This is a genomic window from Burkholderia diffusa (assembly GCF_902499115.1).
Lineage (GTDB): Bacteria > Pseudomonadota > Gammaproteobacteria > Burkholderiales > Burkholderiaceae > Burkholderia > Burkholderia diffusa.
In genome coordinates, this window is the sequence record NZ_CABVPN010000002.1 from 1 (window position 1) to 57,671 (window position 57,671).

Annotated in this window: 48 protein-coding genes; 23 read left to right on the top strand and 25 right to left on the bottom strand. The window is 67.7% G+C overall.

What is annotated here, in order from left to right; translation table 11 throughout:
- Positions 1–50: 50 nt before the first annotated feature.
- Positions 51–1,607 (bottom strand): 3-hydroxyacyl-CoA dehydrogenase, encoded by a 1,557-nt coding sequence (locus BTE28158_RS01925; RefSeq protein ID WP_174919635.1) that lies wholly within the window; start codon positions 1,605–1,607, stop codon positions 51–53.
- Positions 1,608–2,153: 546 nt separating this feature from the next.
- On the opposite strand from BTE28158_RS01925, the gene BTE28158_RS01930 reads away from it, so the two are divergent.
- Positions 2,154–3,242 (top strand): calcium:cation antiporter, encoded by a 1,089-nt coding sequence (locus BTE28158_RS01930; protein WP_059607271.1) that lies wholly within the window; start codon positions 2,154–2,156, stop codon positions 3,240–3,242.
- 93 nt (positions 3,243–3,335) lie between these two features.
- Here the strand turns inward: BTE28158_RS01930 and BTE28158_RS01935 are convergent, their stop codons facing one another.
- Both BTE28158_RS01935 and BTE28158_RS01940 read right to left on the bottom strand, forming a co-directional pair.
- Positions 3,336–4,469 carry a transporter substrate-binding and LysM peptidoglycan-binding domain-containing protein gene (locus tag BTE28158_RS01935; protein ID WP_151049014.1) on the bottom strand — a complete coding sequence of 378 codons (1,134 nt, stop codon included), beginning with the start codon at positions 4,467–4,469 and terminating at the stop codon, positions 3,336–3,338.
- A 20-nt stretch (positions 4,470–4,489) separates the two neighbouring features.
- Entirely contained in the window at positions 4,490–5,260 is a 771-nt protein-coding gene (locus tag BTE28158_RS01940) for a hypothetical protein (RefSeq protein WP_151049015.1), read from the bottom strand.
- 12 nt (positions 5,261–5,272) lie between these two features.
- Between BTE28158_RS01940 and BTE28158_RS01945 the strand changes: the two genes are divergently transcribed.
- On the top strand, positions 5,273–5,557 hold the full coding sequence (locus BTE28158_RS01945) for a hypothetical protein (RefSeq protein WP_151049016.1): 285 nt from the start codon (positions 5,273–5,275) through the stop codon (positions 5,555–5,557).
- Positions 5,558–5,890: 333 nt separating this feature from the next.
- Here the strand turns inward: BTE28158_RS01945 and BTE28158_RS01950 are convergent, their stop codons facing one another.
- From BTE28158_RS01950 to BTE28158_RS01975, 6 genes are all read right to left on the bottom strand, one after another.
- Positions 5,891–6,745, bottom strand: a complete 855-nt coding sequence (locus BTE28158_RS01950; protein WP_151049017.1) for an amidohydrolase family protein — start codon at positions 6,743–6,745, stop codon at positions 5,891–5,893.
- A complete protein-coding gene (locus tag BTE28158_RS01955; RefSeq protein ID WP_151049018.1) occupies positions 6,742–7,764 on the bottom strand; it encodes an NAD(P)-dependent oxidoreductase in 1,023 nt (340 codons plus the stop codon). The genes BTE28158_RS01950 and BTE28158_RS01955 overlap by 4 nt, the downstream gene beginning before the upstream one ends.
- Entirely contained in the window at positions 7,761–8,837 is a 1,077-nt protein-coding gene (locus BTE28158_RS01960; protein ID WP_151049019.1) for a LacI family DNA-binding transcriptional regulator, read from the bottom strand. The genes BTE28158_RS01955 and BTE28158_RS01960 overlap by 4 nt, the downstream gene beginning before the upstream one ends.
- An 8-nt stretch (positions 8,838–8,845) precedes the next feature.
- A complete protein-coding gene (locus tag BTE28158_RS01965) occupies positions 8,846–10,729 on the bottom strand; it encodes a TRAP transporter large permease (RefSeq protein ID WP_151049020.1) in 1,884 nt (627 codons plus the stop codon).
- Between the two features lie 3 nt (positions 10,730–10,732).
- Positions 10,733–11,761 (bottom strand): TRAP transporter substrate-binding protein, encoded by a 1,029-nt coding sequence (locus BTE28158_RS01970; protein ID WP_151049021.1) that lies wholly within the window; start codon positions 11,759–11,761, stop codon positions 10,733–10,735.
- 239 nt (positions 11,762–12,000) lie between these two features.
- Entirely contained in the window at positions 12,001–12,909 is a 909-nt protein-coding gene (locus BTE28158_RS01975; protein WP_059607255.1) for a LysR family transcriptional regulator, read from the bottom strand.
- Between the two features lie 113 nt (positions 12,910–13,022).
- Between BTE28158_RS01975 and BTE28158_RS01980 the strand changes: the two genes are divergently transcribed.
- Both BTE28158_RS01980 and BTE28158_RS01985 read left to right on the top strand, forming a co-directional pair.
- The gene (locus tag BTE28158_RS01980; protein ID WP_059607324.1) at positions 13,023–13,961 is read left to right on the top strand and encodes a 2-hydroxyacid dehydrogenase; all 939 of its coding nucleotides are present in this window, start codon (positions 13,023–13,025) and stop codon (positions 13,959–13,961) included.
- Between the two features lie 70 nt (positions 13,962–14,031).
- A complete protein-coding gene (locus BTE28158_RS01985; protein ID WP_151049022.1) occupies positions 14,032–15,408 on the top strand; it encodes an MFS transporter in 1,377 nt (458 codons plus the stop codon).
- A 36-nt stretch (positions 15,409–15,444) separates the two neighbouring features.
- On the opposite strand, the gene BTE28158_RS01990 is transcribed toward BTE28158_RS01985, so the two are convergent.
- The gene (locus tag BTE28158_RS01990; RefSeq protein ID WP_059607251.1) at positions 15,445–16,413 is read right to left on the bottom strand and encodes a LysR family transcriptional regulator; all 969 of its coding nucleotides are present in this window, start codon (positions 16,411–16,413) and stop codon (positions 15,445–15,447) included.
- 365 nt (positions 16,414–16,778) lie between these two features.
- Between BTE28158_RS01990 and BTE28158_RS01995 the strand changes: the two genes are divergently transcribed.
- The 4 genes from BTE28158_RS01995 (at position 16,779) to BTE28158_RS02010 (ending at position 21,047) form a co-directional block, all read left to right on the top strand.
- The gene (locus BTE28158_RS01995) at positions 16,779–17,954 is read left to right on the top strand and encodes an HPP family protein (RefSeq protein WP_151049023.1); all 1,176 of its coding nucleotides are present in this window, start codon (positions 16,779–16,781) and stop codon (positions 17,952–17,954) included.
- A gap of 103 nt (positions 17,955–18,057) precedes the next feature.
- Positions 18,058–18,471, top strand: coding sequence for a MarR family winged helix-turn-helix transcriptional regulator (locus tag BTE28158_RS02000; protein WP_059607248.1), 414 nt, complete (start codon positions 18,058–18,060; stop codon positions 18,469–18,471).
- A 30-nt stretch (positions 18,472–18,501) separates the two neighbouring features.
- The gene (locus tag BTE28158_RS02005; protein ID WP_151049024.1) at positions 18,502–20,289 is read left to right on the top strand and encodes a chloride channel protein; all 1,788 of its coding nucleotides are present in this window, start codon (positions 18,502–18,504) and stop codon (positions 20,287–20,289) included.
- A gap of 425 nt (positions 20,290–20,714) precedes the next feature.
- A complete protein-coding gene (locus BTE28158_RS02010; RefSeq protein ID WP_174919636.1) occupies positions 20,715–21,047 on the top strand; it encodes a hypothetical protein in 333 nt (110 codons plus the stop codon).
- Positions 21,048–21,159: 112 nt separating this feature from the next.
- On the opposite strand, the gene ppnP is transcribed toward BTE28158_RS02010, so the two are convergent.
- A complete protein-coding gene (gene ppnP / locus BTE28158_RS02015; protein WP_151049025.1) occupies positions 21,160–21,480 on the bottom strand; it encodes a pyrimidine/purine nucleoside phosphorylase in 321 nt (106 codons plus the stop codon).
- A gap of 178 nt (positions 21,481–21,658) precedes the next feature.
- Positions 21,659–22,561 carry a LysR substrate-binding domain-containing protein gene (locus BTE28158_RS02020; protein ID WP_059607242.1) on the bottom strand — a complete coding sequence of 301 codons (903 nt, stop codon included), beginning with the start codon at positions 22,559–22,561 and terminating at the stop codon, positions 21,659–21,661.
- 181 nt (positions 22,562–22,742) lie between these two features.
- Between BTE28158_RS02020 and BTE28158_RS02025 the strand changes: the two genes are divergently transcribed.
- Both BTE28158_RS02025 and BTE28158_RS02030 read left to right on the top strand, forming a co-directional pair.
- A complete protein-coding gene (locus BTE28158_RS02025) occupies positions 22,743–23,927 on the top strand; it encodes a M20 aminoacylase family protein (protein ID WP_124623017.1) in 1,185 nt (394 codons plus the stop codon).
- Positions 23,928–23,970: 43 nt separating this feature from the next.
- On the top strand, positions 23,971–25,290 hold the full coding sequence (locus BTE28158_RS02030; RefSeq protein WP_124623019.1) for an MFS transporter: 1,320 nt from the start codon (positions 23,971–23,973) through the stop codon (positions 25,288–25,290).
- A gap of 195 nt (positions 25,291–25,485) precedes the next feature.
- Here the strand turns inward: BTE28158_RS02030 and BTE28158_RS02035 are convergent, their stop codons facing one another.
- The 5 genes from BTE28158_RS02035 to BTE28158_RS02055 form a co-directional block, all read right to left on the bottom strand.
- Positions 25,486–26,589, bottom strand: a complete 1,104-nt coding sequence (locus tag BTE28158_RS02035; protein WP_059533872.1) for a porin — start codon at positions 26,587–26,589, stop codon at positions 25,486–25,488.
- A gap of 63 nt (positions 26,590–26,652) precedes the next feature.
- On the bottom strand, positions 26,653–27,072 hold the full coding sequence (locus BTE28158_RS02040) for a DoxX family protein (RefSeq protein ID WP_059607238.1): 420 nt from the start codon (positions 27,070–27,072) through the stop codon (positions 26,653–26,655).
- Positions 27,073–27,248: 176 nt separating this feature from the next.
- Positions 27,249–28,526 (bottom strand): cytochrome c, encoded by a 1,278-nt coding sequence (locus BTE28158_RS02045; RefSeq protein ID WP_151049026.1) that lies wholly within the window; start codon positions 28,524–28,526, stop codon positions 27,249–27,251.
- A gap of 2 nt (positions 28,527–28,528) precedes the next feature.
- Positions 28,529–30,148: a GMC family oxidoreductase gene (locus tag BTE28158_RS02050; RefSeq protein ID WP_059607234.1), complete on the bottom strand. Its 1,620-nt coding sequence runs from the start codon at positions 30,146–30,148 to the stop codon at positions 28,529–28,531.
- Positions 30,148–30,654 (bottom strand): sugar dehydrogenase complex small subunit, encoded by a 507-nt coding sequence (locus tag BTE28158_RS02055; protein WP_124904177.1) that lies wholly within the window; start codon positions 30,652–30,654, stop codon positions 30,148–30,150. Before BTE28158_RS02055 ends, BTE28158_RS02050 begins: the two co-directional genes overlap by 1 nt.
- 304 nt (positions 30,655–30,958) lie before the next feature.
- On the opposite strand from BTE28158_RS02055, the gene BTE28158_RS02060 reads away from it, so the two are divergent.
- Both BTE28158_RS02060 and pbpC read left to right on the top strand, forming a co-directional pair.
- Complete coding sequence (locus BTE28158_RS02060) at positions 30,959–36,991, top strand: alpha-2-macroglobulin family protein (protein WP_174919638.1); 6,033 nt, start codon at positions 30,959–30,961, stop codon at positions 36,989–36,991.
- Positions 36,992–37,001: 10 nt separating this feature from the next.
- A complete protein-coding gene (gene pbpC / locus BTE28158_RS02065; RefSeq protein WP_174919646.1) occupies positions 37,002–39,239 on the top strand; it encodes a penicillin-binding protein 1C in 2,238 nt (745 codons plus the stop codon).
- A 17-nt stretch (positions 39,240–39,256) separates the two neighbouring features.
- On the opposite strand, the gene BTE28158_RS02070 is transcribed toward pbpC, so the two are convergent.
- Both BTE28158_RS02070 and BTE28158_RS02075 read right to left on the bottom strand, forming a co-directional pair.
- Positions 39,257–39,877: a LemA family protein gene (locus tag BTE28158_RS02070; protein ID WP_151048798.1), complete on the bottom strand. Its 621-nt coding sequence runs from the start codon at positions 39,875–39,877 to the stop codon at positions 39,257–39,259.
- An 80-nt stretch (positions 39,878–39,957) separates the two neighbouring features.
- Positions 39,958–41,487, bottom strand: a complete 1,530-nt coding sequence (locus BTE28158_RS02075; protein WP_151048797.1) for a TPM domain-containing protein — start codon at positions 41,485–41,487, stop codon at positions 39,958–39,960.
- 88 nt (positions 41,488–41,575) lie between these two features.
- Between BTE28158_RS02075 and BTE28158_RS02080 the strand changes: the two genes are divergently transcribed.
- Positions 41,576–42,268, top strand: coding sequence for a hypothetical protein (locus tag BTE28158_RS02080; protein WP_151048796.1), 693 nt, complete (start codon positions 41,576–41,578; stop codon positions 42,266–42,268).
- A 46-nt stretch (positions 42,269–42,314) separates the two neighbouring features.
- On the opposite strand, the gene BTE28158_RS02085 is transcribed toward BTE28158_RS02080, so the two are convergent.
- Positions 42,315–43,562, bottom strand: coding sequence for a multidrug effflux MFS transporter (locus BTE28158_RS02085; RefSeq protein WP_124904167.1), 1,248 nt, complete (start codon positions 43,560–43,562; stop codon positions 42,315–42,317).
- Positions 43,563–43,600: 38 nt separating this feature from the next.
- Here BTE28158_RS02085 and BTE28158_RS32760 point away from each other — a divergent pair, with 38 nt between their 5' ends.
- Entirely contained in the window at positions 43,601–43,726 is a 126-nt protein-coding gene (locus BTE28158_RS32760) for a hypothetical protein (protein WP_260436561.1), read from the top strand.
- Between the two features lie 136 nt (positions 43,727–43,862).
- Here the strand turns inward: BTE28158_RS32760 and BTE28158_RS02090 are convergent, their stop codons facing one another.
- Complete coding sequence (locus BTE28158_RS02090; RefSeq protein WP_124623036.1) at positions 43,863–44,759, bottom strand: glutamate/aspartate ABC transporter substrate-binding protein; 897 nt, start codon at positions 44,757–44,759, stop codon at positions 43,863–43,865.
- Entirely contained in the window at positions 44,723–45,019 is a 297-nt protein-coding gene (locus tag BTE28158_RS02095) for a hypothetical protein (RefSeq protein WP_151048795.1), read from the bottom strand. Before BTE28158_RS02095 ends, BTE28158_RS02090 begins: the two co-directional genes overlap by 37 nt.
- A 155-nt stretch (positions 45,020–45,174) precedes the next feature.
- Between BTE28158_RS02095 and BTE28158_RS02100 the strand changes: the two genes are divergently transcribed.
- The 3 genes from BTE28158_RS02100 to BTE28158_RS02110 all read left to right on the top strand — a co-directional run bounded on the left by BTE28158_RS02100 (position 45,175) and on the right by BTE28158_RS02110 (position 51,123).
- Positions 45,175–46,821 carry a S8 family peptidase gene (locus BTE28158_RS02100; protein WP_151048794.1) on the top strand — a complete coding sequence of 549 codons (1,647 nt, stop codon included), beginning with the start codon at positions 45,175–45,177 and terminating at the stop codon, positions 46,819–46,821.
- Positions 46,822–47,537: 716 nt separating this feature from the next.
- Positions 47,538–50,309 (top strand): magnesium-translocating P-type ATPase, encoded by a 2,772-nt coding sequence (gene mgtA / locus BTE28158_RS02105; protein ID WP_151048793.1) that lies wholly within the window; start codon positions 47,538–47,540, stop codon positions 50,307–50,309.
- Positions 50,310–50,376: 67 nt separating this feature from the next.
- The gene (locus BTE28158_RS02110) at positions 50,377–51,123 is read left to right on the top strand and encodes a transporter (RefSeq protein ID WP_151048792.1); all 747 of its coding nucleotides are present in this window, start codon (positions 50,377–50,379) and stop codon (positions 51,121–51,123) included.
- A gap of 72 nt (positions 51,124–51,195) precedes the next feature.
- Here the strand turns inward: BTE28158_RS02110 and BTE28158_RS02115 are convergent, their stop codons facing one another.
- Both BTE28158_RS02115 and BTE28158_RS02120 read right to left on the bottom strand, forming a co-directional pair.
- A complete protein-coding gene (locus BTE28158_RS02115; protein ID WP_151048791.1) occupies positions 51,196–51,480 on the bottom strand; it encodes a transcriptional regulator in 285 nt (94 codons plus the stop codon).
- 71 nt (positions 51,481–51,551) lie between these two features.
- Entirely contained in the window at positions 51,552–52,427 is an 876-nt protein-coding gene (locus BTE28158_RS02120) for a LysR family transcriptional regulator (protein ID WP_151048790.1), read from the bottom strand.
- A gap of 93 nt (positions 52,428–52,520) precedes the next feature.
- On the opposite strand from BTE28158_RS02120, the gene BTE28158_RS02125 reads away from it, so the two are divergent.
- The 6 genes from BTE28158_RS02125 to BTE28158_RS02150 all read left to right on the top strand — a co-directional run bounded on the left by BTE28158_RS02125 (position 52,521) and on the right by BTE28158_RS02150 (position 56,964).
- Entirely contained in the window at positions 52,521–52,757 is a 237-nt protein-coding gene (locus tag BTE28158_RS02125) for a hypothetical protein (RefSeq protein WP_174919648.1), read from the top strand.
- A gap of 197 nt (positions 52,758–52,954) precedes the next feature.
- Positions 52,955–54,022, top strand: coding sequence for a serine hydrolase family protein (locus BTE28158_RS02130; RefSeq protein WP_124904149.1), 1,068 nt, complete (start codon positions 52,955–52,957; stop codon positions 54,020–54,022).
- A gap of 46 nt (positions 54,023–54,068) precedes the next feature.
- Positions 54,069–54,305: a DUF7661 family protein gene (locus BTE28158_RS02135; protein WP_151048789.1), complete on the top strand. Its 237-nt coding sequence runs from the start codon at positions 54,069–54,071 to the stop codon at positions 54,303–54,305.
- 120 nt (positions 54,306–54,425) lie between these two features.
- Positions 54,426–54,881 carry a MarR family winged helix-turn-helix transcriptional regulator gene (locus BTE28158_RS02140; RefSeq protein WP_151048788.1) on the top strand — a complete coding sequence of 152 codons (456 nt, stop codon included), beginning with the start codon at positions 54,426–54,428 and terminating at the stop codon, positions 54,879–54,881.
- A 68-nt stretch (positions 54,882–54,949) separates the two neighbouring features.
- Positions 54,950–55,513: an isochorismatase family protein gene (locus BTE28158_RS02145; RefSeq protein ID WP_151048787.1), complete on the top strand. Its 564-nt coding sequence runs from the start codon at positions 54,950–54,952 to the stop codon at positions 55,511–55,513.
- Positions 55,510–56,964 (top strand): DHA2 family efflux MFS transporter permease subunit, encoded by a 1,455-nt coding sequence (locus BTE28158_RS02150; RefSeq protein ID WP_151048786.1) that lies wholly within the window; start codon positions 55,510–55,512, stop codon positions 56,962–56,964. Before BTE28158_RS02145 ends, BTE28158_RS02150 begins: the two co-directional genes overlap by 4 nt.
- 29 nt (positions 56,965–56,993) lie before the next feature.
- Here BTE28158_RS02150 and BTE28158_RS02155 read toward each other — a convergent pair whose 3' ends face one another.
- Positions 56,994–57,593, bottom strand: coding sequence for a LysE family translocator (locus BTE28158_RS02155; RefSeq protein WP_151048785.1), 600 nt, complete (start codon positions 57,591–57,593; stop codon positions 56,994–56,996).
- Positions 57,594–57,671: the final 78 nt, after the last annotated feature.

Consider the following 57,671-nt stretch of genomic DNA (forward strand, 5'->3'; position numbering starts at 1 on the left):
CCTCCAATGGAGTGATGTCGTTATCGTGTTCGGGGTAACGGGGCCGGCGGCTACGACCGGAACGTGCGGCCGGCCGCATGCAGCGCGGCGATGCGCGGCGACACGCGATAGCGGTCCTCGCCGTAGCTCGCCGCGAGATTCGACAGCACGCGATGCACGCGGCCGATGCCGATCGCATCGGCCCACGCGAGCGGGCCGCACGGGTAGTTCACGCCCTTCTCCATCGCGAGATCGAGATCGGCGGGCGAGCACACGCCCTGGTTCACCGTGTCGGCCGCCTCGTTCGCGAGCATCGCGACGGTGCGCATCGCGACCATGCCCGGCACGTCCGCGACGCCGACGACGCGAAAACCCGCCTGCTGGAACAGGCCGACCGCGTCCGCATAGGCCGCATCGCTGCACTGGAGCGCGCGCGTCAGCGCGACGAGCCCGGCCTGCGCGTAATCGCGGGCAAGATCGACGAGCACGAGATCGGCCACGCCGGTTTGCGCGGCGCGCGCGGTCGCGGTGCGGCCGTCGGTCAGCGCGATCGACGCGCGGCCGGCCACGGCCAGCAGTTCGTCGGCATGCGCGCCGCTCTGCCGCGCACCCGCGATGCGTGCAGCGAAGCGTGCATGCAGCGCGGCGGCCGGGCCGTCCTGCGCGAACAGCGCGACGTCGGCCGGCGCATCGCGCGGCGCTTCCAGCTCGGGCGCGGGCGGTGTCGCACCGTCGGCATATGAATAGAAGCCGCGCCCCGACTTGCGTCCGAGGAAGCCCGCGTTCACGAGCTCCTGCTGGATCAGCGACGGCGTGTAGCGCGGGTCATTGAAGTACGCGCGAAATACGGACTCGGTCACCGCGAAGTTCACGTCGTGGCCGATCAGGTCCATCAGCTCGAACGGCCCCATCCGGAAGCCGCCGGCTTCGCGCATCACCGCATCGATCGACGCCGGCGTGCCGCCCTGCTCGTTCAGCACGCGCAGCGCCTCCGCGTAATACGGCCGCGCGACGCGGTTCACGATGAAGCCCGGCGTCGACTTCGCCAGCACCGGCCGCTTGCCCCACGCGGCGGCGGTGTCGTACAGCGCCTGCGCGACTTCCGGCGCGGTCGCGAGCCCGCTGACCACCTCGACGAGCGCCATCAGCGGCGCCGGATTGAAGAAATGCAGGCCGGCCACGCGTTGCGGCGCTCGCAGCCCGGCCGCGATCGACGTGATCGAGATCGACGACGTGTTGGTCGCCAGCACGCAGCGATCGTCGACATGGCGCTCGAGCGTCGCGAATATCTCGCGCTTCACGTCGAGCCGCTCGGCCGCCGCCTCGACGATCAGCGCCGCGCCGGCGAACTCGGCCAGCGCGCGCACCGCGCGAATGCGGCTGCCGGCCGCCTCCGCTTGCGCCGGCTCGAGACGGCCCTTCTCCGCGAGCCGCGCGAACTGCGCGCGGATGCCGGCAAGCGCCTTGTCGCACGCGGCTTCGTTCAGGTCGTACAGCAGCACCGCATGGCCGGCCGCCGCGGCAACCTGCGCGATGCCCGCGCCCATCGCACCCGCGCCGATCACGCCGACGACCGCCGACGGCGCCAGCGCGCCCGAATTCACCGAATGTGCAGAAGAAACAGCCATCGCTTGCGATCCGTCATGAAGTGGAGGTGCGAGCGATTATAAACCGACCGGTCGGTAGATTTATGTCAGGGCGAGCCCGAATTTGTCGTGCAAGAGACCGTTACGGAAACTGTAAAACTCAAAAAATCGAACGATCGGGGCACTTTTTGCAAATCGAAAGGTCAATGAAAGCGTTCGAATATGAGATAGTGCCCCCCGAACGCCTGATAAAATTCGACAATTCGCCGGATTTCAGGGGGAAACCGCGTGTCACGCCGTTGCCGTCCATCGTCCGCGCCCTTTCGGGGTCGGTTCAATACCGCCCGGCATGCCTGTCGTCACGTGCGAGTGCCCGCCTCCGGCACTCGGTCGCATCGAACCGTTTCATCCAGCGACGGGCCTCCGCCCGCCCGCGCCCCTCGCCGCCTTACGGCGGCGAACCCGTGGCAGCGCAGTTCCGTGCTGCCGCGCATCGGCTTCATCATCCTCGTTCGGCGGATCATCCGGCCGGGCTTCGTCAACCCGTGACGGCGCGTCGCGCGCCGTCACTCGCATAGGAAACCGTCCATGCCGCTCTCGTCCAACCAGCTCCCGCGCTGGACCCTCTGGGCCCCGCTTGCCGCATGGCTGGTACTCGCGCTGTCGCGCGTCGTGCCGGCCGAAGGCCTCGTCATCGCCGTGTTCGCCGCCGCGCTCGCCGGCGCCGTGTTCGCCGCCGTCCACCATGCCGAAGTCGTCGCGCACCGCGTCGGCGAGCCGTTCGGCACGCTCGTGCTCGCGGTCGCCGTGACCGTCATCGAAGTCGCGCTGATCGTGTCGGTGATGCTCGGCGCAGGCCCCGAGAAATCGGGCCTCGCGCGCGACACCGTGTTCGCCGCCGTGATGATCATCTGCAACGGCATCGTCGGCCTCTGCCTGCTGGTCGGTGCGTGGAAGCACGGCGAACAGGATTTCCAGGGGCGCGGCGCGAGCAAGGCGCTCGCGGTGCTCGCGTCGCTGTCGGTGCTGTCGCTCGTGATGCCGAACTATCTGAACGCCGCGCCCGGCCCGTTCTTTTCGAAATCGCAGCTGGCGTTCGCCGGCGTGTCGTCGCTCGTGCTGTACGGCGCATTCGTGTTCGTGCAGACCGTGCGCCACCGCGACTACTTCCTCACCGAGCACGACAGCGCGAACGAATCGGTGCACGCGGCGCCGCCGAGCGGCCGCACCGCGCTGACCAGCCTCGTGCTGCTGTTCGCGAGCCTCGTCGCGGTCGTGCTGCTCGCCAAGCTGCTGTCGCCGGCCGTCGAGCATGCGGTGATGAAGCTCGGCGCGCCGGAAGCGGCGGTCGGCATCGTGATCGCCGCGCTCGTGCTGCTGCCCGAAGGGCTCGCGGCCGTCACCGCCGCACGCGCGAATCGCCTGCAGACCAGCATGAACCTCGCGCTCGGCTCGGCACTCGCGAGCATCGGGCTGACGATTCCGACCGTCGCGGCCGTGTTCATCTGGGTCGGCCAGCCGCTCACGCTCGGCATCGGCGCGATGGAAACCGTGCTGCTGTCCCTGACGCTGCTGGTCAGCACGCTGACGCTCAGCCAGGGACGCACGACGGTGCTGCACGGTGTCGTGCATTTGTCGCTGTTCGCGGCCTACCTGTTCCTGTCGATCACGCACTGATGCAAAGCGGCGCGCGGCACGGCGAAAACGATCCGCCGTGCCGCGCGCCGTGGTTCACCTTCCCCTCCCAACCTTCTTCGCTCCACGCCGCGCCTACCGGACCGGAATCACGAGATGCTGGCCAGCCAGGATCAGGTTCGGGTTCGCGAGGTTGTTGCGGCGCTGGATCTCGCGATAGCGCTGGCCGCTGCCGAGCTTGCTCGCCGCGATCATGTTCAGCGTGTCGCCCGCCTTCACCACGTACGTCTTTTCGCCCGACGCGGCTGCGGTCGTCATCGTCTGGTCGCTGACGAAGTACTTGCGCAGCAGGTCCAGATACTGCGGCGACTGCTTGAGCTTCGCGATCGCGGCGTTCAGGTAGATCAGCAGGTCCTGGTCGTCGGCACGCACGCCGATCTTGTACGCGATGTTCGAGCCGTCGAGCTTGGTCACCGCGAACTTCAGGTCGGTGCCCTTGATCGAGCTGACCGCGAACGGATAGTCGTAGATGAACGCGTCGACCGCATGGCCGTCGAGGCTCTTCGCGATGAACGCCGGGTCGGAATCGTCGACCTCGACGAACCGGACGTTCGGATACTGGCGCGTGACGAATGCACGCACGTCCGGGTCGCCCTTCAGGATGCCGACCGTCTTGCCGGCCAGATCGTCGGCCGAGCGGATCGCGGAGCCTTGCCGCACGATCAGCGAATAGCCGAAATCATCGACGTACGGCACCGAGTAGACGACGCCCGCCGGCGTGTTGTCCGGGAACGTCAGCCCGTCCATCGCGACGTCGACGACATGGTTGCCCTTCGCATCGGTGTCGAGCAGCTGCTTCGGCACGCCCGGATACGTGTCGACTTCGTGACGCGTATCGACGACGACCGGCTTGCCGCCATGCGAGAACGACGGATCCGAGAACAGCAGCCGCGCGAATTCGACGTTGAAGCCGTGCGGCGCGCCCTTGTCCTCGCCGAAGAACGGCTCGCTCGGGTTCTGCACCGAGACGCGCACGACGCCGTTTTCGGCGATCGATTTCAGCGTGCTCGTCTGCGGCGTGAAGCCGGCCGGCAGCACGTTGGTGGACGTCGACGTCTGCGCGGGCTGGCCCGCGTCGCCTGCCTGCGCGGACGTCGCGCCCGGCGCGGCATCGTGCGCGGGAATCAGTGTCGACAGGCCGCCCTGGTGGACGATCCATACGCCGACGAGCACCACCAGAAACACGACTGCACCGAGAAGTTTTTTCATGGTTGCGTGCCTGCGGGAAGTTATTGTTGTTTCGACGGCAATGCAGCGGCCTGTGCCGCGTCGGGGCCGGGCACGGGCGTGCCGTTCATCACCGCCTGCTGTTGCGCCTGCTTGACCTCGGGATTGTCCAGCAGCGACGTCTCCATTTCGGAAAATGCCTTGTTCACCGAGCGCATCACCGAATCAACGGCCACGTCGGTCTTGATCTGCTCGAACGTATCGGCCGTCTGCCGGCCCGCGAGCTTGTTCATGTGCTGGGCCGCCTGCGACATGTCCCACATCGCCTTCGCGCGGTCGATCGCGGAGGCGAAATTCTTCAGTTCCGCCTGCACCTGCTTGTAGCGGCTTTCGCGAAACGCAAGCAGTTGCTTCATCGTGTCGAGCTGCGCGCGAAAGCGTGGTGCGTCTTCCGGATACTGCTTCTCGAACAGCTCGGTCTTGTTTTCGAAGTTCTTCACTTCGGTGCGGAAAGCGGTGATGCTGTCCGCGAATTTCTGCGCCGCCTGGCGCTTTTCCGCGAGCTGGTTGATGAGCGTCTCGATCGGATTCGACTGCGCTTCCTCGACGATCATCTTCACCTTCTGGTTCGCGAACTTCATCGCGACGACCGGCGCGAGATAGATCGCCCCGAGGCCGATCACGGCCGCCGTGATCAGCGCGACCATCCCCTTCAGGACGAACAGCGCGGCCGGTGCCGCGATCGCGACGCCGGCGATGATGATCGCCCATTTGATCAGCTTTGCCTTGCCACTCCCCGAACTGCCGTTTGCTTCATTCGAAAGCTGCGACATGAGTTTTTCTCCTTGAACCTCGAACTGAACTGCGTGCGTAAGCTGCGTCATGCTCAATCGAAATGCTTCGGACTCCGGTGCCGCCGCGCGCGCGGGAGCGTTGACGGCACGATGCGTGGACGCGTGGCGGCGGCGTCACGACACGCCGGTGTAAGCGTCATGCGCGATACGGTATTCGGGCGCGACGGGCTGGCGCGCGACGCGCCGGCGCCGATCGGCACGGCTCATCGTCGCGGCCAGCGCGCGGACGGGAAAGTGTACCGATGCACGGTACGAAACGGGATGACGGATACGTGACGCGACGGGCGTCGGGAAAATCGCGGCGGGCCGGCGGCTGCGGCGCCGGGATTCCGGTACGAGTGCGTGAAGGCTCATCGTTGTTCTTGTGCGCGTCGCTGATGCGGGAACACGCGGCCAGCGCGCCCCGCTCCAAATGCACGCACGTATCCTGCGCCGACCGGCATGCAGCGTCAAGCGGTCGGCACGGCGGCGCGTTGCCTTTTCGCGATCGAAAGCGTGCGCGGCGCGCCAGCTTTCCGAACAGTAAGGATGTTGCCGACGCCGCGACGCATCGCGCCCGGTCGGGATTGATTTCCATCGAAGCGCGGCCCGCGTCCGGCCGACAGGATCTTACGTCGCGGCGCCGATCGAGGTGTCCGCATCGAACCCGTACAGCACCGCGGGATTGTCGACGAGTATCGCGCGGCCGACCGCCTCGTCCGCCGCGCAGGCGTGCAACCAGCCGAGCAGGTGCGCATCGTCGGGTACCGGCGACGCGTTCGGATGCGGCCAGTTGCTGCCCCACACGCAGCGCGCCGAATGTTCGCGCGCGAGCACGGTGGCAAGGCGTGCGACGTCGTCGTAACCGGGCGAACCGGATCGCGAAGTCTCGTAAGGCGCGGACAGCTTCACCCAAACGTGGCCGCGATCCAGCAGGCGCCGCAATGCGACGAACGCCGGCGCACCCGGAGCCACCGGCGTCAGGAACTTGCCCGTGTGATCGATGACGACACGCGCCGGCAAGGACGTCAGCATCGCCTCGACGTCGGGCAGCGTCCGGCCATCGAGCTGCAGGTCGATGTGCCAGCCGAGCGGCGCGATTCGCATGGCCATCCGCTCGAGTTCGTCCCATCGCGCGACGCCGCCCGACAGCGTCATGAACCGCACGCCGCGGATGCCTCCCGCGTGCAGCCGCTCGAGCTCGGCGTCCGGCACGTCGACCGGCAACGTCGCGACGCCACGCGCCTGCGGGCCGAGCGCGGCCAGCGCATCGAGCGTGCAGCGGTTGTCGAACCCATAACCGGTCGGCTGCACGACGACCACGCGCGCGAGGCCAAGCGCCCGTTGCACGCGGCGATACGCGTCCACCGGCGCATGCGGCGGGCGGAACGTCGCCGTCGGCGCGAGCGGATACGCATCGTCGTAAATGTGAATATGGCAATCGCATGCGGGCGACGGCCGTGTACCGGCCAGGTCGTGCGTCATCGCGCGCCCGGCGCGGCGGATGCGTCGACCGACCGCCAGCGTGCGAGCCGCGTCGCGTGCGCGGCGTTGACCGCGCCGTTCGGCACGCGTGCGTCAAGCAGCGCGGCGAGTTGTTCGACCGTCTCGAGTGCCTGGTGCTCGACCGCCGGCCGCGTCAGCCCGCCGATATGCGGCGTGGCGATCACGCGCGGATGCGCGGCGAGTTCGGGCGTGGGCATCTGGTCCGTCGCGCGGCCGACATCGAGCGCGCAACCGGCCAGCCTGCCGCCGTCGAGCGCGTCGGCCAGCGCCTGCTCGTCGACGAGCTCGCCGCGCGACGCATTGATGAAGCACGCACCCGGCTTCATCGCGGCGAACGCGCCCGCGTCGAACAGGTTCGCGGTGGCGGGCGTCGCCGGCGCGAGGCACACGACGTAGTCCGCATCGCGCAGCAAGGTCGCGCGGTCGACCTGTTCGATCGACGGCGTGTCGACCCGCACGTACGGATCGCACACGAGCACGCGCATCCCGAACGCCGTCGCGATCGGCGCGAGATGGCGCGCGATCTGTCCATAGCCGACCACGCCCAGCGTGCTGCCGCGCAATTCGCGGCCCATCCGCGGCAGCGGCGGCGTGCCGCGGAGGTACGTAGCGGCATAGGCGCCGATCCCGCGCGCGAGGTCGATCATCGCGCCGATCACCCACTCGGCGACGGCCGGCCCGAAACCGGGGCTCGCCTGCGTGACCAGCACGCCGAATTCGCTCGCCGCGTCGACGTCGACGGTACGAATGTCGACCGCGCAGCGCAGGAACGCGGCAAGCGCGGGCAGCCTCGCGAACAGCGCGCGCGGCGCCGGCGTCTGCCGGTACGCGATCATCGCATCGCATCCTTGGGCGGCGGCGATCAGCTCGTCCGTGCCGAGCTCACGGTCGAGCGGATTGCACGTGACGTCCGCGATCGCCTGCAGCGCGCGCAGCGCCTTCGCACCGAAGTAGTAATCGAGCATCCCGGACGGATGGGTCACGTAGACGCGCGTCATGCGGGGGCTCCGTTCGATTCGACCGCACGCGGCGGCGGCGGCGCGACCGATGCGCGCTCGATGAGCGTGACGTCCGGGAACACGCACTGCCCGGGCTCCGACAGGTCGCCGTCGTGCCGCATCACGCGCCGCACCATTTCCGCGGCCATGTCCGTGACGGGCAGCTGCACCGTGGTCAGCGCCGGCCACGAGATCGCCGACAGGAAGTGGCCATCCATCCCGACGACCGACACATCGTCCGGCACGCGCAATCCGCCGTCGCGCAGCCCGGCCATCAGGCCCAGCGCGAACAGGTCGTTGACCGCGACGATGCCGGTCGGCCGCGCGGGATCGGCCGCCAGCGCGGCGCCGAGCGCACGTCCGACTTCGACGATCACGGCGTCGCCATATTCGTTCGCCGGACCGCCATCGAGCACTTGCGCATCGGCGCCCGCGTCGCGCGCTGCCGCGAGAAAGCCGCGAATCTTGTCGCTGCGGCTCACGGTGACGCCGGCCACCGTCGCGAATGCGAGCCGCGTATGGCCCGCGGCGACGAGGCAGTCGGTCGCGAGCCGCGCGGCCGCCTCGTTGTCGGCCGTCACGTGATCGACCTTCGATTGTGCGCCGGGCGTTGCGCGGCGGTCGTAGCTGACGACCGTCATCCCGCGTTCGGCCGCGCGTTCGAGGTGGCTTTCGTCGGCAAGCGACGAGATCACGATCACGCGCCGCACGCCGTGCGCGAACAGGTCGTCGAAGAACGACGCCTCCTTGCCCGCGTCGCGGTACGTGTTGCCGATCAGCACGCGATGGCCATACTGCTCCTGCGCGCAAGCCTCGATCTCGCGCGCGATGTAGCCGTACATCGGGTTCGCCATCGACGGCACCAGCAGCCCGACGAGCGGCGTCTGTCCCGTCTTGAGCTGGCGCGCCAGCGTGCTCGGCCGGTACTGCAGCGCATCCATCGACGCCTTCACGCGTTCGAGCGTCTCCGGCTTCATCTGATCGGTGCGGCCGTTGAGCACGTTCGAAACCGTGCTGACCGAAACGGCCGCATGACGGGCCACGTCCTGAATCGTACTCATGTCGTCTTGCAATGAACGGGCTACAGGCCGAAACGGGCCGGCAGCCACAACGAAAACGCCGGTGCGAAGATCAGCGCCACGAGGGCGACCAACAGCACCAGCAGGTATTTCACCATCGGCCGCGCCACGCGTGCGACCTCGGTCCCCGTGATCGCACAGGTCGTGAACAGCCCGAGCCCGACGGGCGGCGCGAACAAACCGAGCCCCATCGCCACCACCACGACCGTACCGAAATGCAGCGGGTTGATGCCGAGCTGCAGCGCGATCGGCGCGAGCAGCGGCCCGAAGATGATCAGCGCGGGCGCGCCTTCGAGCACGGCGCCGAACACGATCATCAGCAGCGCCGCCAGCAACAGGAACGCCGTCGAGCCGTACTGATGGGCAAACGCTGTCATTGTGCCCGAGACGAGCGCGGGAATCTGCTCGATCGACAACGCGAACGACACGCTCGACGCCGCCGCGACGATGAACAGGATACCGCTCGCCATCGACGCCGCACGGACGAACACGCGGCCGACCGAGCGCCAGGTCAGTTCGCGGAACGCCGCCCAGCCGACCACCAGCGCATAGACCACCGCGAACGCCGACACTTCCGTCGACGTCGCGATGCCCGACGTCACGCCCTTGCCGATCATCGCGACCATGATCAGCGCGACGAGCGCGCCGCCCGCGAGCGGCAGCCACGCGCGGCGCTCGACGAACACCGCGTCGATGTCGATCCGGCGTCCGCAGATCACGGTCACGACCGCCAGCGACGCGGCGAGCACGGCCGCCGGCACGATCCCCGCGACGAACAGCCCCGCGATCGAGATGTTCGCGACGAAGCCCATGATGATCATGTTCACGCACGGCGGGATCGTCTCCGCCATCACCGCGCTGCACGCCAGCAGCGCCGCGGTTTCGTCGGGATCCTGCCGCGCGCGGCGCACGGCCGGCATCACGACGCCGCCCACCGCCGCGATATCGGCCAGCTTCGAACCCGACGCGCCGGAAAAGCACGCCGTCGCGAAGATCACGATCAGCCCGAGCCCGCCACGCACGCGCCCGAAGATCCGCAGCAACAACTCGACGAGCCGCGCGGACATCCCGTTCGACTCCATCAGCAAGCCGGCCAGCACGAAGAACGGCACGGCGAGCAGCACGAAGTGATCGGCACCTGCCATCACCTGCTGCGAGTAGACGAGCAACGGCAGCGTCGGATCGGCGAGGAAGTAAAGCAGCGCCGAGAACGCGAGCACGAAGCCGATCGGCACGCCCAGCACGAGCCCGCCCACGAAGCCGGCGATCAGCAGCGCCCCCGGCGCGATCGCGTGCTCGGGCCGCAGCGCGTTCCAGCCGTACACGGCGCCTGCGAGCACGGCGCAGCACGCAAGCGTGCCGAGCACGCGGCGGCGCGGCGCGTTCAGTGCGTTCGCGAGCGCGAACACGCTCATGAACAGCGCGCCGAACATCATCGGATACACGTTGATCCATCCCGGCAGGCCGCCGGTCGTCAACTGATCGTACGAGTCGCCGAGCAGCTGCCACGACGACGCCAGCAGGTTCAGCGACACCGCCGCGACGATCCAGTGCCCGATCTGCACGAGCGCGCCCTGCCAGCGTGCCGGCAGCCAGCCGCGGAACAGGTCGATGCCGACGTGCTGACTGCGGCCGAGCACCGTCGCCGCGCCGAAGAACACCAGCACGATCATCAGCGCGCTCGCGACCTCCTCGGCCCAGTCGACCGGATCGTGCAGGAAATAGCGGAAGACGACCGACACGAACACGACCAGCACGTCGACGGCCAGCACGGCGGCCGACACGTATTCGATCCAGCGCATCGCCGCATCCAGCGCGCGGGCGGCGCGCACGGGACGCCCTGGGTCGACGGCCGGCGCGACGCTCGAAACGGAACCGGTATCCATCGCTCAACCCCGCGCGGCGGCAATCGCCGGAAACAGCGGCGCGGTAGCCGGATACTGCTTCGCGAATGCCATGTAGAGGCGGTCGTGCATCGCCTGCCGCAGCGCCGTGCGCTCGGCATCCGCCATCGGATGAAACGTCATCCCGTGCTGCTTCAGCGCCGCCTCCGCCTGGACGGCCTTCTGCGTCGCGATCGCGCGCTGCTGCGCGGTCGCGTCGGCCACCGCGCGGTCGAACGCCGGGCGCAGGTTTGCCGGAATCCGCTCGAGCGCGCGCCGCCCCATCACGACGGTCATCGCCGCGAACACGTGGTGCGATTGCCAGCAAGACTTGACGATCTCGTCGAAGCGGCTCGCGAGCACGGTGGCCGGATCGTGCTCGAGCCCGTCGACGACGCCCGTCTGCACGGCCATGTAGAGCTCGCCGAACGGAATCGGCGTCGGCACCGCGCCCATCACCTTGAAGGTGTCCATGAATGCCGGCGTCGGCAACACGCGCAGCTTCGTGCCCTTCACGCCCTGCAGCGCCGTCACCGGCTGCTTCGTGAACACGCAGCGTCCGCCGAAGTGCGAGCCCCAGGTCAGCACGGAGCAGCCCGCGCGCTTTTGCAGCAGCGCGTTCAGGCTGGTGCCGACCTGGCCGTCGAGCACCTTCGCGACGTGCGCATAACTGTCGAACAGGTAGCCGAGATCGAGCATGCCGAGCTCCGGCGCGACCGTGGCCCAGATCGACGAGCCCGCGATCATCATGTCGATCGCGCCGATCTTCACCTGCTGCGCGACGTCGCTCTCCTTGCCGAGCTGGCTGTTCGGAAAGTAGTCGACCCGAATCGCGTCGCCGACGCTCGCCTTCAGGTTCGCCGCGAGGCGCTCGTACCACACGTAGTGCGCGGCGTTCTGGTCAGCCGGCATCGACGACGAGCAGCGCAGCGTCACGGTCTGCGCCGCGCGGCCGATTTCCGGCAAGCCGCCCGCGACCGCGAGCGTGGCGGCGGACGCCGTTTGCAGAAAGCGCCGCCGGGTGAAGGTACTCATGGCCGTCTCCTTTTCAATCGCGTCTTCCGATGCGACTGTATCGATTTAGTGTATCGATACAGTAATACGACGACCGATGAGGGCGAAATGCGGGTTTTCCCGTGACGGGCATGAAAAAACCGGGATTGCTGGTGGCAATTTCGGGCCGGAACGCTACGCGGAGCCGGCGCATTTCGGTCATTCGAGCCCCTGGCGTGCGTCAGGCGTGCCGGCGGATATCGTCAGACAACTGACTTTTTCTAAACGACGACGCCGTCCGCCCCTTCCGTCAGAAACTGCCCGACCATCGCGTTGAACAGCGGCAGCGCCGGATTGTCGTTGTCCGCGCGCCACGCGAGATACAGCTCTGCGGCCACGTCGACGCCCGCGAGCGGCCGGAACACCACACCGTCGACATGCAGCTCGCGCGCCGAAGCCGGCACCAGCGCGGCACCCAGCCCGGCGCGCACCAGGCCGAGGATCGTATGGGTCTGCCCGACATAATGCAGGTAGTTCGGCAAGCGCCCCGCGCTGGCGAACATCCCCGAGATCATGTCGTGGAAGTACTTGCCCTCGTTCGGCGAATACGCGATGAACGGCTGCCGGTCCAGCTCGTCCGGGCCGATCCGCTCGTACGCGGCCAGCGGCGTGCCCTGCGCGACCGCGACGAGCATCGGCTCGCGCTGCACGAGCCGGTATTCGAGCGGATGGCGCGCCGCGCGCTGGCGCACGAAGCCCGCATCGAGCATGCGCGACGCGAGCGCGTCGATCTGCACGGTCGACACCATTTCGCGCAGTTCGACGTCGACGTCCGGCAGCGCGTGCGCCGCATGCGCGAGCAGCGCCGGAATCATTCGGTACGCACTGACGGCCGTGAAGCCGAGCGTGATGCGGCCAGCCCCGCCGTGCGCGACGCGCTGCGCGGCCTGCTCGGCCCGCGCGGAGAACTCGAGGATGTGCCGCGCATCGCGAAGGAAGCGCTCGCCGGCCGCGGTCAGCCTGACCTGCCGGCTGCTGCGTTCGAGCAGCGCGATGCCGAGCGCATGTTCGAGCAACTGGATCTGCCGGCTGAGCGGCGGCTGCGTCATGAAGAGCCGCTTGGCCGCACGGCCGAAATGGAGTTCCTCGGCCACGGCGACGAAGCAACGAAGCTGGTTCAGTTCAATCATTCAAATCGTGAATCAATCAATAGTCTCTTGATGTTAGACCGATATCGATACGGTTCCTATACTCGGTTGCACCTGATGCGCGGCCCGTGCCGCGCACGACGACCGAGACCTTCATGACCATCGACATCCTGCTCACCCAGCCGCTTCCCGACACCATCGACGCCGAACTGTCCGCCCGCTACGCGGTGCATCGCCTGTACGCTGCCGACCAGCCGGACGCGCTGCTCGACCGCGTCGCGTCGCGCATCCGCGGCGTCGTCACGGGAGGCGCGAACGGGTTGTCCGCCGCGTTGATGGACCGGCTGAGCGCGCTCGAAATCGTCGCGATCAACGGCATCGGCACCGACGCCGTCGATCTCGACCGCGCCCGCGCACGCGGCATTCACGTGACGACGACACCCGACGTGCTGACCGATGACGTCGCCGACATGGCGATGGGGCTGATCCTGATGACGCTGCGCGACCTCGGCGCCGGCGAGCGCATCGTGCGCGCCGGCCGCTGGGGCAAGGCTGCGCAGCCGCTCGCGACGCAGGTGACGGGCAAGCGGCTCGGCATCGTCGGCCTCGGCCGCGTCGGACGCGCGATCGCGCAGCGCGCGCAGGCGTTCCGGATGCCGGTCAGCTACTTCGGCCCGCGCGAACATCGCGACAGCGGCTACCGCTACGTGCCCGACCTGGTCGCGCTCGCGCGCGACAGCGACGTGCTCGTGCTCGCGGCATCGGCCGATCACGGCAACGTACTCGTGACGGCCGACGTGCTCGCCGCGCTTGGCCACCAAGGATTCCTGATCAATGTCGCGCGCGGCAAGCTCGTCGACGAAGCCGCGCTCGTGCGCGCGCTCGCGGACGGCACGATCGCCGGCGCGGGCCTCGACGTGTTCGCGGACGAACCGCGCGTGCCGGCCGCGCTGCTCGAACTCGAGCGCGTCGTCGTGCAGCCGCACCGCGCGAGCGCCACGCACGAGACGCGCGACGCCATGGGCCGGATCGTGCTCGCCAACCTCGCCGCGTGCTTCGCGGGCCAGCGCCCGCCGACCAGCGTCACGAACTGAGCGCCGCCTGCTTTCCCCGACCACGACACCAAACCAATCACCTTCGCACGACGAAGGCCAGGAGACTCGCATGCCCAATCGATCCAGCGGCAACGCCGCCGTCGCCGCGTCGCCCGCCTCATCCACCGCGTCGCGCGTGACCGGCCGCGTCCGTTACACGGTCCTCGCACTGATCTTCGCCGTCACCGTCGTCAACTATGCGGATCGCGCGACGATGTCCATCGCCGGCACCGGCGTCGCGCACGACCTCGGGCTGACGCCCGTGCAGCTCGGTATCGTCTTTTCCGCGTTCGCGTGGGCCTATGCGATCGGCCAGATTCCGGGCGGCTGGCTGCTCGACCGCTTCGGCGCGCGCCGCGTGTACGGCCTGAGCCTGCTGCTGTGGTCGGTCTTCACGATGCTGCAGGGCACGGTCGGCTGGTTTGCCGTGCAGGGGGCCGCCGCGACGTTCGCGCTGTTCGCGATGCGCTTCATGCTCGGCCTGGTCGAATCGCCGGCGTTCCCGGCCAATTCGCGGATCGTCGCGTGCTGGTTCCCGACTGCCGAGCGCGGCACCGCATCGGCACTGTTCAATTCCGCGCAGTACATGGCCGTCGTGCTGTTCGCGCCCGCGATGGCGTGGCTGACGCACGCGCTCGGCTGGGAACACGTGTTCCTGTGGATGGGGATGCTCGGCGTTGCGCTGTCGGCGCTCTGGTTCGCGTGGTATCGCGAGCCGCACAGCCATCCGCGCGTGAGCGACGCCGAGCGCGACGACCTGCGCCAACGCGGCGCGCTCGTCGATCTCGAGGCGAACCGCGTCCGGCACCGGCAGCGCGTATCGTGGCGCGACGCATCGCAGCTGTTCCGCCACCGGAACCTGTGGGCGATCTATGTCGGCCAGTACGCCATCACGGCGCTCACCTATTTCTTCATCACGTGGTTCCCGATCTACCTGATCAAGGGACGCGGAATGACGATCATGGAGGCCGGCTGGGTCGCCGCGCTGCCGGCGCTCTGCGGCTTCACCGGCGGTGTGCTCGGCGGCGTGCTGTCGGACTGGCTGATCCGGCGCGGCGTGCATCCGTCGCGCGCACGCAAGACACCGTTCGTCGTGGGGATGGCGATGGCGACGCTGCTCGTGCTCGCGAACGGCGCGTCGTCGAACACCGTCGTGATCGCGCTGATGACGATCGCGTTCTTCGGCAAGGGCCTCGCGGCGGTCGGCTGGGCCGTGCTTGCCGATACCGCGCCGGAAGGCATGGTCGGCCTGAGCGGCGGCGTGTTCAACGGCCTCGGCAACATCGCGGGGATCGTCACGCCGCTCGCGATCGGCTATTTCGTCGCGCACACGGGCTCGTTCGCGGGCGCGCTATGGTTCGTCGCAGCACACGGGCTGATCGGCATCGCCGCCTACGCGTGGCTCGCCGGCCGCTTCGAACGGATTCGGGTCACGCCGCACGCATGACGCCCGGCGCCGCCGGGCGAGCGAACGGCGGCAGCATCACGCGCGCTGGCGGCTGCCCGGCGCCGGCTCGACGGCGAGCCGGTCGAGTTCGCGCAGATCGTTCTCCAGCGCGGGCGTGAGCGTCGTGCGCAGATGGTCGAGGAAGGTGCGGATCTTCGCGTCGAGATAGCGGCGTGTCGCATAGACGGCATACACGCTGACCGTCTGCAGCCGGTAATCGGGCAGCACGCGAATCAGTCGCCCTTCGCGGATGTCGTCGAGCACGGTGTACAGCGCGACGCACGCGATGCCGCGCCCGGCCCGCACCGCGACGCACAGCGCATCCGGTACGTTGACCTGGAACGGTGCCGGCTGCAGCTCGTACACCGTATCCTCGTCGTCGCCGCGCTCGAGCCGCCACTCGCTGGCCGGCGATGCGGGCGTATCGAGGCGCAGGCACACGTGGTTCGGCAGATCATCGGGCGTCGTCGGCGTGCCATGCCGCGCCAGGTATTCGCGCGATGCCACCAGCACGCTGCAACTCGTTCCGCAAGTCTGCGCGACGTAGCCGGAATCGGGCAGCTGCGACGCGGTCACGATCGACACGTCGTAGCCTTCCTCGACGAGGTTCGGCATCCGCTGCGCGAGCGTCAGCTCGATCGAAACGTCCGGGTTGTCTTCCTGGTAGCGCACGATCGACGATACGACATGACTCTGCCCGAGCCCCGTCATCGCATGGATGCGCATCTTGCCGCTCGGCCTCAGCAGCGCGTTGCGCGCCTCGGCGTTCGCGTAGTCGAATTCGGCGAGGATCGATTTCGCACGCTCGAAGTAGCGTTCGCCGCTTTCGGTCAGGCCGAGATGGCGCGTCGTGCGATGCAGCAGCCGCGTCTGTACGTGCGCTTCGAGATTCGACACCGCGCGCGACACCTGCGCGGTGGTCGCATCGATTTCTTTGGCGACCGCGGTGAAACTGCCGGCTTCGACGACGCGCACGAACAGGCGCATGTTTTCGAGCATGTCCATTGAATTGGCTTGGGGAGTGTCGGTGGGAAAACGTCGGCGGCGCTCGCGTCAGACGGGAATCGGGGCGTGCGCGCGAACGATGCGCAAGCGATCGCCATGCCGGGGAACGGGCGGGAGAGCGGGCATCGCGTGCGTGGTTGTGGCATATCGGGGGATTCGGTGGCCCGAATTGTACGCCGCCGCAGACAAATTTGCGCGGTTGCAGCGTCGCCAAGCTTTCATCTGATGAAAGGTTTTTGCAAGACGGACGCGTCGCGCGCCTGCAACGTCTTGATGCAGCGCGACAATTTATATCACAACGCGATATAATCTGCGCCTTCCTTGCGCTGCGTCATCCGCGTCGTCATTTTTACCGCTTATCGTCCATGTCGTCAGGCTCCTCCCCGTCGCGCCGCACATTCCGCCAATGGCTGCACAGCTTCATTCCCCATCCGATGACGCTCGGCTGGCGCGAGCGCATGCGCTCGTGCACGGGCGCGCTCGTCGGCATCGCGACGGTCGGCGTCACGATGCGGCTGCTGCCCGGCGTGCCGGGCCTCGTGCCGCTGCTCGTCGCGCCGATGGGGGCGTCGGCGGTGCTGCTGTTCGCGGTGCCCGCGAGTCCGCTCGCGCAGCCGTGGTCGATCATCGGCGGCAATCTGGTGGCGGCGACCGTCGGCGTCGCGTGCGCGCAGTCGATCGCCGATCCGATCACTGCCGCCGCGGTTGCGGTCGCCCTCGCGATCGGCGGCATGTTCGTCCTGCGCTGCGTGCACCCGCCGTCGGGCGCGGTCGCGCTGACGGCCGTGCTCGGCGGCCCCGCGATCCACTCGCTCGGCTTCGGCTTCGTGGTCGAGCCGATCGCGCTGCAATCGGCGATCCTGCTGTCGGCCGCGCTCGTGTACCACGCGCTGACAGGCCACCGCTATCCGCACGGCGGCGTGCGTCCCGACGCGAAGCCGCAAGACGCCAACGCCGCGCCGGCACGCGGCGGCTTCACGCGCGCCGATCTCGACGCCGTGCTGAAGCGCCGCGGCGAATGGCTCGACGTCGATCCGGACGACCTCGAGATGCTGCTGCGCGAAACCGAGATGCAAGCGTATGCGCGCACGTTCAGCCAGCTCACGTGCGCCGACCTGATGACGAAGAACGCGATCGAAGTCGCCCCGTCGACGTCGGTGACGGCGGCGCTGACGCTGCTCGACCGCCATCGCGTGAAGGCACTGCCCGTCGTGGACGGCGACGATCGCCTGATCGGCATCGTCACGCGCGCCGACCTCACGCGCCAGCTGCGCCGCCCCGCTCCGCTGTGGCAGCAGCTGGCCGCGCGGCTGCCGCAGTCGTTCGGCGGCCAGCCGCCCAGCGTCGCGACAGTGATGACCCGCGACGTCGCGTCCGTGCCGCAGACCATGCCGATCACCGCGCTGGTGCCGCTGTTTACACATTCGGGCCACCACCACATCCCGGTCGTCGACGCATCGCGACGGCTCGTCGGCATCATTACGCAGACGGATCTCGTCACGGGCCTGTACCAGCAGACGCGGATGCTCGAGGCCGCGTAACGCCGACGAACAACGAAATGTGCTCCATTCCGCTGAAAATCGTCCATTTATATCATATTGTGATATATTTCACGTTGCCGAAACTCCTGCCCGACCGACCGCAATGACCGATACCCGACGCTCGCTGACCAAAGCCGATTTCCAGCAACTGTCCGAGTTCCGCTACCAGATGCGCCGCTTCGAGCGCTTCTCCGAACGCGCCGCGCAAAGCGAAGGCGTGACGCCGCTGCAGTATCTGCTGCTGCTGCACATCAAGGGCTACCCGCATCGCGAATGGGCCACCATCGGCGAACTCGCCGAACGCCTGCAGGCGCAGCATCACGGCGTCGTCGCGCTGGTGACGCGCTGCGAGGCGCTCGGGCTCGTGAAGCGCAAGACGAGCGAAGCGGACCGCCGGCAGGTCGAGGTCCACCTCGAGGAAGCCGGCGAAACGCTGCTCGCCCGCCTCGCGGCCATGCACCGCACGGAACTGAAATCGCTCAAGGGCACGTTCCAGGTTCCGCAGATCGATTATTGACCCAGGCTTGACCAACCTCTCCCTGCTCCGATGAACGCACCACACAAACGCGATTTCTCGACCAACGAACGCCTGCCCAGAATAGCATTGCTGGCTGCCGGGATCGGCGTGCTCAGCACGCTGGCGGCGTTCGTGCTGTTGAGCCTGATCCACCTGTTCACGAACCTGTTCTTCTTCCAGCAGTTCTCGTTCGCCGACCGCTCGCCCGCCCACAACACGCTCGGCGCGTGGGTGATCGTCGTGCCGGTGATCGGCGGGCTGATCGTCGGGCTGATGGCGCGTTTCGGCTCGGAGAAGATCCGCGGCCACGGCATTCCCGAAGCGATCGAGGCGATCCTGTTCGGCAAGAGCCGCATGTCGCCGAAGGTTGCGATCCTCAAGCCGCTGTCGTCCGGCGTCGTGATCGGAAGCGGCGGCCCGTTCGGTGCCGAGGGCCCGATCATCATGACGGGCGGCGCGCTCGGCTCGCTGATCGCGCAATGCGTGCACGTGACCGCGGCCGAACGCAAGACGCTGCTCGTCGCGGGCGCGGCCGCCGGCATGACCGCCGTGTTCGGCACGCCGGTCGCCGCCGTGCTGCTCGCGGTCGAACTGCTGCTGTTCGAATGGCGTCCGCGCAGTTTCCTGCCGGTCGCGCTCGCGTGCGCGGTGGCCGGTTTCGCCCGCGCCGTGTTCTTCGGTGTCGGTCCGCTGTTTCCGGTGGCCACCGCATCGCCGACGCCCGTCGCGCTGCTGTCGTGCATCGTCGCGGGCCTGCTGTCGGGCATGCTCGCGTGCGGCCTGTCGGCCGCGCTGTACCGCGTCGAGGACGCCTTCGCAAAGCTGCCTGTGCACTGGATGTGGTGGCCGGCGCTCGGCGCGATCGTGATCGGCATCGGCGGCTGGCTCGAGCCGCGCGCACTCGGTGTCGGCTACGACGTGATCGGCGACCTGCTGCACCAGCACATCGCGCTGAAAATCGCGCTCGCGCTGCTGATCGTGAAGGCCGTGATGTGGGTGATCGCGCTCGGATCCGGCACGTCGGGAGGCGTGCTGGCCCCGCTGCTGATGCTCGGCGCCGGCCTCGGCACCGTGCTGTCGCCGGTGCTGCCCGGCGGCGATCCGGCGCTATGGCCGCTCGTCTGCATGGCCGCGACGCTCGGCGCGACGCTCGGCGCGCCGCTGACCGCGATCGTGTTCGCGTTCGGCCTCACGCACGACGCGAACGCACTGCTGCCGCTGCTCGCCGCGACGCTCGTCGCGCACGGCTTCGCGACCGTCGTGATGAAGCGTTCGATCATGACGGAAAAGATCGCGCGCCGCGGGTATCACATCTACCGCGAATACGGCGTCGATCCGCTCGAACGCCATGACGTGGCCGAAGTGATGACCTCGGCCGACGCGCTCGTCGCGATCAACGGGGCCATGACGCTCGACGCGGTCGAGTCGCAGTACTTCGGCGTAAAGCAGACACACCGTGCATACCCGGTCGTGCAGAACGGCCGCCTGCTCGGCATCGTGGATCGCGCGACGCTCGACGCGCAGCGCGCGCAGGCCGGTCCCGGCGCGGTGCTCGCGAACGCGTTCGCCGAACATGTGCCAGCCGTCGCGCAGGCGCACGAAACGTGCCGCGTGGTCGCATCGCGGCTCGCGATGCTCGGCCTTGAACGCCTGCCGGTCGTCGACGATCCGCAATCGCTGCGCATCATCGGCATCGTGTCGCGCAGCGACTTGATCAAGCCCGCGCTCCAGCACTTCGACGACGAACAGAAGCGCGAACGCTTCCGTCCGGTCGTACCCGTCAACCTGCGCGACGCAGGTATGCGCAAGGCGGGCTGATACGCACCGCGCGCGCCGCCGCGTCCGGCGTTTAAACTTCGTTGACAATCGATCGGACGAAAGTTTGTCATCATGGTACTCATGCGACGGGGCCATCATTCAGCCGTTCCACATCGTCATCCAATAAAGAAGCGTCGCGGCGCGACATGCAGACACATGCAGCACGCCGCGGCCGTCAATCCGCCACACCTCAGGGCAGCGAGCCGACCTCACGACGCATGACGTCGCTGTCGCGTCTCCACACGGACCGCGCACGACGCATGCCGCCGCGCGACAGAACGCATTGCATCCGGAGTGCCGTTTGGCAAGCGCGTTAACAACTTGTTTCGGAATCGCCGGAACCGCATTTGTCCGATGCAATCTCACAGGCACGCAGTTCTGCTGCGCATCCCACTCAATCAATCACGACTCGAGGGAGATAAAACGTGAACGTGAAATACTTACCGCTCATCGCATTGACCGTGGCAATTTCTGCTCACGCGGCCGATCCGGCCGTGCAGAACGTGGGACAAAGCCAGAAGGCCGCCCCGGACGTCTCGGCGTGCATCGCCAAGACCTGGGCCGACAAGTCGCAACAGCAGGTGATCTCGCAGAACGTGCTCGCGAACGGCCTCGCGACCGATGTCTACGCACCGGGCCAGCAGCCGCCGAACGGCGTGGCCGCGATGGTTCGCCCGTCGTCGAAGCCGGACGCGAAGACGTGGGTCGGCGTGCGCGGCGACGCGGCTGCCGCCGGCGACATCAGCGCCTGCCTGTAAGCCCCGCGCCGGACGGCGTTGCGCCGTCCGCATGCGACAAGCCCCGCCTAGGCGGGGCTTTTTCGTTTGGGCGCACGGGCCGCACGCACGCGTCGCGACCGTGCTTGCGCGCTTACAGGTAGCTGCAGACGTAGTCGAGCGTCTCGAGCACTTCGATGTCGAAGCGGCTCTTGCCCGGCACAGAGAACGATTCGCCGGAGCCGTAGGTCTGCCAGTCGCTGCTGCCGTCGAGCTTCACGCGGCACTTGCCGGCCTGCACTTCCATCAATTCGGGCGCGTCCGTGCCGAAGTTGAGCGCGCACGGCAGGATCACGCCGAGCGTCTTGCGCGTGCCGTCCGGGAAGAGCACGGTATGCGACACGCACTTGCCGTCGAAATAGACGTTCGCGCGCTTGACGACCGATACGTTGTCGAATTGGGTTGCACTGGTCATGTGATGCCTCTGATTGCTGGATGCCGGATGGCGTGTTGTCGGAAGCCGGCCGGGGCGGCAGGCCGGCCGCTATGATACCGGCTCGCGGCGGGCGTGCCGCAAGCGGGGCCGATCGCAGGCGTGCGACCGATAATCAGGATCACTATTCGATGCATTGTGTGGCCCGCATGGAGCATGCTCAACGGAGCCCCTTGCGTCGCGCGGAATCGCGCAGGCAGTCGAGCAGCATTGCCGCAGCCGGCGTGAGCGGACTGTCGCGGCGCGTGACGACCTGCACGGACACGCCGGGCAGCCGCTCGCGGATCGGCAGCACCACGAGCTGGTCGCGCGCCCACTCCCCTTGCAGCAGCTGTTCGGGCATCGACGCGATCAGGTCGCAGCCCGTCATCAGGCTGTGCGCGAGGCCGAAGCTCGGGCATTCGACGACCCGCTGCGGCACCGGCAGCCCGTATGCGATGAACGTGTTGAACAGCACCTGGGTCGAGCTTTCCGGCGACGGATTCATCAGCCAGTCGGCCTCGACGAGATCGGCGAGCGACGTGGCCGACGCGAGTGGATGCCCCTTGCGCGCGACGATCAATGATCGGCTCGCATAGAGTTCCGCGTGATCGAACTCGGCCGCCAGCAGTTCGGGCACGACGACGGCCACCGCGAAATCGAGGGAGCCGTCGTGCAGCCGCGGCAGCGCGACGCCCGGAAACCCTTCGATCAGATTGACGCGCGCGACCGGAAAGCGCCGCCGGAACGCGCGAAACGCATCGGGCAGGATCGTCACCGCGGCGGCCGGCGTGATCGCCGCCGCGACCGAGCCCGTCATCGCGCCCTGCGCCTGCTCGATGTCGTCGCGCGCACGCTGCATCTCGGCGACGATCAGCCGCGCGCGCACCTGCAACTGCTGGCCGAACGCCGTGAGCTGCACGCCGCGCGCGGTGCGCACGACGAGCGACACGCCGAGCGCGATCTCCAGTTCCTTGACCGCCTTCGTCAACGCCGCCGGCGACACGTTCAGACGCCGCGCGGCCGCGCGGATGCTCCCTTCGTCCGCGACGGTGACGAACGCTTTCAACTGATGGTATTTCATGGCGGCATGCGTGATTCGTGGAAACCCCCGTGCAGCGCGGCGCATGCAGGCTCAGGGTATTCCCGAGCGGCAACCGGTGGTGTGCACCAAAGCAATTTAGCAGCTTCTGGTGCGCAAAAGAAATTTATATCCTTTACCGTCATATGCGCGTCAAACGTCCACCGGCCCCACAGGAGACACCATGCTGCAAGCCGCGAACCCCGTCATCCCCGGCATCGCCGCGATCGCCCCAGACCTCATCGAAGTGCGCCGCCGCATCCATGCGCACCCGGAACTCGCGTTCGAGGAAACGCTGACGAGCGATCTCGTCGCGGAACTGCTCACCGGCTGGGGCTACGAAGTGCATCGCGGCATAGGCAAGACGGGCGTCGTCGGCGTGCTGCGCGAAGGACAAGGCACGCGCACCGTCGGCCTGCGCGCCGACATGGACGCGCTGCCGCTCGCCGAGGCCACCGGCCTGCCCTACGCGAGCCGCCATGCGAACAAGATGCATGCATGCGGCCACGACGGCCACACCGCGATGCTGCTGTGCGCGGCGCGTCACCTGGCCGCGACGCGCCAGTTCTCCGGCACGCTGAACCTGATCTTCCAGCCAGCCGAGGAAAACTTCGGTGGCGCGAAATCGATGATGGACGACGGCCTGTTCGACCGCTTCCCGTGCGATGCGATCTTCGCGATCCACAACATGCCGGGCCGCGCCGCCGGCGACATGGCATTCCGCACCGGCGCCGCGATGGCGTCGGCCGACCGCGTGACGATCACGCTGCGCGGCGTCGGCGGTCACGGGGCGATGCCGCACTTCGCACGCGATCCGATGTCGGCCGCGGGCAGCATCATGGTCGCGCTGCAGACGATCGTCGCGCGCGAGGTCGATGCGCAGCATGCGGCCGTGATCACGGTCGGCAGCGTGCAGGCCGGCGAGACCTTCAACATCATTCCCGAAACCGTCGTGATGAAGCTGTCGGTGCGCGCGCTGAACGCCGACGTGCGCGCGCTGCTCGCCCGCCGAATCGAAGCGCTCGCGAAGGGCCAGGCGGAAAGCTTCGGCCTCACCGCGGAAGTGGATTACGACTACGGCTACCCGGTGCTCGTCAACCATCCCGAACCCACCGCGTTTGCAGCCGACATCGCACGCCGGATGCTCGGCGCCGAGCGCGTCGAGACCGAGGCCGCGCCGCTGATGGGCAGCGAGGACTTCGCGTTCATGCTCGAGGCGCGCCCCGGCTGCTATGCGTTCATCGGCAACGGGATCGGCAGCAAGGGCGGCTGCATGGTGCACAACCCCGGCTACGACTTCAACGACGACATCCTCGCGATCGGCGCGAGCTACTGGGTCCGCGTCGCCGAAGCCTGGCTCGCGGCCTGACGGCCCTTCATCACGCAGTTCCGCGCTTTAGCAGGGGAACCCCATGGAAACGTCCGCCCTTCCGTTCGCCGGCTCGCCGGCCGATGCCCGCGCCGCCGCGAAGAAACGCCGCCTGATCGCGGCCGCCGCGGTCGGCAACGCGCTCGAGTTCTACGACTTCACGGTCTACAGCTTCTTCGCAATCCTGATCGGCAAGCTGTTCTTTCCGGTCCACTCGTCGTTCGGGCAGCTGATGCTCGCGGTCGCGAGCTTCGGCGTCGGCTTCGTCACGCGTCCGCTCGGCGGCCTCGTGATCGGCATGTATGCCGACCGCGCCGGCCGCAAGAAGGCGATGATCCTGACGCTCTTGCTGATGGCGCTCGGCACCGCGACGATCGCGGTCGCGCCGACCTTCGCGCAGATCGGCATCGCCGCGCCGCTGCTGCTCGTGCTCGCACGCCTGCTGCAGGGGTTCGCATCGGGCGGCGAAGTCGGCGCGTCGACGACGCTGCTGCTCGAACAGGCACCGCAGCACCGCCGCGGCTTCTACGCGTCGTTCCAGTTCTCGAGCCAGGGGCTCGCCGCGCTCGCCGGCGCGCTGACCGGCGTCGCGCTCACGTCGACGCTCAATGCCGCGCAGCTCGAAAGCTGGGGCTGGCGCGTGCCGTTCATCATCGGCACGCTGTTCGTACCGCTCGGCTACTGGCTGCGCAAGACCGTCGAGGAAGTGCCGGCTGCCGCGCACGCCGCCACGCACGACGAGCCGGTCGCGTCGCTGCCGCTCGCCGACGTGCTGCGCCACCACGGCAAGGCCGTGTTCGCGGGCCTCGGCGTGACGATCGGCGGCACGTCGATCCACTACATCATCGTGTTCTACATGGCGATCTACGGCGTGCAGGTGCTGCATCTTCCGACCTGGCTGTCGATGACGGCAGGCTGCGTCGCCGGCGCCATCCTGATGCTGGTGACGCCGATCGGCGGCCACCTGTCCGACGTCTACGGGCGCAACCGAATCGTCTGGTGGACGCGCATCGTGCTGATGGCCGCGATCTACCCCGCGTTCATCGCGCTGAACCGGTGGCCAGGCGCCGCGTCGCTGCTGTCGATCATCGCCGCGCTGTCTGTCGTGCACGCGATCAACATCGGCGCGACCGGTGCGATGCTCGGCGAGCTGTTCCCGCGTGCGGTTCGGGCGACCGGCGGTGCGCTCGTCTACAGCGTCGGCGTCGCGATCTTCGGCGGCTTCGCGCAGTTCTTCGTGACCTGGCTGATCGCGGCGACCGGCAACCCGAATGCGCCTGCGTGGTATGCGATCGGCTGTGGTGCGATGACGCTGCTCGCCATTCGCTGCATGGACGAGAAGGCCGGGAAGGCGCTCGATTAACTGACGGGCGATGCGCGGCACGTGCGCGGCCGCAACGTCGTCGATCCACCGACCCCGCCGGTTTCGACGGGGTCTTTCCTTTTGTGTGATCGACACTGCTCACATGAACCGGCAGCGTCAGAGGACCGTCCGTCGCCGTAAACGCAACAAGGCACGGGCCACCGTCACCCGTGCCTTGCGTGCGCTACGCCTCGATCAGAACGTATGCATCATCCCGACATACGCGCCCGTCTGCGACTCGCCCGTCATCGGGCTCGTGCCCGACGTCGCGTCGCGCGGCGACGCGAGCAGCGAGAAGTTCGAGTTGCCGCCGTTGCGCACATACGCGACCGTCCCGTACAGGAACGTGCGCTTCGACAGGTTGTACGTCGTACCGAGCACGTACATGATCGCGTGCCCCGACGGATCGTGCGACGCATCGCCGCCGCCGTCACCGACCTTCACGTAATACCCGCCGCCCGTCACGGCCCACTGCGGCGTTGCCGTGTAGGTCGCGCCGAGCCAGTAGTGATCGGCGCGATCGGCGACGCCCGCCGGGCTATCCGGCGCCTGGTAGTGCGTATACGCGCCCTGGATCTTGAACTTCGACACCTTCACGTTCGCGCCGACGAAATACTCGCGCGACGCGGTGAAGATATTGCTGAACTTGCCGTTGTTGTCGCGCAGCTCGTCGTAGATGCCGCGCACGTCGAGCACCGGCGAGTGGTACGAGATCATGATCCCGTCCGAGCGGCCGAAGTCGTCGGCCGCGCCGTAGTTGAAGCCGCGCGACTGGTTGCCGAACGCATATTGCGCCTGCACGTCGAAGCCGCCGATCACCGGGCTGTGATATTCGATGTTGTTGCTGCTCTGCTGCCAGTTGCGCCCGCGCACGAGCGATGCGGACGAAAACGCCTGCTGCACGAACGGATCGAATTCCCACACGCCATCACTGTCGATGAACAGGTTGCGGCCGGCCTGCAGCTGTCCCCACGTGTCGCTCTTCAGCCCGACATACGCGCGGCGCGACCACATGCGTCCGCCGCCCGTCGTGCCGTTCATCACCTGAAACGCGGTTTCCAGGTTGAAGACCGTCGACATCCCGCCGCCGAGATCCTCGACGCCTTTCAGGCCGAACATGCTGGTGCCCCAGTCGCCGCCTTCCGCGCTCCAGCGCGTCGAGCTGCCGTTGGGCGTCGCGATGTGGTTCAGGTATTCGACGCCGCCGTCGATCCGGCCGTACAGCGTCACGCTTGTCTGTGCGAACGCGGCCGCCGGCGTGGCGGCCACGATCAGCCATGCGAAATGTTTGAGTCGCAAAATGATGCCCCCTCGGAGTCCCGACCGTCCGACACGCGCCCCATGCGCGCGCCGGCGATCCGTTTACCCGCGATCGATCGAAAAACGTCCGGGGCCCGCCGCGCAGAGCGCGAGCAGGCCGCCCGAGATCGCGATGTTCTTGTAGAAATGAATCATGTTGTTCATCTGCTCGCCGCCCGTCATCGTCCAGTAGTGGTGGCCGATCAAGCCGGTGCCGATCGTATACAGCGCAAGCAGCAGCGCGAGCGGCCGCGTCTGGAAACCGACGAGGATCGCGATGCCGGCGAACAGCTCCATCACGACGGAGATTGCCGCCGAAACGATCGGTGCAGGCGCACCCTCGCTTCCCATGAACGCGATCGTACCGGAGAAGTCGACGATCTTCTTCCAGCCGAACATCACGAACAGGATCACGAGCAGGATTCGGGACAGCAGCAGCAGCACATCGCGCTGGGAAGCGAGAAACGGTTGATTCGGTGTCATGGTGTGATCAACGAAAGCGGTGCGCGAACCGCGCGCACCGGATTGCCTGTGAACCAGAACGGGCGGCTGCCAGCCGCCCGCCCCGCTCTGCAACAACCGGCATCGGGGTCCGCCCGATGTGCTGTGCGCCTCCTCTTGTCAGTGTTGCCCTGCTTCGTGCCGCGTCGCGTCCGGCGTCAACGCGCCTTCGCGACGTCCTGCTCGGTCACCTTCGCGGCCGGATTGCCGAACTGGCCGGTCAGGTAGTTCGCCAGCGCGGCGATCTGCGCATCCGACAGCTCGTTGCGGAACGCGGGCATGCCGACGTCCTCGCTGCCGGCCTTGCGCTGCACGCCGTTCAGGATCACCTGCACCAGATTCGCCGGATTCGACGCACCCACCGTCGAGTTGTGGAACAGCGACGGGTAATAGCCGTCCGGCGTGCCCTTGCCCTGCATCTGGTGGCACGTCGCGCAGTTGCCGAGATACAGCCGCGCCGGATCGATGCCCGACGACGCGAGCGCCACGCCGCGCAGCTTCAGGCCGTCTTCGGCCGGCTTGCCCCACGACGAGCGCGACTGCTTCGCGTCGCCGCTGGCCACCGCCGGCACCGTGCGGATATACGTCGCGATCGCGCCGATGTCGGCGTCGGTCATCTTCGAGAAGCTGTGCTCGACCGCCTCGGCCATCGGACCGGCCGCCTGCGCGAGGCCCGGCACGCTGCCGGTACGCAGGTACTGGACGAGTTGCTGCTGGGTCCAGCCGCCGATCCCCGCGTTCGGGTCGGACGTGATGTTGTAGCCGTCCCAGCCCGCGAGGACCGAACCCGACAGGAAGCTGCCGCCCGTCTCGTCCAGCGACTTCTCCTGCATCGCGATGCCGCGCGGCGTGTGGCACGTGCTGCAGTGCGCGAGGCCCTGCACCAGGTACGCGCCGCGGTTCCACTCGGCGCTCTGCGCCGGCTTCGGCGCGTACGCGCCGTCCTTCAGGAACAGCCAGTTCCAGATCTTCAGCGGCCAGCGCATGCTCAGCAGCGCGGGAATCTCGTTCTTCGGCGGCGTCTGCTTGACCGGTTCGACACCGTGCATGAAGTACGCATACAGCGCCTGCACGTCGTCGTCGTTGATCTTCGCGTACGACACGTAAGGCATCGCCGGGTACAGGTTGTTGCCGTTCTTCGACACGCCGTGACGCACCGCGCGCTCGAAGTCGTCGAACGTCCAGTTGCCGATGCCGGTGTCCGGGTCGGGCGTGATGTTGCTCGTATAGATCTTGCCGAGCATCGGCACCGGCATGCCGAGGCCGCCGGCGAACGGCTTGCCGCCCTTCGCGGTGTGGCAGGCCATGCAGTCGCCCGCGACCGCGAGATATTCGCCGCGCTTGATCTGCGCGGGATCGGCCGAGTCGGCCGCGCGCACGAGGCCCGGCAGCGCGAGGCAGCCAGCGAGGAGGAAGGTGAGAGTAGATTTCCGCACGGTCAGACTTCCTTCTTCAGCGTGTCCGACATCCGCAGCGCCAGCGCCGCGATCGTCAGCGTCACGTTCACCGTACCGACGGTCGGCATCGTCGAGCTGCTCGAGATGAACAGGTTCGGATGGTCGAACGTGCGGCAGTCCTTGTCGACGACCGAGTCGCGTGCATCCGCGCCCATGATCGTCGCGCCCGTGATGTGGTTGTTCGGCGCGAACTCGTCGTTGAACACGACGTCCGTGCCGCCCAGCACCTGCGCCGCGGTCGCATAGACTTCGCGCGTGTGCACGGCGCCGCGCTTCACGTAGTCGTCGATCGCATAGGTGATTTCCGGGCGCGGAATGCCGATCGCGTCGGTGGCGGTCTTGCTCGGCACGATGCGGTTCTCGGGCTGCGGCAGGATTTCGTGGAAGCAGTCGAACTGCACGTAGCGGGCCGAACGATCGCGGATCTGCGCGTCGAGCTCGTCGGACTTCATCAGCTTGCCGGCCTTGAAGATCTTCTGCGTCTCCTGGTTGATGCGCGACATGTTCGACAGATGGATCTTCTTCGCGGCTTCGGTCGCGCGGAACGGACCGTCGCGGAAACCGATCAGCGACGTCATTTCCTGCGGACCGCGACCCGGCCACAGCTTCTCGCTCGCATAGAACGACACGCCCGTGCCCGGGTGGTCCATCAGGTTGCGCCCGACCATGTCGGAGCTGTTCGCGACGCCGTTCGGGAAGTCGCGGTTCGCCGACATCAGCAGGATCTTCGGCGTCTCGATGCCGTTCGCGGCGACCACGAAGTACTTGCCCTCGACGCGATGGTCGGCGCCCGTCTTGTCCTTGTAGATCGCGGCGACGATGCGCTTGTCCGGACCCGTCTCGAGCTTGTAGACGACCGCGCTGTCGATCAGCTTCGCGCCGGCCTGCTCGGCCTTCTCGACGTGCACGATGCCGTTGTACATCGCACCGATCGGGCAGATCGGCATGCAGTTGTTGTTCCCGCAACAGGTTGGCCGGCCGTCGTACGGACGGCTGTTGCGCGCGACCGGTTCGGTCACCACGTGGAACTTCGGGTCATGGCCGTTGAGCGCGCTCTTGATCGTCTGCTCGTTGAACGACAACGGCAGCGGCGGCATCGGATACGGCTGCTTGCGCGGCGAGTACAGGTCCTCCTCGGGGCCGGGGCCCCACACGCCGAGTTCTTCCTCCGCGCGCTGGTAGTAATGCTCGAGGTCGTCGTACTGGATCGGCCAGTCGCGACCGACGCCGTACACGGTCTTCATCTTGAAGTCGTTCGGGATGAAGCGCCACGCCGACGCGGCCCAGTGCCACGTCGTGCCGCCCACCGCGCGGATGTACTGCGAGTTGAACTTGTGCTCGCCCTTCAGGACCAGGTAGTCGTTCGGCGGGCCGTATTCCGGATGCGGCGCCCACGGGCTCGACGGGTACGGCGCCATGAAGTCCGTCTTGTCGGGCTGATTGCGGAAGCGTTCGACGATTTCCCAGCGCGGCATGCGCGGGCCTGCCTCGAGCAGGATCACCGACTTGCCGGCCATGGCAAGCTGGTGCGCGACGATCGCGCCTGCGACACCGGATCCGACGACCACGACGTCGGCTTTTTGCGTATCGGTATCGGCCATCAGGCTTGCCTCTCGATCGGTTTTTCGGCCCAGAAGCCGGGTTTGTTGGGGCAATACGAAGGAATCACGAGCGTATCGGATACGACGCTGAACATTAATGCTTCCTCGTACGTAATCACGACGTTGTCGACGATGCCGAGATACCACGCTTCGAGAATCGACAGCGCGGAGGCCTCCTGATCGGGACTCAATGAACCGGACGCGAGCGCGCCGGCGAGTTGCGACAGACCGTCGGCGGTCTTGAACGAGCCCTTCTGCAAGGCCTGCAGGAAGCGGTCGCCGAGCACGCGGCTCAGCCCTTTCTTGCCTGTCAGTGCTTCGGAGAGCGTCATGAACGTATCGAGCGGCGCGGCGCCGGGATTATCGGCCAAGGCTCGCAACGCCAGCGAGCCGGTGAGGCCTGCCGCCGTCAGCGCCAGTGCGCCTTGCAGCCATTGACGCCGCGTGATGCCGGATGCGGCTGCGTCGCGATCGCGACGCGAGTGGGGGGTGTTGTCGTTGTGCATGTTTCCTTCTCTCGAACACCGGATTCGGGAAAACCACGCTTGATATTTCTCAAACTTTCGCGCGGCCCTGAAATGTACGCGCACAATTCGAATTGGACAATGCTTTTATAGTCCAATAAATGTTCCGCAATCCGAGACAATCGACATTTCGCTGCATTTTTGTGTCGTCGACGCGACAATTCTGCTTCGGGATGCCGGCGTGTCGCAAGCCGGCGACACGCCGTCTCCATTCATCCGCTCACATGCGCGTCGGTTAGAATCGCGTGCAATCAAACAGAAAGCTTCCCTCCGAGGGCATCGAGCGATGAAGCAGCACGACAAGCACAACAATACGAATTCAACCCGTCACACCACACGGCTGCTCTGGCGCATCGGCGCGGTCACGGCGCTCGGCGCTGCCGCGGCACTGTCGCTGCATGCGGGCGCCGCACGCACGGTGAGCGTGTCGCCGCAAGGCACCGTCACCGAAGTGCGGCAAAGCGTCGTCAAGTTCGACGAACCGATGGTCGCGTTCGGTTCCGCCTCCGCGCCGAGTCCCGCGCGCATGACCTGCAACGACTCCACCGCCGCACGCGGCCAGGGACACTGGCTCGACGACAAGACGTGGGTCTACGATTTCGAGAACGACCTGCCGCCCGGCGTGCGCTGCTCCGTCGCGCTCAACGACACGCTGCGCTCGGTCGCCGGCAATGCGGTCAGCGGCCCGCGCCGCTTCACGTTTCAGACCGGCGGCCCGTTCCCTGTGACAGTGCGCCCCGGCTCGCGCGAGATCGAGGAGCGCCAGGTTTTCGTGCTGAAGCTGAACGGCCCGGCCGAGCCGCGCTCCGCGCTCGCGAACATCTGGTGCGAAGCGGCCGGCATCGGCAACCGCATCCCCGTCACGGCCGCCGACGACGATACCCGCAACGCGCTGCTCGACCACTTCGGACTGAAGAAGGACGCCGCGCGCGTGCTGACACTGTCGTGCGCGCAGGCGCTGCCCGCGAGCGCGAAGATGCAACTCGTCTACGGCAAGGGCGTCGCGAGCCCGAGCGGCATCGCGAACGACACCGAGCGCCGCTTCGACTTCACCGTGCGCGCGCCGTTCGCCGCGAGCTTCTCGTGCGAGCGCGAAAATGCGAAGGCGCCCTGCACGCCGCTGCGTCCGCTCACGCTGTCGTTCAATGCGGCGATCTCGCGCAAGAACGCCGAGGCGATCAAGCTGCGCGGCCCTGACGGTTCGCTTTCACCGACCTTCGCGGCCGATGATCACAGCGACGAAGTGACGACCGTCACCTTCAACCCGCCGCTGCCCGCGCAGGCGAACCTGACGATCGAGCTGCCGTCCGGCCTGCACGACGTGACCGAGCGCTCGCTCGCGAACGCAGACCTGTTCCCGCTCGCGACGCGCACCGCGCCGATGCCGCCGCTCGCGAAATTCTCGTCGGGCACCTTCGGGATCGTCGAGCGTTTCGCCGAACCGGATACGCCTGCGCTCGTGCCCGTCACGCTGCGCAACGTCGAGGCCGACCTGCATGTCGCGGGCCTCAACACGAGCGGCGCGCAATTCTCGAACCTGAAAGTCGACGACGACACCGCGATTCGTCAATGGATGCGCACCGTCGAGCGCTTCGACAACTGGTCGATGACGGCCGGCACGATCGACGAGCGCATCCCGGGCCTGCTCCGTCGCAAGGGCCAGCACCCCGTCTACGTGCCGCTCCAGGCCGGCGAAAAGATGCCCGCGCCGCAGAACCGTCGCATCGACGTGCGCTCGCTGTCGCTGCTCGCCGGAGAGCCGGGTGCGCAGGCACTGACGTTGCCGAAGGCTGATCCGAAGGCGCTGCGTCCGTTCGAGGTCGTCGGCGTGCCGATCGAAAAACCCGGCTTCTACGTGCTCGAACTCGCGTCGCCCGCGCTCGGCCGCTCGCTGCTCGCGAAGCCGTCGAGCATGTACGTACGTACCACCGTGCTCGTCACGAACCTCGGCGTGCATCTGAAACAGGGCCGCGAGAACAACCTCGTGTGGGTCACGACGCTCGACAAGGGCAAGCCCGTGCCGAACGCGCGAATCCGCGTGTCGGATTGCAACGGAGACGAAATCGCGTCCGGCAAGACCGATGTGCACGGCCTGCTGAAGATCGACGGTGCATTCGAGCCGAAGCACGAATGCAGCCAGTCGGAGCGCTTCGACGACTACTTCGTGTCGGCACGCGTCGACGATCCCAGGACGGGCCCGGACATGGCGTTCGTCAGCTCGAACTGGAACCGCGGGATCGAATCGTGGCGCTTCAACGTGCCGACCGACACCGACAGCGCGCCGACCGTGCGCGCGCATACCGTATTCGACCGCACGCTGCTGCGTGCCGGCGAAACCGTGTCGATGAAACACTTCCTGCGCACCGAGACGCTGCAGAGCCTCGCGTATCCGGCGCAATACCCGACGCGCGTGACGATCCGCCATCTCGGCTCCGACCAGACCTACAAGCTGCCGCTCACGTGGTCCGCCGACCACAGCGCCGACACGCGATTCACGCTGCCGCCCGCGGCGAAGCTCGGCGAATACAGCGTCTCGCTCGAAGGCGGCCCCGACGATGCACCGACCGCCAGCTACTACAGCGGCAGCTTCCGTGTCGAGGCATTCCGCCTGCCGGTGCTCAAGGGGTCGATCGGCGCGCGCGACGCGCAGAAGAGCCCGCTCGTCGCGGTCAAGGAAGCGCCGCTCGCGGTGCAGATCGACTACGTGTCGGGCGGCGGCGCATCGAACCTGCCCGTGCAGGTGTCGGCGCTGATGAAGTGGGCGTCGCCGCCGTTCGCGGATCGCTTCGAGGACTTCAGCTTCACGCCGTATCGTCCGGAGCGCAGCGACGGCAATGCCGACGACGATGCGCAGGACGGCGACAGCGCATCGGCCGCGAACAACGATCCCGACGCGACCCGGTTGATCGCGGACAAGCTGCCGCTGACGCTCGACCGCAACGGCGCCGGCACAGTCACGCTCAAGGGCCTGCCCGACGTCGACGCGCCGAAGCGCATCGCGCTCGAGGCGACGTTCGCGGACCCGAACGGCGAAGTACAGACGATCCGCGGCGACACGATCCTGTGGCCGGCCGCGGTCGTGGCCGGCATCAAGGCCGGCCGCTGGGTGTCGGTCGGCCAGCGCGTGCCGGTGCAGGCGCTCGCGGTCGACCTGCAGGGCAAGCCGCGCGCGTCGGTGGCGGTCGAGATCAAGGGCGTCGCGCACATCACGACGTCGTCGCGCAAGCGGATGGTCGGCGGCTTCTACGCATACGACAACAAGAGCGACACGCGCGACCTCGGCGTGCTGTGCTCGGGCAAGACCGACGACAAGGGCCGCATGGCCTGCGACGCAACGCTCGAACAGGCCGGCAACATCCAGTTGATCGCGGTCGCGAAGGACGGCGACGGCCGCACGTCGAATGCGTCGACGTCCGTCTGGGTCACGCGCGAGGACGAACTCTGGTTCGGCGGCGACAACACCGACCGGATCGACGTGATCCCGGAAAAGACGTCCTACGAGGCGGGCGAAACGGCCCGCTTCCAGGTCCGCATGCCGTTCCGCTACGCAACCGCGCTCGTCGCGGTCGAACGCGGCGGCGTGATGGAAACGCACATCGTCGAACTCAACGGCAAGAACCCGACCGTCGACCTGAAGGTCGGCGAATCGTGGGGGCCGAACGTGTACGTGTCGGTGCTCGCGTTGCGCGGCCGAATTCGCGAAGTGCCGTGGTACTCGTTCTTCACCTGGGGCTGGAAGGCGCCGGTCGAATGGGCCCGCGCGTTCTGGCGCGAAGGCCGTCACTATGAAGCGCCGACCGCGTTCGTCGATTTGTCGAAGCCCGCGTTCCGCTATGGCCTCGGCGAGATCAAGGTCGGCACGGGCGTGCATCGTCTCGGCGTGTCCGTGACGACGGACGCGACGCGGTACACGGTGCGCAGCAAGGCGCAGGCGCACGTGAAGGTCACGCTGCCGAACGGCCAGCCGGCGCCAGCCGGCACGCAGATCGCGGTCGCGGCCGTCGACGAGGCGCTGCTCGAGCTGATGCCGAACAACAGCTGGGACCTGCTCGACGCGATGCTGCAGCGACGCGCGTACGGTGTCGAGACGGCCACCGCGCAGATGGAAATCGTCGGCCGCCGCCACTTCGGCCGCAAGGCCGTGCCGGCGGGCGGCGGCGGCGGCAGCTCGCCGACACGCGAGCTGTTCGACACGCTGCTGCTGTGGAACCCGCGCGTGACGCTCGACGCGAACGGCAGCGCGACCGTCGAAGTGCCGCTGAACGACGCGCTCACGCGCTTCCGGATCGTCGCGATCGCGGCGGTCGGCCCCGATCGCTTCGGCACCGGCAGCACGTCGATTCGCAGCACCCAGGATCTGCAACTGATCTCCGGACTGCCGCCGCTCGTGCGTGAAGGCGATGCGTTCCGCGCGCAGGTCACGCTGCGCAACACGACCGACCGCGCGATGCAGGTCGTCGTGACGCCGCGCGTGACGGGCCTCGACGTCGCGCCGCAAACCGTGTCGCTCGCGGCCAATGCGGCGACGGAGGTTGCATGGACGATCACCGTGCCCGAGCAGGCGCTCGACGCGGCCGGCGCATTGAACTGGCGCATCGAGGCGGCCGAGCAAGGTGGCAAGCGCGCGTCCGATGCGCTCGCCGTCGCGCAGAAGGTCGTGCCCGCGCTGCCGGTCACCGTGCAGCAGGCTACGCTCACGCAGGTCGACGGCACGCTGACGGTGCCCGTGTCGGCTCCGGCCGGCGCCATCAACAACGCACAGGGCGCGCCGCGCGGCGGCATCGCCGTGTCGCTGCAGTCGAAGCTCGCCGACGGCCTGCCCGGCGTGCGGCGCTGGTTCGAGCGCTATCCGTACCGCTGCCTCGAACAGCAGACGTCGCGCGCGATCGGCCTTCATGACGCCGCGCAATGGCAGGCGCTGGTTGCACGCATGCCGGTGTACCTCGACAGCGATGGCCTCGCGAGCTACTTCCCGCCGTCGTCCGACGATGCACACTACGGCAGCCCGACGCTGTCGTCTTACCTGCTCGTGGTCGCCGACGAGGCCGCACGCCTCGACGCGCGCTTCGCGCTGCCGGAAGACCTGCGCACGCAGCTCGAGGCCGGGCTCGCACGCTTCGTCGATGGCCGCATCGAGCGCAACGCGTGGGCGCCGCGCCAGGATCGCGATCTGCGCAAGCTCGCCGCGATCGAGGCGCTGTCGCGTTACGGTGCAGCGCAGGGCCGCATGCTCGGTTCGATCGAGATCGCACCGAACCAGTGGCCGACGTCGGCGGTGATCGACTATCACGCGATCCTCACGCGTGTGAAGGACATCCCGCAGCGTGACGAGAAACGCGCGCAGGTCGAGCAGATCCTGCGTGCGCGCCTCACGTACCAGGGCACGCAGCTCGTGTTCTCGACCGCGCGCGACGACGATCTGTGGTGGCTGATGACGAGCAACGAGACCAACGCCGCGCGTCTCGCGCTGGAATTCGCGGGCGACCCGGCGTGGAAGGACGAGATGCCGCGCATCGCGACCGGCCTCCTCGCGCTGCAACGCCAGGGCGCATGGCAGACGACGACGTCGAACGCGCTCGGCCAGCTCGCGATCGAACGCTTCTCGCGCACCTACGAGAGCACGCCGGTGGCGGGCACGACGAAGGTCGCGCTCGGCGGCAACGAGCGCGCGATTTCCTGGTCGCAGCCGCCGGCGCCCGCCGACGCCCCCGCGTCGGCCACCGCCGCGACCCGCGCCGCCGCCGCGCGCAGCGTGCTGATGCCGTGGCCGCGTGCGGCGCAGGCGCCGGCCACGCTGTCCGTCATCCAGGACGGAACGGGCCGCCCGTGGGCGACCGTCGAAAGCCTCGCGGCCGTTCCGCTGCGCGCGCCGTTCGCGGCCGGCTACCGGATCACGAAGACGGTCACGCCCGTGTCGCCCGCCGTCAAGGGCGTGCTGACGCGCGGCGACGTCGTGCGCGTGCATCTCGACATCGATGCGCAGAGCGACATGACGTGGGTCGTCGTCAACGATCCGATCCCGTCCGGCGCGACGATCCTCGGCTCCGGCCTCGGCCGCGACTCCGAAGCCGCGACGCAGGGCGAAAAATCCCCGGACGGCGCGTGGCCGGCGTTCATCGAACGCGACTTCGACGGCTACCGCGCGTATTACGACTATCTGCCGAAGGGCAAACTCTCGGTCGAATACACGGTGCGGCTGAACAACGTCGGCACCTTCGGGCTGCCGCCGACGCGCGTCGAGGCGCTGTACGCGCCGTCCGTATACGGCCTGTGGCCGAACCCGCCGATGACCGTGAAGCCGGCCGACGCGGGCAAGTAACGAGTACGTGATGATCGATCGTGTATTGCCGCGGCCGGTGCGTTTCGCCGGCCGCGTATTCGTCGCCGTCGTGCTCGGCGCGCCGCTGGTCGCGCACGCGCTGCCCGGCTACGACGACGTGCGCCGCAACTGGCGCAGTTCCGACTGGGTGCTGCTCGCGCGCGACGGCACGCCGCTGCAGCGCACGCGCGTCGACCTCACCGAACGGCGCGGCGACTGGGTATCGCTCGCCGACGTGTCGCCCGCATTCCGCGAGGCGATCGTCGTGTCCGAGGACAAGCGTTTCTACGAACACAGTGGCGTCGACTGGCGCGGGATCGCCGGCGCGGCGTGGGGCAATCTGTGGAACGAGCGCACGCGCGGCGCGTCGACCGTGACGATGCAGCTCGCCGGGCTGCTCAGCGATTCGCCGCGCCGCTCAGGCCAGCGCTCGCTGCCGCAGAAGGCCACGCAGGCGATGAACGCGCTGCTGCTCGAGCGCGGCTGGCGCAAGGACCAGATCCTCGAGGCCTACCTGAATCTCGTGCCGTTCCGCGGCGAGACGGTCGGGCTCGCCGCGCTGTCGCAGGTGCTGTTCGGCAAGGCGCCGTCCGGCCTCGACGCGCGTGAAGCCGCGATCGCGGCCGCGCTGGTGCGGGCTCCCAACGCGGCAAGCGCGAAGGTCGCCGAGCGTGCGTGCCGGATCCTGCGCGACATGCACGCGGAACAGGCGTGCGCATCGCTCGACGGCTACGTGCAGCTCGTGATCGCACGCCCGGCCAACGCCGTGCGCGACGACGGCGCCGCCCTCGCCCCGCACTTCGCGCGCCGCATCGCGGCCGAAGTCAGACCGGCGGCCGGCGCGCAGGTGCGCACGACGCTCGATGCGCCGCTGCAGCGCTTCGCGCGCGACACGCTGACGCGCGCGCTGACCGAGCTCAACGCGCCCGCGCACCGGCGCAACGTGCAGGACGGCGCGGTCGTCGTGATCGACAACGCGACCGGCGAGATTCGCGCATGGGTCGGTTCGTCGGGGGCGCTGTCGAGCGCGCGCGACGTCGACGCCGTGCTCGCGCCGCGCCAGGCCGGCTCGACGCTCAAGCCGTTCCTCTATGCGCAGGCGATCGACGAGAAACGGCTGACCGCCGCATCGCTGCTCGACGACGCACCGATCAACCTCGCGGCCGGTGGCGGACTCTACATTCCGCAGAACTACGACAAGGATTTCAAGGGCTGGGTGAGCGTGCGCAGCGCGCTCGGCGGCTCGCTGAACGTGCCGGCCGTGCGCACGCTCGTGCTCGTCACGCCGCACCGCTTCGCGCGCACGCTGACCGCGCTCGGCCTGCCGCTGGCGCAGGAAGGCGATTACTACGGCTTCAGCCTTGCGCTCGGCAGCGCGGACGTCACGCTGCTGTCGCTGACCAACGCGTATCGCGCGCTCGCGAACGGCGGTGTCGCGCGCAAGATCGTCGACTTGCCCGCGCCGTCGCCCACGTCCGGCATATCGGGATCGGGGCGCACGGACAACGGCACGCGCGTATTCAGCGAAGCAGCCAGCTTCGTCGTCACCGACATCCTCTCCGACAACAACGCGCGCGTGCGCACATTCGGCTTCGACAATCCGCTCGCGACGCGCTTCTTCTCGGCGGTGAAGACCGGCACGAGCAAGGACATGCGCGACAACTGGACGGTGGGCTTCACATCGCGCTATACGGTCGGCGTGTGGGTCGGCAATGCGGACGGCTCGCCAATGTGGGACGTGTCAGGGGTGACGGGCGCGTCGCCCGTGTGGTCGGCCGTCGTCGGCTACCTGCACCGCGACCTGCCGAGCCGCGCGCCACGTCCGCCGGCCGGTGTCGAAACGCGCCGCATCACGTTCGAGCGCGACGTCGAGCCGTCGCGCGACGAGTGGTTCATCGCGGGCACGGCGCTCGACACGATCCGGCTCGCGGCGCCCGTCACGCCGGGCAAGGACGGCGCGCGCGCACCGCTGACGATCGGTGCGCCGACCGACGGCACGATCTTCGCGATCGACCCGGACATTCCGCCGAAGAACCAGCGGATCTGGTTCGAGCGGTCTTCCGGGCATGCGGCGCGGTTCGCGTGGCGGCTCGACGACAAGGTGATCGGGCACGCCGACCGCCTCGCGTGGATGCCGTGGCCGGGAAGGCACCGGCTGGAACTCGTCGACGCGCGCGGCAACGTGGCGGATGCGATCGGCTTCGAGGTGCGCGGGGCGTTCGCGAAGCCGGCCGCGCGCAAGCCCTGAGTGCGCGGGCAGGCCGCTTACTGACCGGCTGCGTTCGTCTTCGGCGGCTGATTGGAGAAGTCGATGACGGGCGCGGTCGAAATCGCGGATTCGTTCGCGACGCTGAAGTTCGGGCGCGGCTGATAGCCGAAGATCCGCGCGATCACGACACCCGGGAACTGGCGGATCTGCACGTTGTACTGCTGCACCGTCTTGATGTAGCGGCCGCGCGCGACCGCGATGCGGTTTTCGGTGCCTTCGAGCTGCGTCTGCAGATCGCGAAACGCCTCGTTCGCCTTCAGCTCCGGATATCGCTCCGACACCACCATCAGCCGGCTCAGCGCGCCCGATAGTTCACCCTGCCGCTGATCGAACGCCGCCAACGCGGCGGGATCCTTTGCCATCTCCGGCGTCATCTGCACGCTGCCCACGCGCGCGCGGGCCGACGCCACCTCGGTCAGCACGCGTTGCTCGTGCGACGCGTAGCCCTTCACCGACGCGGCAAGGTTCGGCACGAGGTCGGCACGACGCTGATACTGGTTCAGCACCTCCGACCACGCGGCGTTAACGTCCTCATCCGACGACTGGATCGCGTTGTAGCCGCAACCGGCGAGCGGCGCGAGCACGCAGCACACGAGCAGGATTCGAAACCATTTCATTGTTTGTGACTTCCGGTTGAACGCTCCGGCTGGAGCGGTAAGTTGAAAAGAAACGTTCGCGCACGCGCCGCGCACGGCGGTTACCAGCGGCCCGATGCCCCGCCGCCGCCGCTCGAGCCGCCACCGCCGGTGAATGAGTCGGACGAACTGGAACTGGAGCTGGACGAGCCCGAGCCGGACGATGGCCATTTGAAGGACGAAGACGAAGACGAGGACGTGGAGCTGGATGACGACCCATCGCTGCCCGTCAGTTTTTCGACGATCCACAGGATCGCCACCACCACGCAGAAGACCGCCACCAGAACCTCGCCGGGCGAATATCCCATCAGATGCCCGATCCCGATCAACGCCAGCAACGTCCCGCCGATGATCGCCGTATTCTTGCGCACGCGTGCCGAGCGAACGACGCCGATACCGAGCAGCCACGCACCGACACCGATGCTCGTCGGGACGATCGCCAGCGCACCCAGGATCGCTTCCAGATCGCCTCGGAAAATCGCGCCGACCGGCAACATCGCAGCCGGCACGATCGTCGCGACGAGAAAGCTGGCCGGCAACATCACCTGCCAACGCAGCTTGCGCCATTCGGTGACGACACCCAGCGTGACGCCGGTCAGGCCGAGCAGCAACCAGAACAGGAAGCTCCCGACGTCGTCGGGGGGAGTCTCCGGCAAGCCGTTCGACAGCCGCTTCGCATCGCCGGACGCCGCGCGCCGAGCGTCCTCGTCGGGCAGTGCGCTATCCGACGCCGCCATTTGCGGCGGCGTCATCTCCCGCACCAGTGCATCGACCGTATCGCTCACGCCGGCTTCGATACGCTTCTCGCGAAACGCCGGCACGATGCGCTCGCGGATGATTCGCCCTGCGACGATGTCCGGAATCGCGCCTTCGAGGCCGTATCCGACCTCGATCCGGACGGTGCGATCGTTCAGTGCGGCGACCAGCAGCAAACCGTTGTCGATCTTGCTCTCGCCGAGACGCCATTTCTCGAACACCGTGGTCGCGAACTGCTCGATGGTCGCGTGGCCGGTCGACCCGACCAGCAGGATCGCCATCTGCAGGCCGAGCCGGCGCTCGAGATCGGCGAGACGGTCGGTCAATTCGGACGCACAGGCGACACTGAGCACGCCCGTCATGTCGGTCACGCGGCCTGTCAGCGGCGGCGCCGCTTCGGGGTCGTGGGCCACGGGATAGGAGGCTGCGGCAGCCACGTTCGTGCAGGCCGACGGCGCATTGGCTACCGACGGAATCGCGCCATCGCCGGCGTCGGCCGGGGCGGCGAAGGCCGGGACGCAAAGGAACGCCGCGCCGGCCAGCAGCGCGGCGGCCACCGCCGCGTTGCCGATGCGGGCCTTGCCGCGGATACGCGCGGGTCGCACCGCATCGCGGGGCGTGCATGCCATCGATGCCGGATCGCCCTCGCAATCCGGGAGGCTTGACCGCCCCATCAGTCGTTTCAGGTTCATGTCGGAAACGGCGCACCAGTTCCGTCGGGAACGGCGCGTTCTCTCGTCGTTTTTTAATCGTCCCGCAGCATAACCAATTGCGAAGGGAATCGAAAGGTTCAGGACCCGGCACGTTCGGCCGCGTCCCGTCAGGAAAACGGGCAAGCACCGCCCGGATTCGAGACATAAAATAGGAGCGGCACCGCCCCGCCGGCGCCCACCGGTTGCTTCACTCGCCCAAAGGCCCGCGACCATGAACCTTCGCCACCCGCACTTCGTCCGCCCCGCGCTGGGCACCGCCTGCGTCGCCGCCGTCGCGGCACTTGCAGGCTGCAACGGCGACGCCTGCTTCGGCGTCGACGTCTGCTTCAACAACACCAACACGCAGACCATCGCGCTGTCGGGCACGGCCGCCACGGGCGTCGCGCTCGCGAGCGCGTCGGTGACGGTCAGTTGCGCGCAAGGCTCGGCGACGACGCTGACCGACGGCGGCGGCAACTACCGCGTGACGGTCAACGCCGTGCTGCCGTGCGTGATCACCGTCGCATCTAACGGCACGAGCCTGCATTCGCTCGCCTACGCGGGCGGCACCTTCAACACGACGCCCGAGACCGAGCTGATGCTCGTCTATCTCGCCGCGCAACTCGGCACCAACACGGCCGGGCTGATCGGCAATTTCCAGGGGAATGCGCACTTCCAGAGCGTAATGGGCAGCCCGGGTGCGGTGCAGGCCGCGCAATCGGCGGTCGTGACGAATCTGAAGCAGCGCTATTCGGTCACACTGTCGACACCGGCCTTCCTGACGACGCCGTTCGTGGTCGGCCAGCCGGGCGTCGACAGCGATCTAGACGCGCTGGCCAAGGCCGGCGCGATCGATTCGAACGGAATGCCGGATCCGGCCGCGATTTCGCTGCTGGCGCAAGCGGGCGCGGCGCAGCCGCTGTGAGCGGCCGGCGTGCCGTTGCGGCACGCGTTCACGCGGCCTATATGGCTTACGCGGCTTCCCCGCGCCCGCACGCCACGCTCGCGGCCTGCTGCTGCGTCAGGTAGCGCAGCAGCTTCGTCACCATCCACACGACGATAAACGACAGCGCGACGAAGAACACAGCGAGCGGCGTCAGCACCTGCACCGACACGAAGCCGGCGAGGCCCATCATCGCGGACGACACGAGCAGCAGCGCGCACCCGAGGATCGCACTCGTCAGCCCCGCGATATGCGGAAACAGCGAATTGCCCTTGGCCATCAGCGTCGGATACATCGCGCCCGCGCAAAAGCCCATCACGAGCACCGGCGTCGCGAGCGTCCACACGCGCAGGCCGACGGTCAGCGCCAGCACGAGCATCGCGACCGCCGCGACCGCCATCACGCGTGCACCGATGCGCAGCCGCTGCTCGGCACTCGGCAGCCCGCGCCCGTGAATCCGGTTCGACAGCCCGCCGAGGAAATACATCAGTCCGATCCCGAGCGCGAGATAGCCGAAGAAGGTCGGCGGTTTGTGCAGCGTGGTCTGCACCATGAACGGCCCGACGATGTTGAACACCAGCAGGATGCTGTAGCACAGCCCCTGCGCGAGGAAGCAGCTCTGGAACACCGGGCTCGCGAGCACCTTGCCCGCGTTCGCCATCAGCGTGCGTGGCTCGAGATGGACCGGTTTCGGCAAGGTTTCGCGATAGCGCCACAGCAGCGCCCACATCACCAGCGAGTACACCAGCAGGAACACGAGGCACGCGCGCCAGCCGAACCATTCCTGAAGGTGCGCGCCGATCACCGGCGCGATGATCGGCGCGAGCCCCCACGCGATCGACATGTACGTAAACGCATGCATCAGCGCCTGGCCCGAGAACGAGTCGGTGATGATCGCCTTCGCGAGCAGGTTCGTGGTCGCGATCCCGAAGCCCTGCAGGCAGCGCGCCAGCACGAATGTCTCCAGGTTCGGCGCGCCGAGCGACAGCAGGCAGCCGATCGTGTAGATGACGAGCCCGAACGCAAGCACGCGCTTGCGCCCGTACGCATCGGCGACCGGGCCGAAGATCAGCTGGCCGAGCGCGTAGGCGGCCATGTAGCCGGAGACGCTCGACTGGATCGCCTGCGGCGTGGTCGCGAACGAGCGCGCCATGTCGGGCAGCGCGGGCACGTAGATGTCGATCGCGAGCTGGCCGGCGGAGGCGAACAGGCAGATCAGGAACAACAGGAAGCGCGGCGAGTTCGATTCGCGCGCGGGTGTGAGCGAGGCGTTCATGACAACCGGGAAAGATTCGGACGGCGGCGACACGCGCCGTGCTGTTCGAACAACGAACAACGGTGCGCGGCGAAGTGCGTATTGTGCCTGTTGTTGCGCAGCGCGACAGGAATCCCATGGCGCGGGCACGGTTGAATGCCGATTTCGGCACAGTCTCCGCCTGACAGGCCGGCAGCGCCCGGGCCGGAAATCAGGTCTGACGCACACTTTCGCCGCGCCAGCGAGCGCACCAGAAACGGAAACCGCCGGCATCTGCCGGCGGCTTTTCATGTGCGATGCAATACCACGACGACGCTTCGATCAGTATTGCGCCTGATCCGTCGGATTCCTGAACAGCTGCTTCATCTCCGGCGACAGCGGATAATTGAGGCTCACGCCCTTCGGCGGAATCGGCTGCATGAACCACTGGTCATAGAGCTTCTCGGCCGCGCCGGAGGTCTGCATCTTCGCGATCACGCCATCGACCACGCGCTTGAACGCCGGATCGTCCTTGCGCATCATGCACGCGTAGTTTTCGTGAACCAGCGGCGTGCCCGTCACCGTGTACGCACCCGGATTGCGGTCCTTTGCGATCTCGCCATACAGCAGGGGCTCGTCCATCACGAACGCGACCGCGCGCCCCGTCGTGACGTTCATGAACGCTTCAGCGTGGTCCTTCGCGCTGATGATCGTCATGTTCATCCCCTTCTCCTCGTTGAGCTTGCGCAGCAGGCGCTCGTCGGACGTGCCGGCCGTCGTCGCGACCGTCTTGCCGGCCAGGTCCGTGAAGTCCTTCACACCCGAATCCTTGCGCGTGCTGAAGCGGATCCCGTACAGGAAAATACTGTTCGAGAACGCGGCCTGCTTCTGCCGCTCCAGCGTGTTGGTCGTCGACCCGCACTCGAAGTCGATCGTGCCGTTCTGCAGCAGCGGAATCCGGTTCTGCGACGTAATCGGGATTTCCTTCACCGTCAGATTCGGCGTCTTCAGCTCGGCCTTGAGCGCATCGATGATGCGCGCCGCGATGTCGCGCGAGTAACCGATGTTCTTCTGCTGGTTGTCCGAATACGAGAACGGTACCGACGATTCGCGGATACCCAGCGACACGATGCCCGTGTCCTTGATCTTCTTCAGCGTGCCGGTGAGCGCCTGCGCATGCGCGGTGCCCGCCAGCGCGCAGGTCAGCGCGACGGCCAGCCAACGGAAGCGGCGATCCATGCTTTTCTCCTGACGAAACGTTGATCGAATCGCGATCGTACGCCTGACAAAATTCGCACCTCATCGGGGAAAGCGCCAAACACCATCGTCGAGGCCACGCCGCGAACAATCGTTTCCGTGGCGCGCAAAAGCGCCAGCGCCGCACGTTTCGCCCCATCAACCGCCTGCGATCTTGCACCGCGTGAACAGATCATCCGTTCCAAACGCGCGTTCATGCTGCGATACAGCAAGGCAATCGTTTGCGTTTCGCACTTTTTCACCCGAAAACATATTCAAGAAACCGCCTCATCAGCCGTTACCCAATGCATGGCGCGTCGCAGCAGTCCCGTGCACGCCCGATAAAAAACAGGTCCGGTTTACGCCGGCCAGGCACAACCGCCAGCACGACGGTTATCTACGAGGATCGAGTTTCACCATGAGAGCCAAACGATTCAATTTCGCGCTGGCCCGCTCCGCTCATGCGCGCATGCTCGCCGGCATGCTGTCTGCCGCGGCCCTGCTTCCGATCGCCGGCTGCGGGGGCGGTGGCGGCGACGGCGGCAGTCCGTCGCCTTCCAATGCAGCGCCGGCCCCCTCGCCGTCGCCTTCCCCGACGACCCCGCCCGCGACCAACGGCAGCAATACATGCGCGACGCAGCAGGCCGCCGTGCAGATGGCTGCCCAGCCGACCGCGCCGACCGAGCCGCCGGTCGATCACCTGATCGTCAGGCTGAAGACGCCGACAGCCGCGCGCGCGATGGCGGCCCTCGACACCGGCACGCGGCTCGACGCGGTCATCCAGCGCTCGATGACGCGCTGGACAGCGCCGACGACGACCGGCGCCGCACGGACGTATGCCGCCGTGACGACGTCGCAGGCACCGCTGAACGTGCAGGTGGAGCGAACCTTGTCGGACGGCGCAGCCGTGCTGTCGATCGGCCAGCGCATCGCGTCCGGCGACGCGGCGGCGCTCGCGCAGGCATTCGCGGCTGACGGCGACGTCGACTACGCGGAACCCGATCACCCGATGCGAATCCGCGACACGCCGAGCGACCCCGCATATGGCCAGCAGTGGTATCTGTCCGACGCCAGCGTCGGCATCAACGCGCCGCCCGCATGGACGCGAACCAAGGGTGCGCCGACCGTCGTCACGGCGGTGCTCGACACCGGCTACCGGCCGCACCCCGACCTCGTCGGCAACCTGCTGCCCGGCTACAGCTTCATCTCGAATGCCAACACCAGCAACAACGGTCAGACGCGCGGCACCGATGCATCCGATCCGGGCGACTGGGTCACGCAGCAGGAACTGGACGACACCAGCGGCCCGTACTATCACTGCGCGAGCGAACCGAGCACCAGCAGCTGGCACGGCACGCGCGTGATGGGCGTGATCGGCGCCGCCGCCAACAACGGCATCGGCGTCGCCGGCGTGTCGTGGCTCGGCCGGATCCTGCCGGTGCGCGTGCTCGGCAAGTGCGGCGGCACGACGAGCGACATCGCGGACGCGATGCGCTGGGCAGCCGGGATCCCGGTCGCCGGCGTGCCGACGAACCCGAATCCCGCGAAGATCATCAACCTGAGCCTGGGCGGCGTCGGCGCGTGCAGCGCGACGTTCCAGCAGGCGATCGACGATGTGAACGCGAAGGGCGTGACCGTCGTCGTCGCCGCCGGCAACGATGGCCTGGCGACCGCACTCGACCAGCCGGCGAACTGCCGCGGCGTGATCAGCGTCGGCGCGACCGACGCGACCGGGCGCCGCGCATCGTTCAGCAACTTCGGCTCCGACGTCGCGCTGAGCGCGCCGGGTGTCAACATCCTGTCGACGGCCAACAGCGGTACGACGACACCGGGCACGGACACGTATGGCACCGCGAGCGGCACGAGCCTCGCGACACCGCAGGTGACGGGCATCGTCGGGCTGATGCTGTCGGTGAACGGCAACCTCACACCCGCTCAGATCCAGCAGAAGCTGCAAGGCGGCGCGCGTGCGGCGATGCTGCCGGCCAGCACGTCGTGCACCGCGCTGCCGGCCGGTTCCGGTATCGCCGATGCAGGCGCTGCCGTCACCGCGGCCACGCAGTAACCGGTACGTCGCCTCGACGCAAGCGCGCGCATGCCTGCCTGGCGTGCGCGCATTTTTTCGTCCGCGGAGCCGGTGCCGTTGTGCCGACGTATCCCAGGAATTGCCTGAAAAAAGGGCGGAAAAAGGGTTGACGCTTCGCACGACGACCCATTACCATCGCCCCCGTCTGATTACATGGAGTGTTCTGTGAACACCGATGCGAGTTGTAGTTGGTCCTCGACCGACTTGACTGCTGCCTGAGGAAACCGCGCAGAGCCTCGTCTTCTGCCGCATCCCGGGAAGCAGGATGCGGCGCCCTTCCGGCCTGACCGGCCAGAATCCCCCGCCGATTTTTTCGATATCGCCGAATGTCCGCGCTGCGCAACCGTGCGTTGCCGCGCGCATACGTTCGCGCCGCACGCAGCGCACGCCGCGTGCGTGTTCCGTTCGCGTGCCGTCCGGCCGCGCGCCCTCGAGCGTGCGCGGCTGCCGATCGCCCGTGCCGCCCACCCGCAACCGACAGGAGTGCAGATGAACTCAGACGACAGTAGTCGATTACCGCTCGCCGGTGCGACGCCGCGCTTCGTCCTGAGGACCGCACTCCGCGCGCCGGCGAGCCTTCCTCCCTTCACCGATCCACAGCCGATCGCGCCCGGCGCGACGCGGCGGGAAGCGTTCGTGCGTCGATAACGTCACGGTCGCTTCCCGTCCGCCGCCGCGTGCGCAAGGAGCGACTCATGACACAACGAAACACCTCGCAAAAGAAACAGCGCGGCTTCATCAACGCTGGCCCCGGTCAGCAGAACGAACCGCGCGTCATGCGCGCCGCGCAGGAAGCGGCTCGCCCGCTCGAAGAAACCTTCAAGTCGCTGCATACCAGCATGCGCGGCCTCACCTACGCGCAGGCCGCCGACCGCCTGCAGCACGACGGCCCGAACGAAATCGCGCACGACAAGCCGCCGCACTGGACGCGCCAGCTGCTGCATGCGTTCCACAATCCGTTCGTCTACGTGCTGCTGGTGCTGGCCGCGATCAGCTTCTTCACCGACGTCTATTTCGCGGCACCTGACGATCGCGACTACGTCGGCATGACGATCCTGCTGGCGATGGTCACGATCAGCGCGCTGCTGCGCTTCGTGCAGGAATTCCGGTCGCTGCGCGCGGCCGAAAAGCTCAAGGCGATGGTTCGCACGACGGCGACCGTGCAGCGCGCGGTGACCGACACGTCCGAGCCGGCGCGACGCGAGGTGCCGATGCGCGAAGTGGTGGTCGGCGACATCGTGCACCTGTCGGCCGGCGACATGATTCCCGCCGACGTGCGTCTGCTCACGTCCCGCGACCTGTTCATCAGCCAGGCGGTGCTGACCGGCGAAGCGCTGCCGGTCGAGAAGTACGACACGCTCGGCGCGGTTGCCGGCAAGTCGGCCCACGCGGGCATGGCGGGCACGCCGGGCGCGGCGAACGACGCGTCGACGTCGCTGCTCGATCTCGAGAACGTGTGCTTCATGGGCACCAACGTGGTCAGCGGCACCGCGACGGCCGTGGTCGTCGCGACCGGCGAGGACACGTATTTCGGATCGCTCGCGCGCAACGTGGTGAGCCACAAGCGCATCGAGACGAGCTTTGACCGCGGCGTCGCGAGCGTGAGCTGGCTGCTGATCAGGTTCATGTTCGTGATGGTGCCGATCGTGTTCATGATCAACGGCCTGACCAAGGGCGACTGGCTGAGCGCGCTCACGTTCGCGCTTGCGGTGGCCGTCGGCCTCACGCCCGAGATGCTGCCGATGATCGTCAGCGCGAACCTCGCGCGCGGCGCGATCGCGATGGCGCGCCGCAAGGTCGTCGTGAAGCGGCTGAACTCCGTGCAGAACTTCGGCGCGATGGACGTGCTGTGCACCGACAAGACCGGCACGCTCACGCAGGACAAGATCATCCTCGAACACCATCTCGACCTGTCCGGCCACCGGAACGAGGACATCCTTCGGCTCGGCTGGCTGAACAGCTTCCATCAGAGCGGCCAGAAGAACCTGATCGACATCGCGGTGGTCGCGCGCGCCGACGAGATCGGCGAGCGCGTGAAGCCGCAGGGCTACGGGAAGATCGACGAGCTGCCGTTCGACTTCGTGCGCCGCCGCCTGTCGGTCGTCGTCGAGGACACGCACGGCGCGCACCTGCTGATCTGCAAGGGCGCGGTCGAGGAAATGCTCGCGGTATCGACCCACGTGCAGGACGAGCACGGCGTGCGTCCGCTCGACTTCGTCGCGCGCAAGCGACTGCTCGAACAGGCAAACGCATACAACGAGGACGGCTTCCGCGTGCTGGTGCTCGCGACGCGCGCGATCCCGCGCGGCGACGAACGCGAACAATACCGCACCGCCGACGAGCGCGACCTCGTCGTGCGCGGTTTCCTGACCTTCCTCGATCCGCCAAAGGAATCGGCCGCACCGGCGCTCGCCGCGCTGCGCGATAACGGCGTGTCGGTGAAGGTGCTGACGGGCGACAACCCGACCGTCACGATGAAAGTGTGCCGCCAGGTCGGCCTCGAACCGGGCAAGCCGGTGCTCGGCACCGAAATCGAGGCGCTCGACGACGCGACGCTCGCGCAAGTCGTCGAACGCACGACGGTGTTCGCGAAACTCACGCCGCTGCAGAAGGCGCGCATCGTGAAGGCGCTGCAGGCGAACGGCCACACGGTCGGCTTCCTCGGCGACGGCATCAACGACGCGCCCGCGCTGCGCGACGCCGACGTCGGCATTTCGGTCGACAGCGGCGCCGACATCGCGAAGGAAACCGCCGACATCATCTTGCTCGAAAAGAGCCTGATGGTGCTCGAGGAAGGCGTGATCAAGGGCCGCGAGACGTTCGGCAACATCCTGAAGTACCTGAACATGACGGCCAGCTCGAACTTCGGCAACGTATTCTCGGTGCTCGTCGCCAGCGCGTTCCTGCCGTGGGAGCCGATGCTCGCGACGCAGTTGCTCGTGCTGAACCTGATCTACGACACGTCGCAGATGCTGCTGCCGTGGGACAAGATGGATCCGGAGTTCCTGAAGAAGCCGCGCAAATGGGAAGCCGGCAACATCGGCCGCTTCATGCTGTGGGTCGGGCCGACGTCGTCGGTGTTCGACATCACGACCTACGTGCTGATGTGGACCGTGTTCGGTGCGGGCGCGATGTATCACCTGCAAGGCGGCTCGGGCGGCCAGATCGTGATGAACTCGGGCTGGTTCATCGAGAGCCTCGTGTCGCAGACGCTCGTCGTGCACCTGCTGCGCACGCAGAAGATTCCGTTCCTGCAGAGCACGGCCGCGCTGCCTGTGCTGCTGTCGACATTCACCGCGATCGCGATCGGCTGCTGGCTGCCGTTCTCACCGTTCGCGGATTCGCTCGGCTTCATGCACCTGCCGGGCACCTACTGGCTGTGGCTCGCCGCAACGATGGTCGGCTACATCCTGCTCGCGCAGATCGTCAAGACGATCTATGTGCGCCGCTACAAGCAGTGGTTCTGATTTCCTCCGGGCGACGGCGTGCCGGCTCGCATGGGCCGGCCGCTCACGACGCACTACAGGTGACATGATGAAAAGAAGAATGCTTCCGCTCGCGGCCGCGAGCGCCCTCCTCGCGCCGCTGGATGCCTACGCGGCGCATCCGCTCGTCAGCGACGACACGGGCACGCAGGGCAATGCGAACTGGCAGTTCGAATTCAACGGTGAGGAAACCTCGAAACAGGACGAGAACGGCCGCCATCAGTTGTGGAACGCGACGCTCACGCGCGGGTTCGGCGAGCACGTCGATCTCTACGTGAACGCGCCTTACACGCATCTGCAAACGCGGACCGACGACAACGGCGCGGGCATCGGCGATGTCGAGATCGGCATGAAATGGCGCTTCGTCGAACACGGGCCGCTATCGCTTGCGCTGAAACCGAAGGTGACGATGCCGACCGGCAACGACGGTCGCGGGCTCGGCACGGGCCGCGTCGGCACTGGCGCGACGCTGCTCGCGCAAGCCGACGTCGCGCGCTTATCGCTGCTCGCGAATGCGGGTCTCGCCTACCAGCCGAACCGCCAGGGCGATCTGCGCTCGGTCTGGGCCGTGTCGGCCGCGGCGCTCTACAAGGCAACCGACACGCTGCAGTTCGTGGCGGACGTCGGCCTGTCGCGCAACACCGAAAGCACGGCCGGCGCGAATCCTGCGTTCGTGATTGCCGGCGCGATCTACTCGCCGAAGCGCTGGTTCGATCTCGACATCGGCTACCGGCACGGGCTGAACGACCAGACCTACCGTCATTCCATCATGGGTGGCGTAACGGCGCGGTGGTGATGCCGCGGTGATGCGGCCGACGCCGCATGTCTGGCCGCACCACGACGGGCCGCCTTCGGGTGGCCCGTTTTCTCATTGGCCGTCGTTCGCGCCGAACAGTTGCGCGCACACGGCGCGCCCCTCTTCGGTCAATGCGGCGCTGCCGGTGCCGTCGTCGTTCAGCGTCGTCCCGCTCAGGCCGGCGGCGTCGAGTTGGGTCAGCACGCGACGCAGCGTGCTCATCGGCAATTGCGCGCGCTTCGCGATCTTCGGCAGCGACCACGTTCTGCCGGACGGATCGGTCGCGGCTTCGTGCAGCGTCGCGAGCGTCGCAACGAGTGCGGGATCGAGCGGGGCGTCGTCGGATTCTGAAGTCATCGATTCGGGTTCGCGAGCCGGCGCGGGACCGGCATTCAGGACGGATGCAATCGCGGACACTATACGCCCGGTCACGCGCCCTTGATCGCGGCGCGCATGAACGACACGAAACGCGTCGTCACGGGATCGTCGCGGCCGGACAGCCACGCCAGCCCGACGCGCCATTTCGCGTCCCTGCCGGCGAGCGGCAACACGGTCGCGTCGCGCAGCAGGTACTGCGCACGCGACGGAATGAACGCAACGCCGACCCCGGCCGCGACCGACGTGAGCACCGATTGAACGTCCTCTGCCTGCTGCGTGACCTGCGGCACGAAGCGCCGCTCGACGCACCACCGGTCGATCTGCGCAGCGAGCCCGGGGCCGCGTGCGCGCTGCAGCGCGATGAAGCCGATCTCGTTGAGCACGTCGAGATCGGCCGGCACGCGCTTGAAGCCGAGGTGCGGCGGCACCGCGAGCGCAAGCCCTTCGTCGATCACCTTGAACGACGACAATCCCTCATCCGACGGCAATCGCAGGAACCCCGCGTCGAGCTTGCCCGCGCGGAGCCGACGCGTTTGCTCGGACGACGACAGGTCGCTCAGCGTGACCGCGATGCCCGGATTGCGGCGCCGGAATTCCGCGACAAGTTTCGGCACGAGCGTCAGCACGGACAGGCAGATGCCGAGCCGCAAATGCCCGCGTTGCCCGCTGGTCGCCTCCCGTGCGCGCGCGAGCATCTCGTCGGCATCGCGCACGAGCGCCTGCGCGTCGGGCAGGAAGCGTTCACCGAACGGCGTCAGCTCCGCGCCATGCCGCCCGCGCTCGAACAGCTTGCCGCCGAGGCTCGCCTCGAGCGCGCCGATCTGCTTGCTCAGCGCCGGCTGGCTCATGTGCAACGTGTCGGCCGCGCGGCTGAAATGGCTGAGCTCGGTGACCGTCAGGAAAGTGCGCAGCAGTTTCAATTCCATTCTTCAAAGGAATCGTATCGATCGAAACATTCATTTTACTGATCGAATGGCGTGACGTTCAATACGGGCACGCCCCTTTCGGAATTCACCATCATGCCTCTCGATCATGCGGCCGAGTGCCTGACCGACGTGTCCCACAACACGGTCGTCACCGGTGCAAGCGATACCGAGCCCGACGCGCCGGCGCCCGAGCGTCGCACCGTACGCGCCGACGGCCGCGGCCGCCGCTTCCGCTTCGGCGATGCGCTGGACGACGCGCAGCCGCGTGCCGTCAGCGGTTCGATCGCGATCAGCTTCGCGGTCGTATCGCGGCGGAACTGGCCGCGTTGAGTCGACACGCCAGGCGCCCGCCGACGAACGCACGCGTTCGACCCTCCGCAAAAAAACAGCGGAAATCCGTGCGCATCACGCATCAATGCGCACACATCCATCGCCATCTCCACGCGATCGACCTTATAATTTTCCGCAGCCACCGACCGCCCACGCATTTCGCGCCGCCGCAACGCGCGTGAAAAGGAGACTTTCGCTTGACCGGCCTCATCGCGCGCCTGCCTCGCGCCCGGACCACCCTGATCATCGCCCTCTCATTGCTGACACTCGCGTTCGCGACGAACGCGTCCGCGCAGCCGCATCGCACCGCTTCGCCGCATGCGCATGCGAAAGTCGTCAAGAAGAAACCCGCGACCCGCAAGCACAAGGCCGTCAAGCATCGCCGCCCGCGCGTGAAGCATCATGCGGTCAAGCGTCACGCGGCGCCCGCACCGCACCGACGCGCGAAACGCACGAACGCGGTCCACCCACGCCCCGCCGCGAAGCCGCGCCTGCTCGCGAGCTGCGGCTACAGCCCGCGCGCGGTACGCTCGCTGCACTCGCGCGCGGCCTACGTACTCGACGTCGACTCCGGCACGCCGCTGCTGGCCCGCAACGCACGCACGGTGCGGCCGATCGCGTCGATCTCGAAGCTGATGACCGCCGTCGTCGCGCGCGACGCGGACCGGCCGCTGAACGGCGTACTGCGCGTCACCTCGCGCGATCGCGACACGATCAAGTTCACCGGTTCACGGCTGCCGATCGGCGCCGAACTGTCGCGCCGCCAGATGTTCCATATCGCGCTGATGTCGTCGGAAAATCGCGCGGCGGCCGCGCTGAGCCGCGACTATCCGGGTGGCCGCGCCGCGTTCGTGAAGGCGATGAACCGCGAGGCGCGCCGGCTCGGGATGCGCCATACGCATTTCCGCGAACCGACCGGCCTGTCGCCGCACAACGTGTCGACCGCCGAGGATCTCGCGCGGCTCGTCGACGCAGCCGCGCAGGATCCGCTTATCCGCTATTTCTCGACGGACACGTCGACCACCGTGCAGGCCGGCGATGGCGATCTGCTGTACGTGAACTCCGATCCGCTCGTCCGCTACGGCCGACTGCCGATCCGGATGCAGAAAACCGGCTTCATCAACGAATCGGGGCACGGCGTCGTCATGCGCATGCACGTGAAGGGCCGCCGCGAAACTGTCGTGCTGCTTGGCGCGCCGACGCGCGCCGGCGTGTCGAGCGATGCACTGAAGATCCATCGCTGGCTGGCCTGCTCGATCCAGTAAACACGACGCGCGCGGCCGGCGCGCTCATCCACGAAGGAGCGATGGCATGCAGGACGAATACCGTTTCAACGCGTTCGGACGCCTGCTCGCCGTCGTGCGTTCGAACGGCCGCTGGGCCGTGTTCGATCTCGGCGCCGAAGGCAAGCGACGGCCGGCCAACCTGCAGATTCCGTCCGCGCTCGCCGCGGACGAACTTGCGCAATATCTCGGCGACCTGCTGCACGAGGATGCGTCGCCGAAGTACAACGACGTCGTGCCGATTCCGTCGCCGCGCCGCGCGTAACGCGCCGCCGGCCGCCGCCGACGTCCCGCCCACCGGGGGTTGCCGCGCCACCACCCGCCACTCCGGCCGCATCGATGTCAAATTCGACAGTTTGACTTGCAAGTTAAACTGTCGTGTTCTATGATCCGCCGCATGACACCGCCACGCACACCCGGCGTTTCCGCCGATACCGTCGCCGCCGAACTGACCCTCGCGGTCGGCCAGTTGATCCGCCGGCTGCGTTCCGAGATCGAATCCGAAGGGCTCGGCATGTCGCAGACGAGCGCGCTCGCGCGGCTCGAACGACAGGGCCCGATGACCACCGCCGATCTCGCCCGCGCCGAGGCGATGAAGCCGCAGTCGATGAAGGCAATTCTCGCAAGCCTCGAAGAAGACGGGCTCGTCGAACGCGAGCCTCATCCGACCGACGGCCGCCAGATCCTGTTCCTGCTGACCGCAGCCGGCCTCGCGGCACGTCGCAAGCGCGACACCGCGAAGCACAAGTGGCTCGGTGCCGCGATCGAGAAGCTCGGCCCGGAAGACATCAGCACACTCGCCGCCGCGATTCCGCTGATCCGGCGCATCGGCGAGCAATGACCCCGCCTGCGTGATGCGCGGCATCCGCGCGCACGCTTTTCTTCGCCCAATTCACGGAGCATCAAGCCATGAGCACAACCCGTCTCGACACGCAAACGGCGCTCGTCGTCATCGACCTGCAGAAGGGCATCGTTGCGCTGCCCACCGCCCACCCGGTCGCACCGGTGATCGAGCGTGCGCGCGAACTGCTCGACGCCTTCCGTAGCCGCGGCCTGCCCGTCGTGCTCGTCAACGTCGCCGGCAGCGCGCCGGGCCGCACGCAGCAGCAGGTGCGAGTGGATGCCCTTCCCGCCGACTGGACCGATCTTCTGCCCGAACTGAACCGCCAGCCGAGCGACCATATCGTGACGAAGAAGACCTGGGGCGCGTTTACCGGCACCGGTCTCGACGCGCACCTGAAAGCGGCCGGCGTCACACAGATCGTGCTGGCCGGCATCGCGACGAGCATCGGCGTCGAATCGACGGCCCGCCAGGCACACGAGCTCGGCTACAACGTGACGCTCGCGATCGACGCGATGACCGACCTCAACGCCGACGCGCACACGAACAGCGTCGAACGGCTGTTCCCGCGTCTAGGCGAGACGGGCCCGACGCAAGAAATCCTCGCGCTGCTCGACCGGCGCGGCGCGTGAGCGACAAACGCGCTCAGCGGGTGCCGGGCCACGCGGCCGGCCGGCTCGATCCATCGATCTGGAAAGTCAGCGCGGTCGCAACGCTCGGCTCGCTGCTGTCGCAACTCGACGCGACGATCGTCAACGTATCGCTGGCAAGCCTCGCGACCGACCTGCACGCGAGCCTGTCGACGATCCAGTGGGTGACGAGCGCCTACCTGCTCGCCCTCACGCTGGTGTTGCCGCTGAACGGCTGGCTGGTCGACCGCATCGGCGCGAAGGCGCTGTACCTGTGGTGTTTCGCCGCGTTCACGCTGACGTCCGCGCTGTGCGGGCTCGCGTGGTCCGCGCCGTCGCTGATCGCATTCCGCGTGCTCCAGGGCGTCAGCGGCGGGCTGCTCGCGCCGATGGCGCAGATGATGATCGCGCGCGTGGCCGGCCAGCAGATGGCGCGCGTGATCGGTTATGCGGCGGTGCCCGTGCTGATCGCGCCGATCCTCGGGCCCGTCGTCGCCGGTGCAATCCTGCAGCACGCATCATGGCGCTGGCTGTTTCTCGTGAATCTGCCGGTCGGTGCACTGGCGCTTGCGCTGGCCGTGTGGTTCCTGCCCGGCGACCGCGAGCAAACGCAGCGGCGCGAACTCGACTGGGTCGGCCTCGCGCTGCTGTCGCCGGCGCTCGTGCTGTTCCTGTATGGCGCCGAGCGCATCGACGCGGTGCCCGGCATCGCCGCGATCGCGGGTTCGGTGCTGCTGCTCGCCGCGTTCCTGCGCGTCGCGCGGCGCAAGGGTGAGCATGCGCTGATCGACCTCGCGCTGTTTCGCTCGCGCGTATTCGGCGCGGCCGCTGCCACGCAGTTCCTGTCCAACGGCGCGATCTACGCGGGCCAGATGCTGATTCCGGTGTTCCTGATCGAAGCGTGCGGCCGCTCCCCCGGCGAAATGGGCTGGCTGCTGGCGCCGCTCGGGCTCGGCATGCTCGTCACCTATCCGTCGATGGGCGCGCTGACCGGCCGGTTCGGCGTGCGCCGGCTGGCCGCCGCCGGCGCGCTGCTCGCGCTCGCCGCGACGCTGCCGTTCGTATATCTCGCGCTGGCCGGCTACGATCCCTACGTGCTGGTGCCTGCGCTGTTTCTGCGCGGGATGGGCCAGAGCGCGATCGGCGCACCGTCGATTTCCGCCGCGTATGCGTCGGTCGAACGGCGCAACCTGCCGATGGCGACGACGTCGCTCAATATCGTCCAGCGCCTCGGCGGCCCGACGTTCACGACGATCTGCACGCTGCTTCTCGCATGGCGGCTGCAGGCCGAATCCGTGTCGACGGGCGGCACGCACGGGGCCGCCTACGCGTGGGCGTTCGGCCTGCTTTGCGCACTGCATGCGGCGAGCTTCGTGACGACGCTGCGGCTGCCGCGATGGTCGAGCGCCGCGGGCGGACGGCCGGCGGGGGCCGCGCGGGCCGGTTCGCGCTGATTGCCGGAGCCGCGCCGCGCGTGGCGCCGCTACTGCAACCACATCGGCACGATCGACGCCGCGAGCAGGATGCCCAACCCGGCATTCACGCAACGCCACTGCCGCTCCGTGCGCAGCACGCGCGCGAACAGCAGCCCGGCACAACACCAGAGCGACAGCGACGCCATCGCCGCCACGCCGAATGCCAGCCCGATCAATATCCCGAGCCTCACGGGGCCGGACGCCAGCGCGGCGAACGACGCGGCCGCGCCGAGCGTCATCGCCCAGCCCTTCGGGTTGTGCCACAGCATCCAGACGCCGCTGACGAACCCTTGCGGCCGATGCACGGCCGCGTCGACGCCGGGCTTGCCGCCGCGCGCGATCCGCGTGGCCAGCCACAGCAGGTACAGCGAGCCGAGCACCTTCATCCCGAGTTGCAGCGCAGGCAGCGCCAGCAACACGCTGCCGAGCCCGGCCGCGGCGGCGGCGGCCATCGATGCCAGGCCGGCCGCGATGCCCGCCATCATCGGCAACGAACGCCGATAGCCGAAATGCGCGCCCGATGCTGTCGCCAGCGTTGTCGCGCCACCCGGCGTCACCGTGGACACGATCACGAACAGCATCAGCGGCAAGTAGTCTTGAAGCGACACGCGGGCTCCCGGTCATGGTCGTCGAAGCCCCGTTTTACCCGCGATCCACGCATTACGAAAGCGAAGGCTTTTTATGCC

Bases quoted from the DNA above. Each gene is read 5' to 3' on its own strand.
- BTE28158_RS01925 (WP_174919635.1), bottom strand. From the start codon at position 1,607: ATGGCTGTTTCTTCTGCACATTCGGTGAATTCGGGCGCGCTGGCGCCG.
- BTE28158_RS01930 (WP_059607271.1), top strand. From the start codon at position 2,154: ATGCCGCTCTCGTCCAACCAGCTCCCGCGCTGGACCCTCTGGGCCCCG.
- BTE28158_RS01935 (WP_151049014.1), bottom strand. From the start codon at position 4,469: ATGAAAAAACTTCTCGGTGCAGTCGTGTTTCTGGTGGTGCTCGTCGGC.
- BTE28158_RS01940 (WP_151049015.1), bottom strand. From the start codon at position 5,260: ATGTCGCAGCTTTCGAATGAAGCAAACGGCAGTTCGGGGAGTGGCAAG.
- BTE28158_RS01950 (WP_151049017.1), bottom strand. From the start codon at position 6,745: ATGACGCACGACCTGGCCGGTACACGGCCGTCGCCCGCATGCGATTGC.
- BTE28158_RS01955 (WP_151049018.1), bottom strand. From the start codon at position 7,764: ATGACGCGCGTCTACGTGACCCATCCGTCCGGGATGCTCGATTACTAC.
- BTE28158_RS01965 (WP_151049020.1), bottom strand. From the start codon at position 10,729: ATGGATACCGGTTCCGTTTCGAGCGTCGCGCCGGCCGTCGACCCAGGG.
- BTE28158_RS01970 (WP_151049021.1), bottom strand. From the start codon at position 11,761: ATGAGTACCTTCACCCGGCGGCGCTTTCTGCAAACGGCGTCCGCCGCC.
- BTE28158_RS01975 (WP_059607255.1), bottom strand. From the start codon at position 12,909: ATGATTGAACTGAACCAGCTTCGTTGCTTCGTCGCCGTGGCCGAGGAA.
- BTE28158_RS01980 (WP_059607324.1), top strand. From the start codon at position 13,023: ATGACCATCGACATCCTGCTCACCCAGCCGCTTCCCGACACCATCGAC.
- BTE28158_RS01985 (WP_151049022.1), top strand. From the start codon at position 14,032: ATGCCCAATCGATCCAGCGGCAACGCCGCCGTCGCCGCGTCGCCCGCC.
- BTE28158_RS01990 (WP_059607251.1), bottom strand. From the start codon at position 16,413: ATGGACATGCTCGAAAACATGCGCCTGTTCGTGCGCGTCGTCGAAGCC.
- BTE28158_RS01995 (WP_151049023.1), top strand. From the start codon at position 16,779: ATGTCGTCAGGCTCCTCCCCGTCGCGCCGCACATTCCGCCAATGGCTG.
- BTE28158_RS02000 (WP_059607248.1), top strand. From the start codon at position 18,058: ATGACCGATACCCGACGCTCGCTGACCAAAGCCGATTTCCAGCAACTG.
- BTE28158_RS02005 (WP_151049024.1), top strand. From the start codon at position 18,502: ATGAACGCACCACACAAACGCGATTTCTCGACCAACGAACGCCTGCCC.
- ppnP (WP_151049025.1), bottom strand. From the start codon at position 21,480: ATGACCAGTGCAACCCAATTCGACAACGTATCGGTCGTCAAGCGCGCG.
- BTE28158_RS02020 (WP_059607242.1), bottom strand. From the start codon at position 22,561: ATGAAATACCATCAGTTGAAAGCGTTCGTCACCGTCGCGGACGAAGGG.
- BTE28158_RS02025 (WP_124623017.1), top strand. From the start codon at position 22,743: ATGCTGCAAGCCGCGAACCCCGTCATCCCCGGCATCGCCGCGATCGCC.
- BTE28158_RS02030 (WP_124623019.1), top strand. From the start codon at position 23,971: ATGGAAACGTCCGCCCTTCCGTTCGCCGGCTCGCCGGCCGATGCCCGC.
- BTE28158_RS02040 (WP_059607238.1), bottom strand. From the start codon at position 27,072: ATGACACCGAATCAACCGTTTCTCGCTTCCCAGCGCGATGTGCTGCTG.
- BTE28158_RS02050 (WP_059607234.1), bottom strand. From the start codon at position 30,148: ATGGCCGATACCGATACGCAAAAAGCCGACGTCGTGGTCGTCGGATCC.
- BTE28158_RS02055 (WP_124904177.1), bottom strand. From the start codon at position 30,654: ATGCACAACGACAACACCCCCCACTCGCGTCGCGATCGCGACGCAGCC.
- BTE28158_RS02060 (WP_174919638.1), top strand. From the start codon at position 30,959: ATGAAGCAGCACGACAAGCACAACAATACGAATTCAACCCGTCACACC.
- pbpC (WP_174919646.1), top strand. From the start codon at position 37,002: ATGATCGATCGTGTATTGCCGCGGCCGGTGCGTTTCGCCGGCCGCGTA.
- BTE28158_RS02070 (WP_151048798.1), bottom strand. From the start codon at position 39,877: ATGAAATGGTTTCGAATCCTGCTCGTGTGCTGCGTGCTCGCGCCGCTC.
- BTE28158_RS02080 (WP_151048796.1), top strand. From the start codon at position 41,576: ATGAACCTTCGCCACCCGCACTTCGTCCGCCCCGCGCTGGGCACCGCC.
- BTE28158_RS02085 (WP_124904167.1), bottom strand. From the start codon at position 43,562: ATGAACGCCTCGCTCACACCCGCGCGCGAATCGAACTCGCCGCGCTTC.
- BTE28158_RS02090 (WP_124623036.1), bottom strand. From the start codon at position 44,759: ATGGATCGCCGCTTCCGTTGGCTGGCCGTCGCGCTGACCTGCGCGCTG.
- BTE28158_RS02100 (WP_151048794.1), top strand. From the start codon at position 45,175: ATGAGAGCCAAACGATTCAATTTCGCGCTGGCCCGCTCCGCTCATGCG.
- mgtA (WP_151048793.1), top strand. From the start codon at position 47,538: ATGACACAACGAAACACCTCGCAAAAGAAACAGCGCGGCTTCATCAAC.
- BTE28158_RS02110 (WP_151048792.1), top strand. From the start codon at position 50,377: ATGAAAAGAAGAATGCTTCCGCTCGCGGCCGCGAGCGCCCTCCTCGCG.
- BTE28158_RS02115 (WP_151048791.1), bottom strand. From the start codon at position 51,480: ATGACTTCAGAATCCGACGACGCCCCGCTCGATCCCGCACTCGTTGCG.
- BTE28158_RS02120 (WP_151048790.1), bottom strand. From the start codon at position 52,427: ATGGAATTGAAACTGCTGCGCACTTTCCTGACGGTCACCGAGCTCAGC.
- BTE28158_RS02125 (WP_174919648.1), top strand. From the start codon at position 52,521: ATGCCTCTCGATCATGCGGCCGAGTGCCTGACCGACGTGTCCCACAAC.
- BTE28158_RS02135 (WP_151048789.1), top strand. From the start codon at position 54,069: ATGCAGGACGAATACCGTTTCAACGCGTTCGGACGCCTGCTCGCCGTC.
- BTE28158_RS02140 (WP_151048788.1), top strand. From the start codon at position 54,426: ATGATCCGCCGCATGACACCGCCACGCACACCCGGCGTTTCCGCCGAT.
- BTE28158_RS02145 (WP_151048787.1), top strand. From the start codon at position 54,950: ATGAGCACAACCCGTCTCGACACGCAAACGGCGCTCGTCGTCATCGAC.